The sequence below is a fragment of the Mariprofundus sp. KV genome (assembly GCF_013387475.1).
GTDB lineage: Bacteria > Pseudomonadota > Zetaproteobacteria > Mariprofundales > Mariprofundaceae > Mariprofundus.
In genome coordinates this window covers 1-57,671 of the sequence record NZ_VWNB01000014.1, presented here as the reverse complement: position 1 = coordinate 57,671, position 57,671 = coordinate 1, and the positions used below count along the sequence as shown (strand labels likewise).

The following is a 57,671-nucleotide window of genomic DNA, read 5'->3' as shown; positions in this document are numbered from 1 at the left end:
CGTCACCACTTATTGGTGAAAAAATGGCTGACGTACGCATCCCGCATGGCGTACAACCCATTACCATCGTGCGTGACGGCAAAACGCTGATTCCTCATGACAACCTGAAATTTGAGGCCGGTGATGAGATCAAACTGCTGATGCGCCCCGAACGGACAGAGGAGGGGCAGGCCCTGATTCTGCCACCCTCCAAACCAAAAAAGGTCGAGTAAGCGGCACAACATAAGATGCAAATGCGCAGCAGGTTTGCTCCCAGTCCGACCGGTCGTCTGCATGTCGGCAACGCATATTCTGCGCTGTTATGTGCCCACTGGGCTGCAAACAACGGTGCCGATCTGCTGCTGCGCATTGAAGATATTGACCACAGCCGCTGCCGCCCTCAATTCATCGAAGGCATATTCGAGGATCTGCAGTGGCTTGGGTTGAGCTGGGCAGAACCGGTTCGACTGCAGAGCTCCCACCTTGAGGATTACCGTACTGCCATTGCCCGCTTGCGTGAACTTGATCTGATCTACCCCTGCTTCTGTACCCGCAGAACGATCCTGCAGGAGATGGAGAAGATGGCCATCGCCCCGCATGCAGAGGATGCAGCCGGCATCTATCCAGGCATCTGCCGTAATCTCTGTAGCGATGAGCAGGAGCGGCGCATGCAGAGCACCCCTTTTGCCTGGCGACTGAATGTGAAAAAAGCCATGGGATTGATCGACACCCCCCTATGCTGGCACGATGAGCAGGGACTCGAATACAGCGCTGAAATCGACCATGACGTGGTGATTGGCCGTAAAGATATCTCCTTCAGCTATCACCTCTCGGTTGTGGTTGACGATGGCATTCAGGGCATCAGCCATGTCATTCGCGGCAAGGATCTTGAAGCGAGCACAGCTATTCACCGCCTGCTGCAGCAGCTGCTTGGACTGCCCGCACCGACCTACATCCACCATCCCCTGATTCATACTTCCACAGGAGAACGGCTTGCTAAACGTAATGGTGCCACCACGCTGGCAAGTCTGCGCGAGATAGGAGTTGATGCGCAAAAACTGAGCGCTTATCTGCTCAATCTGCCGGGGTTGATCTGGCCATTTGAGCAGCAGAATAATTCGACATGCAATAGTGAAATCCTGCGTCTGCTTGGCAAGCGCTGATTCCATGCCATCATTGGCCGCCATCACAGCGCAGCGCCTGATCTCTGCGCAGCCGGTGGAAACAGATTTCTAAGGTGATATTTTGAACTCAATATTAGATTTGATTGGCAATACACCCATGGCAACGATACAGCATATCACCAGCCACCTGCCTGCCAATATCCGCATCCATGCCAAGCTTGAGCGCTTTAATCCCGGCGGTTCAGTCAAAGATCGTCCTGCCTTGTGGATGATCCGCGAAGGGTTGAAAAACGGTAAGCTGGACAAGAGTAAAGTCATCCTCGACTCCACATCCGGCAATACCGGCATCGCACTGGCGATGATCGGTGCAAGCATGGGTTTCAGAGTTCGACTGGTGATGCCGGGCAATGTTTCTGATGAACGCAAACGTATCTGTCGCGCCTTTGGTGCAGAGCTGATCTTCTCTGATCCGCTTGAGGGCTCCGACGGTGCCATTCTCGATGCACGTAAAATCTATGAAGCCGACCCCGACCACTACTTTAAACCGGATCAGTACAACAATCCTGCCAATCCTCGTGCCCATGAAGAGTCGACTGGCCCGGAGATTTGGCGCGACACGGATGGCAAGGTGACCCACTTTGTCGCCTCGATGGGCACCTCCGGCACGCTGGTTGGTACCGGTCGCTACCTCAAACGCATGAGCAACAGCGTTCAGATCATCGCAGCTGAGCCTGACTCCCCGTTCCACGGCATTGAGGGGCTGAAACATATCGAATCAAGCATTGTGCCTGAGGTATTTGACGCCAGCGTTTACGATCAGAAGATCGGCATCGACACCGATGTGGCCTACACCTTCACCCAGCGACTGGCCTCCGAAGAGGGTATTCTCTGTGGCCAGTCATGCGGCTGTGCGCTGGCTGCCGCACTGAAGGTTGCAGAAAATCTGGCGGAGCAGAGTCTTGCCGGTGAGATTGTCGCCATCTTCCCGGATGGCGGAGAGAAGTACCTCTCCACACCTGTATTTGCAGGCAGTGATCGTGTCACCTATGCCGAAGGTATTTAATTATTAGTCTGATCAGTTTCTGTTAACATGAACAGCATCAGTCAGGAGAGACCATGAACGAGCAGGACGAAATTAAAAAAACCAAATACCAGAACATCACACTGGGTGTGCTGATTGCACTCCTGGCTATCAGTGCACTGGGAACCCTCTGGGTAAGCTCCGGACAGTAACAGGTACACCTCGGGCATAAACAAGCCGGCCTGCAGACGGAGCGATGAGCGCATATCTCTGCTTGGCTCACAGCGGCTGACAATAAACCCAGAGTGACCTGTTTTCCCGGTTAAGTTTCAATTATTTTTAATCCCATGATCGTGTGTTATACTGCTCCCCTTATTGAGGGAGAGGTATATGACTGATCAGGTAAAACAGCCAGCTAAAGCCAAGAAGCTGGGTACAAAAGAGTACAACGCTGCCCTTGCAGACATCCATGTGGAGCTGGTGAAATGGCAACACTGGATCAAAGAAAAGGGACTTCAGGTTGTTCTGATATTTGAGGGTCGCGATGCAGCAGGCAAAGGCGGCACCATCAAACGTCTGATGGAGCCTTTGAATCCTCGCGGCTGTAATGTGGTTGCCCTGCCAGCCCCTTCAGACCGCCAGAAAACCCAGTGGTATTTCCAGCGTTATGTCGAACATCTTCCGGCAGCTGGTGAGATCGCTGTCTTTGACCGCAGCTGGTACAACCGTGCCGGTGTTGAGCATGTGATGGGCTTCTGCACCGACAAAGAGTACCGCGAATTTATGCGTTCCTGCCCTGAGTTTGAGCGCATGCTTGTTCGTTCCGGTATCATCCTTATCAAATACTGGTTCTCAGTCAGTGATGAAGAGCAGGAGCGCCGTTTCCAGAAACGCGCTACCGATAAAACCAAACACTGGAAACTCAGCCCGATGGATCTGGAGTCGCGTGATCGCTGGATGGAGTACTCCAAGGCCAAGGATGAGATGTTCTTCTATACCGACATTGATGAAGCGCCATGGAATGTGGTCAATTCAGATGACAAAAAACGGGCTCGCCTTAACTGCCTGAGCCATATCCTCTCATCGGTTCCATATAAGGATGTGATGCCTGCACCGAAACCGCTGCGTCCGAGAAAAGAGCAGCCGGACTACAAGCGTCCTGATATCAACGATCAGCACTTCGTTCCCACAAAGTATTGAGTACGGAGTAAATCTGACCACATAGAAAAGGAGCTGCATATGCAGCTCCTTTTTACTTTCCCCTTCCCGGGAAACTTAGGTTGAGATGGCCTGAACCACCTCATCAAGAGAGAGTATATTCTGCTCACCACTGGCCATGTTTTTCAGAGCTATCTTGCCGGATTCCATCTCATCACCACCAATCACTGCAACAAAACGGGCCGACTCTCGATCCGCCATCCTGAACTGTCGTTTGGCTGCACCACCACCACAATGCACAACGGACAGACCAGCTTCTCGCAGCCCTGCAGCCTGAGTAAGTGAGTAGTTCAACACCTCAGCGCCGAGGGCGACAACAGCAACATCCACGCAGCCCTCTTCATTGTCATCCAGCAGCATCGCCAGCCGCTCAACACCTGCTGCAAAACCGATAGCAGGGGTCGCCGGGCCACCAAGACTTTCAACCAGTCCATCGTAACGACCGCCAGCCAGCACTGTGCCCTGTGCACCGAGTTTATCGGTGACAAACTCGAAGGCGGTGCGATTGTAGTAATCCAGACCGCGCACAATGCGGGCATTCATCACATAGGGTACAGCCAGTGCATCCAAGCCCTGCTTCAGACCATCGAAATGGGATTCGCAGAGATCACAAAGATGATCCACCATCTCCGGCGCATCGCTCAGTGCTGACTGGCACGAAGTCACTTTGCAATCGAGTACACGCATCGGGTTTTTGGCGATACGCTCATTGCAGGTTTCACACAACTGCTCTTTTCCGGCTTCCAGATATTCAACAAGTATATCGCGGTAAGTCGGCCTGCATGCCTTGCAGCCGAGCGAGTTCACCTCAAGTCTGAGATCTGAAATAGCCAACTCAGTGAGAAATGCATGCGCCATGGCCAGCACTTCGGCATCTTCAACCGGACCGGAGACACCAAACCACTCCACACCAATCTGCTGGAACTGCCTTAAGCGCCCCTTCTGTGGCCGCTCACGGCGGAACATCGGCCCGGCATAAAACCAGCGCTGGGCACCGGCACGGGTTAATCCGCCCTGCAGATAGGCTCGCACGGCACCCGCTGTACCCTCCGGACGCAGGCATATATTATCGTTGCCCTGATCGATGAAGCTGTACATCTCTTTAGAGACAATGTCGGTCTCTTCACCGATGGAGCGCACAAACAGCTCAGTCGGCTCTAAAACAGGCAGGCGCACCTCGGAGCAGGCATAGGTTGCAAAAGTGTTGCGTGCCGCCTGCTCCACCCTCTGAAATCGTCTTACCTCATCAGGCAGACCGTCATGGATGCCGCGAATACTCTGTAAACTTTTTCCAGCCATTATTAATCCTTCTCCTGCTCTGCCCGTTTGGCCGCAGCGCGCTTTTCAATATCTGCAACCAGCACATCAAGAATCTGATCCTGTTTAATCTTTTCCGCTTTCTCACCATCGCGATAGAGCATATGCACCGGATAACCGCCGGTAAGCCCCACTTCGGCCTCTTTGGCTTCACCCGGCCCGTTGACCACACAGCCAATCACCGCCACATCGATATTCTCATGGATGTGCGCCACCCGCTTCTCAAGCTCGGCCACCGTCTGAATCACATTAAACTTCTGCCGGGCACAGCTCGGGCAGGCGATCAGGTTCACGCCTCGATGACGAAGCCCGAGCGATTTAAGAATCTCAAAACCGACTCGCACCTCCTCTTCCGGCTCGGCAGCAAGCGAGACACGAATAGTATCTCCGATGCCCTCAGCCAGCAGCAGCCCCAGACCAACGGAAGATTTCACCGTACCGCCAAACAGGCTTCCTGACTCCGTGATACCCAGATGCAGAGGATAATCGACCTGCTCAGCCAGCTTGCGATAGGCAGCCACAGTCATGGGAATGTTACTGGCTTTCAGGGAGACCTTGATGTCGGAAAAGTTCATCTCCTCCAGTATCCTGATATGGCGGAGTGCTGACTCCACCATCGCATCGGCACACGGCTCGCCATACTTCTCATTCAGCTCCTTCTCAAGCGAGCCTGCATTAACACCAATGCGAATGGAGATGTTACGCTCTGCAGCGGCCTTCACCACCCTCTCAACGCGATCACGCGAACCGATATTGCCCGGATTCAGACGCAGGCCATGCACCCCGGCCTCCAGAGAAGCCAGTGCCATCTTATAACTGAAATGGATATCAGCGATGATTGGCACAGTCGTCTGGGCCAGAATCTCAGGCATCGCTGCAGCCGACTCAGGATCGGGCACCGAGATGCGCACAATATCTGCACCCGCCTGCTCCAGCCTGTGCACCTGCGCCACAGTGGCATCGATATCGGTGGTCAACGTATTGGTCATCGACTGCACGGCTATCGGCGCATCACCGCCTACCGGCACACCACCGACATGAATCGTCTTTGTTTTTTTTCTGGCTTGAACAATCTGATCCCGCATCTTACTCCTCTTCTGGAACCGGGTCGGTCTCTTTCTGCTCACGCAGAAGGTTCAACCGCTCTTTCAACTGCCTGACGCGATGCAGTGCTTCGACATACTCCGCCTGCTCGGGCATCAGGGTCACACTATCACTCCAGAAAGCGATCGCCTCATCCAGCTTCTCTTTGCGAAACGCCTTGCTTCCGGCCGCAAACAGATCAGCTGCCCTGGCTTCAATCCGCTTCTGTACCTGACTCAACAGTTTGTCTGCATCCTTGCCGTCACTGCGGCGATAACTCTGTAACAACCGCTTTGCCTCAAGCAGTTCACCCTGCTTCATAGCTTCATGAATCTGTTCAGCGCTCACAGCTTTCGGTGTTGAGGTGCGCTTGTTTTGTGTCGATTTCCTGGTGGCAACGTTGCCACTGATGGTGATCTGCTTAGGCATCTCACTACTGATTTCACTGAGCAATCTTTTGCCCCTGCCCGAATCAGGCTGCAGCCGCAGATGAGACTCTATTTCGATGTAGGCGATCTCAGGCTGATTCCTGCGCAGATAGAGTTTAGCCTCACTGTATGCACTATCGGCACGCTCATCCAGCGCCTCATTATAGACCTCTCTCTGGCGCAGGTAGACCTCATCTTTACCATCCACCCCCTTGGGCGGTTCATAAGCGGGCAGATTTGCCAACCACACAGCATCCTCACTGCGCCGCAATCTGAGCAGCCGATCCAGACGCAGCTGGCGCAATCTGAACTCCATTTCGGAGCGTTTGGCCTCCATCACATCAGGTTTAATAGTTACCGACTTTGCCTGCGCATAGGCTTCCATTGCATCGGCCCACTGCTTCTGGGTCTCAAACCGTTTGGCCGTGCGCAGATAGTGCACAAACAGCCTTCTACGCGCCGGTTCGATGGTTTTTTCCAGATATTTCCGGGCTACAGCGTAATCCTGATGTTTTTTATCCAGCGCCAGCACCCGCTCCCTGGCCTGCATGATGCGACCGCGTTCAAAATCGTACTTGATCTCCACGTAAGGATTCATCACCTGAAAACGAATGCCGTTTTCGAACATCACACTTTTGGTTGCAGCACAGGCAGAGAGAAACAGACTCAACAGAAGCAGTAGCAGAAGACGTTTCATCAGTTTATACCTCCCCTGCCATCTGACGCACATCCTCTGGGAGCTGGAGATCAAAAGCCAGCCCAACGACGTGTTCAATATTACGCGCCACCTGTTTGCTCTTCACACTCACCACACCCAGTTCAAGCTCTGTGCTCACGCCTTTAATATCCCGTTCACCTATACTCTCAAAGACAAAACCCTGTCCCAGAGATGCAAAGGTAGCTCTGGGCATCACCAAAGTGCCACCCTGCCCGATACCACACATACGTGACGCCACATTCACCGCATCACCAATCACCGTATACTCAAGGCGCTTGGCTGCACCGATATTGCCGGCAATAGCCTGACCACAATTCATGCCTATGCGAAAACTTATAGGATCGCCATCTGAACGTTTTATACCCAGCGACTGACAGGCAATGGCGATAGCCAGCCCCGCTTTGGCGGCATGGCGGGCATGATCCTTATCCGCAAAGGGGTGATTAAAGACCGCCATCACAGCATCACCGATATATTTATCCACATGGCCACCATAGTACGCGATGATGCGGTGAAACACCTCAAAATGGGTATTAAGGATATTCACCACCTCGCCGGTATCTGTGGATTCTGAAAAGGATGTAAAATGAACCATATCCGCAAACAGAACAGTAACCTCCTGGCGATGGTTCTCTAATCGGGTTGAACCACCATCAAACATATCGGTTACAAGTTTTGGATTGAGATAACGGCCAAACTCCTCGCGCAACTTCTCCTTATGGGCAAGCTCCCGCGCCATCACATTGAACTGGGACACCGCATCAGAAATCTCATCATTACCGGAGACCCGCATATCCACATGGTAGTCACCTGATGCCACCTGTCTTGCCGCATCAGCCAGCATCTCAAGCGGTTTACTCATGCGCCCGGCAAGCCAGTAGACCCACAAGGCGGAAAAGAGAACAACAATGACCGCAGCAATTGAGATCTTCTGCCCCAACTTGCCGGCGATATCCTGCCACGCCTGCTCGGAGAAACGCACAGCCACGGAACCCAGCGAGGTGTCTGCGTACAACACACCTTTACTATACCAGAGTGCTGCCACCGGCAGGCGACTTACACTGTTAGACACCGACATCGCAGCGACCGGATCACTGTCACTGCCAACATCGCCATAAGATCGGGTTTTACCATTGGCATTCCTGAGCAGAACACCCAGTACGGTCGGCACCTTTTCCAGAAACCCCTGCACCACAAGATCTGTCTCAGCGCTACTACCGGAGAGCATAGGCAGCTTCAACTCATCAGTCAGACGATCCACCTGCAACTCCGCCTGAGCCGCCTGGCTCTCAAGCCAGGCATCTCGCTCAATATCCAGAATCACAAAGAAGAGAAAAACAACGGCCAGCGCAACGGTCAAACCAACAAGCATCGTCCAGCGCCAGCGAATCGGCATGCGCGGCACAAAAGTTTTCACTGTATCCATGAGGGAATCAGCGCTCTCTTGCCGGGTTTTCTGTGGCTTTAATTCATCCGTCTGCACAGCTCCACTCTATCCAAACGCCCATTTGGGGCAACGCTGGAGAAGCGGCGCAGCCCGGCCTCTCAGATGCTCTTGCCAAGAACGGCATCAGGAATATCACCTTCAATGATCACCCTGTTACGTCCCTGCTCTTTAGCCAAATACATGCGCCCGTCTGCAACATGCAGCAGACGGTTAACCAGCTTGTTTACATCAGCCTTTTCATTACCTTCAAGTATGGCAACACCAGCTGAAAAACCAACCGTGACAATTTCACCGCTCTCCAGACGAACTGGTGATGAGTTAAGGTGATGCAGCCAGGTATCCACCGCCTTTTTTGCACCTTTCAGCGTGGTATGCGGAAGCAGAACAATGAACTCCTCCCCTCCCCAGCGGCCGGGCACATCAGACTCGCGCACGCACTCCCTGAGCACCCGCGCCATATGCGAAAGCACCAGATCACCCGCGGCATGGCCGTGGACATCGTTCACCTGTTTGAAGTGATCAAGATCGATCATCACAACAGCATAGTCGTGTTGATAACGAACCGCCTGAGACACCCCCTGATGCAACTGCTCCATCATATGGCGACGATTATACAGACCGGTTAACAGATCATGGCTGGCCTGAAAATGGAGCTCCGCCTTGGCCTGTTTCATATTATTGATAATACGCAGAATCAGTTTGGCTTCCATGCCACCGATGACACCGCCAGCACCGAGTATCTCTGAAGCCACTGCCTCAACCATCTCATTATTGGTCATGTTAAAGGCAACACATGGCGCACCATCTTTCAAAGCCTCCTCCAGATCGGAGTAGACAGGTATGCCATGCTCTCTGGCCAGAGCCAGACCCGGTGCATCCGCGTTACGATCGACTACGGCAATCACTTCAACCAGATCCTCTTCCAGCAACATCTCGAGAATGGCAGTACCACCATTGCTGGCGCCAAGAATCACGGCACGATGCGGATCTTCTTTCAATACATTCGTCATAACAGCCACCCTACGCAAAAAATAAGATAAAAAAAGCAGATCCGGAGACTTTCTGCCCCCTTATCTACAAATGCCAGCAACATCCTGTAGCAGCTCTCAACCCACGCCTGAAGAGTTTGATTTTCATCTTCACAAACAACACCTAGTATGCGCCGCCGGAGAATATATATGGCCCTTAATAATAAACAGATTGCAGCACTGAAAACCAGAGCTCACCCCTTAAAGCCGGTTATCAGAATCGGCCAGAAAGGCATTACTGAGAACCTGATTGCAGAGACCGAGCTGGCGCTCAATATCCACGAGCTGATTAAAGTTCACATCGCTGAAGATGATCGCACTGTGCGCAAGGCGGCCGGTGAAACACTGGCAGCAAAAACCGGGGCAGAAATTGTCAACTATATCGGCAAAGTCTGCACCCTCTATCGCAAAAAAGAGTCCGATTCTTGAGTCAGAGAATCAAGCTCATCCAGCACACGCTAGAGGCTGAATTCGCGCCGGAATCGATTCAAATCGAAGATGAATCCTGGAAACATGCTGGTCATGCAGGCGCAAAAGAGAGCGGCGGCGGGCACTTCATCGTTCAGATTAAAGCCGCTGCCTTCAATGGCCTCTCACGCATGCAGAGCCACAGAAAAGTGATGCAGGCCTTAAAGCCGCTATTTCCTGCCACCATTCATGCCGTCAGCATCAAGACAGAAGGCAGTGAAACAGCGTAGCCAACGGATCGCATCGCCACATCTGGCCCGTTTCTTGCGAGCTTGCATTCCGATGAGAGAGACTATTAAGCAGAGCGGGGCCCGTGATGAAAATCCATAATAATTTACCGGTATCCGGCCAAACAACCCGAAAAACCAAACAGAGCGGCACAACAGGTGTGTTCCAGACCCTGTTTGACGCTGAAATTTCTGATACACGCGAGATTGAAAGCAACGAGCAGACGCCCGCACATGAGCCAGAAAAACGTGCATGGCAAGCCCTCAACGAAAGCGTATCCCTGCTGGATCAGGCCATGCAGTGCCTGGAGTCCGGCAACGCACCATCCCCGCAGATGATCTCCGACATTGAGCAGCTGCGAAATCAGGTGCAACAGCATCTTTCTGCCAACACCCAGAACAAAGAGCTGCGAGAGGCTGACACCCTGCTGGCCGTTGAGACTGAACGCATGCGCTCTCTGCAGTCCTGATGCTATGAGCCAGGTCGAACTACTCAACAAACTCCTTGATGACATGGATGTGGTTCGCCCTGTCGTCCTTGCCGCTATGCCAGATGATATTGAACTTCGTACCACCACGCGCCGCATGATTGCCGCCCTTGAGCAGATCAGACAGAACCCCGGCATTCCGAACAGCACGCACCTTTGGGCCATCCAGCAATTCGCGAAGCTGCTCGACGCCCAGCATGGCCCACTGCTTCGCCCCACTCACAGCGGCACCATCCCTGACGATGCCAAAGCAGCAGTAGAGGCTCAGGTAGAGCAGCGGCAGATGCTGATTATGCAGGCCCTGCAGGATATCCCTGTCACCCGTGCCCTGCTTGACAGCACCTGCGGCATGATTGGTGAAAAAGCCCCCAAGCGAGACTCACTGCAACGCGCCGCCCGCCACCTGCAACAACTGCTGCAGCAGCACCTGCAGCACGATGCGGCAATGAGAAATGAACTGGAGCAGCTGGTCGATGCACTCGCTCCATCACTGCAGGCAATCTCAAATGTACTGGAAGAGGCCGGTGAAGAGTCTGATGAGTTGAAACAGGCCAAACAGCTACTGGAGCAGGAGCTTCCGGATGATATCGAACAGGCCAGAGCTGTTCTGCAGAAGGCGCGCATGGGCATCCTCTCAGCTGGCAACAAACTGAGCAGTGCCAGTGAAAAGCTGCATCAATCGATCCAGCTCAACGTCGAAAAACTCTCCTCGCTCTCCAGACAGCTTGAAGAGGCTGAGTCTGAGGCTCGCAACGATCCGCTTACAGGCCTTGCCAACCGCAGACGCCTAGCGGAATATCTTAAAACACTAGGCCAGTCCAGGTTCTGTTTTCTGGTTGTTGATATCGACCACTTTAAACAGATCAATGACACCCATGGTCACGATGTCGGAGATGAGGTATTACAGCAGATGGCCCAAATGCTTGATGCCTGCACACGCAGCACGGACCTGGCCGCACGCGTGGGTGGCGAAGAGTTCTGCGTCATCTTCCCCGACACAGACCTTGAGAACAGTACACACCTGGCTGAAACACTGCGCCACTCCATTGAGATGAAATCATTCAAAACAACTGCAGGCATGATTGATATCACCGCCAGCATCGGTATCGCCGAGCACCTTCCCGGCACAGATCATGCCAATACCTTCAAAGCTGCTGATGAGGCGCTCTACCAATCAAAGAGAAACGGTCGCAACCAAATCACAGTCTCCAGTCAGGCATAAAAAAAGGTTCTTCGCGGAAGTCCGGGAAAACAGTCTTAGTAAATCAAAACTGGAGGCGTATCCTCTCCTGCTATAATGGTAGATTTATCTGTTCATTTCTTTTCCAGAAAAGAAACGAACCAAAGAAAGCTGCCCGGCAATCTGCTTCTCCCTGCGTATTTATCGTTCAATGGGGCGAAACTATTTTCGCCTCTTTCCATTGAACAATAAATACTCCGGCGCATCTTGGAGCGGGATTAAAAGCCAACTCAATCTTGCGGCTGGAACAGTGTCGTTTGATCCCCCGTTAGCAGGCTGCCGAGACAAATATTCAAAATCGGAGAAGAGCGGCGGAGCCGTGGCCGATTTTTAATATGCAGGATCGGGAACCCGAAGGGCTGGCTGGTTCCGGGGTGGCTTTCTTTCGTTCTTTCTTTGCCATCAAAGAAAGGACAAGTGAATATATATTCACTTACATTGCCTTTGGTTTGAATGAAGCAACTCAGTTCCTATGAGGATCATTCCCGTAATTGCGCGATGAACCTAAAAAAAAGAGGGCTATATCAGCCCTCTTGATGTAACGGATACGTTGTAAAAACAGGTTCAACCATCCCTGTTCCTGCTTCTGGAGCGAATCGTTTCACGATGTCGGCGATAAACATACTTCTGAATAGAGTCCTCCTCTTCATCACAGCGATAATAGAACTGGACACCAATCCAGATGCGCTTGCCATCTCTGGACTCCACCCTTCGCACAGTCCCCAGCAACTCCAGTGTAGAGGGAGGGAACGAGGGCAGCATCAACGTGATTTTTGTCTTATCGCCGGGAGCATATTGATTGGAGGTAACAAAGCTCACGCCGGTCACACTCAGATTCACAGCCCGCTCCTCCAGCTCACTATGACTGGCATCATTGAGCACATTGACACCGATCAGATAGTTGAGCTTGGCATCAAGTGACTCCAACATACTGGCAACATCAGGATTCATGCCCTCATGGGCTTCGCCACTGAACAGATCACGGCCACCGACCATCTCCTGCAGCATACTACTCTGGCGCGACTTAATCCCCACCTTGGTCTTATTAATCTCGAAAGCTTCCTGCGTCATTTTTTCGTCGCTAATAGGAATCATGTCGTTAACACGAAAATCCTGTCTGCCATGATCTTTTTGCGCTTTAGCCATAGTTACGAACCTCAGTTTTAACAGATATCAGGGCCGACAGAGGCATAACACCCTCAATGTTCTGCTGCCCCTCTGCCTGTGTACTCACCACCCCGCGCTCAATCGCGGCAAGGGCTACCTTCACAATCTCCGGATCAAATTGCGTGCCAGAACCGGCCTTCAGCTGCTCGACACAGAAAGAGAGTGGTCTTGCCATTCGATAAACGCGATGTGTGGTCATTGCATCGATGGCATCGGCAACACAGACAATACGCGCCTCAAGAGGAATATCCTCACCGGCCAGCCTGTCAGGATAACCGAGCCCGTCATACCGCTCATGATGATGACGCAGCATCAACCGCTCCCTGATCATGGTATCCATGTTTTTCAGGATATTGTCACCAATCGCCGGATGCGCCTTCATGATAGCAAACTCATTCTCGGTATAGCGATCCGGCTTGAGCAGCACCGCATCAGGAATGCCGCACTTGCCAATATCATGCAGCAGACCACCTGTGCGAATCAGATCAACGCGGTCCTGATCCAACCCCATATCCTCGGCCAGAATGGCCGATAGCGACCCTACCCGTCCTGAGTGATCCCGGGTGTAACGATCTCGCGCTTCCAGTGAGCGTACGAGGGCAATCAATGTTTCGCGCATGTTATCGGCGAGCGCCGCATGCACCGCACGATTATCCAGCAGCGTATCGAGCTCCTTGACCAGCAGCCCCAGCATCTGACGGGTCTCGCTCTTCAGTGGCTCACTTGATGCCGGATCAAGCAGGCAGAGCACTCCCATCGAAACACCCTGCAGACGAACAGGAATGGCAACATGATGAGGCTCATCCACTCCCGGCCAGCAGATACCCGGAGCATCAGGAAAGGATTGAATAAGCTCTTCTTCACCGGCAACCAGCGGCTGAAAGGAGGTCTCATCAAGCGTACAGGATGGTGCAACCTCTCCCATACCCTGGGAAGAGACCATGACAAGCTTGTGATGACTGCGCTCAAAAAAGGCAAGATAGCCGCCCTTGGCATGTACCACCTCAACAGCAAGATTCAAAGCACTTGAGCAGACAGACGAGACATCGTGCTGAGCGGGAATCTCATCGAACATTCGATAGACGAGGCCGAGGCGGCGATCCATCTCAAACATTTCAGGAAGCAGTCGATCAGAAGAGCGCTGCTGGCGTTTAGGTTTGTCTGCCGAGGCAACCGCATGCTCTTCATCTTTGCTGAGCATCTTCTCCAGACAATCAAGCAGCACATCAGGAGCAAAGGGTTTGGCCAGCACATGCTCAATACCCAACTGCAGAGCCTGAGCCATTCTGGCTGAGGTTAAAAAGCCACTCATCAGAATGGTAGGAGGCATCTTCACTCCACCCTCTTTGAGTGAAGCAATCATTTCCAGCGCATTGCCATCACCAAGACTCATATCAGTGATCAGGCCGTTCCACTCTTCTGAAGCCAGAACAGCTCTCGCCTCTTCAAGGCTACCGACCTGCGCAACCCTTACCTCCTGACTTAATTCGCCGGCAATTTCAGCAACCACCTCGCGAACAGCAGGCTGATCCTCAATAATAAGAAGGTTCAGCATCAGTAATTTCCCGTTGAACTTCGGCCGTAAGCCTTGGCCACCGCATGCCCGGAAGGGTACGCAGCCTCTGCAGCGGTGCTGCCCCCCCCCGTGAGCTCATTCCAACTGCGCAGCAGTTGCTGATAACGGGAAGCGTTGTCGAGTCGAACCCTGATTTCAGGAAGTTGAAAAGGTTTGCTTACAAAGTCATAGGCCCCCTGCTCAACAGCATGCAGGGCATTTTCGATGCCGGAGTAGCCGGTCATCAGGATCACAAGTGTGTCACTGAGTTCATCATGGACAACATGACGAAGAAGGGTCAAACCATCGGCGCCAGGCATCACAATGTCGGTAAGCACAAGATCGAATCGATCCTGACCCAATGCCTCCAGAGCCGTATCACCCCGACGGTGTACAGTTACATCATAATTCGCTTCGAGCAGATACTCTTCTAATAGCGAAGCCAAAGCCTCATCGTCTTCGGCCAGCAACAACCTGGGGCGTTTCACACTTACCCTCCAAACTTATCATTCGAACGATAAAGGTTTAGCAAGTGTGATTCCAATGCTTTTTCTCCGAGCCTAGCCGGAAGCTCGGATTTTACCGAGTCAGATTGAGAGGGGCGCGCATCGACAGAGAGACTGACATGGTCAGAGGCTGGTTTTGTGGCTTCCTGAGATCGATCAGGAGCAGAGGAGGGTCTGGCATTCTGCTGAAGAAGCCTGTGAATTAAGCCATCTACGGGCTGAACACTCATAGCCATGTGGTCTCACCTCCTCTGCTGCACACCATCTGCAGACAGAATTACTATACATCAGTACATATCGGAGAATATATTCTCAACTTTAACAATCCATAAACGTCAAAATTAAATCACCTTCTGCCACCCTCGCATTCCACATAAGATTCAAGGCCCTTTATCTTATAATTCAATGATTTATGAGTATTTCTTCACAACATCATAATGAAAACAATGGAATTTTGACTATCCATAAAGAGAAACAGGCCCTGCCTCCCTATTTACACGCAGAGAATGCTTGCTTTTACCGAACGCCCCGTCATTATTTTGACTTTGATCAATGCTGGCGACGCAACAAGGGGAGCAAAATACTGTGAAACAATCTGCATTTATCCTGCTGGTTGAAGATAATGATGACTTCAGATGCATTCTGCAGGAGGCGCTGGAAGCGGCGGGCTACCATGTAACCGCGGCAGCCAATGCCACCCGCGCACAGGAAGCAATGTCTATTGGCAAATTTGATCTGACTATCCTCGACGTGCGCCTTCCCGATGGCAACGGCATTGAACTGATGCGTGAATTCCGCCAATCCGATCCTGACATGGGCATCATTATCATGACCGGCTACGCCGAAGTCGACACAGCTGTCGACGCTGTCCGGCTTGGAGCCAATGATTTTCTCAAGAAACCCTTCGATATTGATGAGATGCTGGTGCGCATCGGCGAACTGATGAAAACCAGACAATTGAAAAAAGACAACCTCTCCCTGCGCGAACAGATTCGTACCCAAAGCGGCAAAGAGGGGTTGATTGGCCACTGCGAGTCGATTCGCAAACTTCAGGAGACCATTAAGCTGCTGGCCAACTCTGACAGCACTGTCCTCATTAGCGGTGAGTCCGGCTGTGGCAAGGAGGTACTGGCCAAGGCGCTGCATAAATCAGGCTCCCGCTCCGGCAAACCCATGGTCTCCATCAACTGCGGAGCCATCCCTGAGGAACTTCTTGAATCCGAGCTGTTCGGTCACGTGAAAGGGGCATTCACAGGCGCCATTCGTGCCCGGCCGGGACGCTTTGAGATCGCCAATGGCGGCACCATCTTCCTTGATGAAATTGGTGACATGAGCCCGAAACTTCAGGTCAAACTCCTGCGTGTCCTCCAGGAGCGCTGTTTTGAACCGGTCGGTAGCCAGCAGAGCATTCATGTTGATGTGCGTGTCATCGCCGCTACCCATCGTGATCTTGAAGAAGAGATTATGGCCGGACGCTTCAGAGAGGATCTCTACTACAGACTTAATGTCATTCCTCTTTATCTGGCTCCGCTAAAGGATCGTGGCGATGATATTCTGCTGCTTGCCAACCACTTTATATCGCACTTTAACAAAGAGAAAGGATCAGCCATCACCGGTTTTTCAGATGAAGCCAAACGCTCCATGCTCTCCTACAACTGGCCAGGCAATGTTCGCGAACTGCAAAACCTTATCGAACGGGTCACCACACTGAAACGTGACGGCATTGTTGGAGTTGAAGACCTCCCCTCGCGTATGATCAGCGACAAAGAACGCGTGCTGCAGAGTTTCCAGATGGATGTAACATCTGCAGAGCAGATCGACCTGAAGGCCACTGTGGATGAATTTGAAAGTCACCTGATCCTGTCGGCGCTGAAACGCTTCAACTGGAACAAAAACCGTGCCGCCAATTTTTTGGCTATGAATCGCACAACCCTGGTTGAAAAAATCAAAAAGAAGGGACTGCAGCCTGCTGAAAACTAAGCAGCCCTGACTGCTCGCGTGACAACAGTCAGAAATCCCCTTAAATGCAATCCGGTCGCACCGGCGACAGCAGACATCAGGGCAATCCAAATGTCTGATTACATGGTTCTTTTCATATTAAAACAGCGCAATATAAGGCCCTTGCCGTCTTCGGCATGAATCTTGCGATAACGCAACATGTTCCGCGCTATCATCATCGTCACTGCACTCATTCTCGCCCTGCCGTCTGCCAGCTACGCGCTGGAGAGTGAGCGGACACGTACCGTTCGCATTTTTCTGAATAACGGCAATCCCGAACAAGCCGTGCGAACGGCCGAAAAGGTGCTTAAGGCCCAAAAGGTCACGCGCGACGAGCGACAGGAGATCTTAAACCTGATTGCCGAAGCAGAGATTATGCGTGCCACACATAAACATTTTGAAAACATCTCTCTGGCAGTTCAGGCCATTGAGGCATCGCTGAAAGAGTTTCCTGAAAACCCCCAAGCCGCCGAACTGCGTTGGCAAAAGGCATGGTTGCGCTGGAAGGCGGGGGATCACAAAAAGGCAGTGACAGCAGCACGTGAAATCATCACCAAAGATCAACAACCGCAAAATCTGCGCCGGGCCTGGCTGCTGATGGCCCGAATCCACATTGAACAAGAGCAGTTTGCCTACGCTCGCAGCGACCTGCTTCAATACAGCCTGCAAATCGGCAGTGACAGCTATCGGCAAGCCATAGGCATGGCCTGGATGGCTATTGTCGATCAAGGGGAGAAGCGCCCTGAGGTCGCCTACAAGAGCCTGCTGGCAGTGCATAAAAACTGGCAGGAGATCATCACCAGCGAGCCGATTCTCTATGCCAACTTTATCCAGCTAATGCATAACAATGAAGACAAGCAGACGCTTGCGCTCTCAGAGGATTTTATCCATCGCTATATCAATAGTGTGCAGGCTCCGATTGTACGCCTTATTCATGCCGATATCATTGCTGATAACAATAAAACAGCGGCAGCTATTAAAGAGTACGGCATTCTGTCCGCCAGTCAGGCTGAAACCACCATCGGACGCAAGGCGTTTATCCGCAAACTGATGCTGGAATTCAAAGATGAGACCGAGAAAGAGAAGCTTCTTCCCGCCATGGTATCACTGAAAAAAATTGCCGACTCCAATCAGCTCTCCCTCATTGAAGATGAAGCGATGCTTGGGCTTGCACAATTCTGGGCACGCATTGAGAAGGCCTCTTTGGCCACAGAAAAAGAGAGCGCTGAAGAACGCGCCGAATCGCCTGCCCTGCACGCCTACGCCAGGGCCGCCACATCAGTGGATCGCCGCATTGCCCAACGCGCCCACAAAGAGGGTGCCATATGGCTGCAGGACAGCCTTAACACCATGCTCAAGCAGGAGCAGTGGCTGAAAGCAGTGACGATCTGGAAGCAGTACCCCCAGCTTCGCCCCAGCGCCAGACTGTCGCAGGAGCTTCGCCTTGGCATCGGCCATGCCATGCGCCTGCTGATGCTCTTTGATGGCGCAGAGAAACTGCTCAGTGAACTATACAAAAGCAATAAAGCCAGCATTCGCGGCCAGCGCGTTATGGTTGAGCTCTCCAAGCTGTGGATGGACCGTCAGGATTCCGATGGCGTAGAAAAGGTGATGCGCTGGCTCAATCGCAACGAGTATACCATTTACCGTCCGGAAATTCTGGCTGTAGTAGCACGCATGCAGATGAACCAGAAGCAGGCGCAGGCGGCGCGTCAGACACTCAATGCAGTGCGTGCCTCCGACCTTGCCCTCGAATCCCGCGCCAACTTCTGGCGTACCAGTGCAGAAGTCTCTGCGGCGCTTGGCCACTGGCACAGTGAAGCCAAAGCCTGGGAGAGCTATCGCCTGAGTCAGGGGGCAGACCAACGCATGGGACTACTCAATCAGGCCAGAAGTCTGTTTACTGCCCGTGAGTACGGACAGGCACGCAAACTCTACATGGAGGTAGCCGAGAAGGATCGTGACGCCGCATGGGAATACTATGTTGGCGTTTGTCAGGTCCGCACCGGTGAAATTCAGCAGGGCGAGCAGCGCCTGCAGGCACTGGCACAGAGAAAAGATGCCGGAACCTATGCGGCATTGGCCAAGCTGGCACTGGCAGATCAGCAGGCAGGCCAGCTATTGGGGGAAAAACAATGAGCCTTTCCAATGTAGCACTGGTCGGATTTCCTCAGCACGAAGAGGCAGAGCTGCGTGTACAACTGGGCAGACTGCTGCCGCAAACCGCCATCGAATCAATTCCCAGCCAGACCCATGAGTATCTCTGCGACAACGACGCGCTTGTATTTATCTGGGACACGGTCACCTCCCCTTCGATTGTCCGGCGCCTGTTTGAACACAACCCACAGGCCAATCTGGTTATTCTCACCAACAACGGTCAGGCCGACCGCGCCGCCGACCTGATGCACATGGGCATCATCGATTACCGCCTGATACCTCTGCCTGACGATATTCTCGAAATATACATTCGCAAAAGCGGCCACCAGAGCGCGCTGGCTCAACAGGCCAGTGAACAGCAGCGCCCGGCCCGCATGAAGCAGCAGGATATCTTTGTCACTGAAGATGTTGAGACTCGTCGCCTGCTTGATCGTGTGGCACTGGTAGCGCCAAGCTGCGCATCCGTACTGGTGATTGGCGAGTCGGGAACCGGCAAAGAGCGCCTGTCGCGTTACGTGCACGCCTGCTCCAACCGGCGCGAGAATAATTTCATCGCCATTAACTGTGCAGCTATTCCGGAAGGGGTGCTTGAAGCTGAACTGTTCGGCCATGAGAAGGGAGCCTTTACAGGCGCCACCTCAGCCCGCCCCGGCAAATTTGAGCTGGCCCATGAAGGCACCCTGTTACTGGATGAGATCACTGAGATGCCGGTTCACCTGCAGGCCAAGCTGCTACGTGTTCTGCAGGAGGGTGAAGTCGACAGACTCGGTGGCAGCAAACCTGTTAAAATCGATGTGCGGGTTATTGCCACCAGCAACAGGGACATCACCCAGGCAGTTCAAAATGGTGATTTCCGACAGGATCTCTACTACCGACTGAATGTGGTTACCATCCAGCTGCCGCCACTGAGAGAGCGTAAAGGTGATATCTATCCACTGGCCAACCACTTTCTTGATCGTTTCAGCGCCATGTACCGCAAACCGGCACCAAAACTGACAGGGCCAACGGTTCATCATCTCACCTCCCACCCCTGGCCCGGCAATGCACGCGAACTTGAAAACTGTATGCATCGTGCCTTCCTGATGGCCGAGGGGGATACCATTCACCCTGAACACCTCTTCCTCGACCCTGCTCCTGCAAACATGGGTGCAAATACAGAGCACGGCGAGAGTGCGATGCAGGCGGGAGTCACCATCCGCGATATGGAGCGCACACTGATCGAGAAGACGCTTGTACATGTGCAGGGCAACCGCACCGAAGCCGCCCAGCTGCTTGGTATCAGCATCCGAACGCTACGCAATAAGCTACAGGGCTATGAGTCTGGCATGTCACTTGCTGGGTAGTTTTTGCCTGTGATAAATATTTGGCGGCCAGGGCAAGAGGAGGTGTAAGTCATGATTGATATGTTAGGCGAAGGATTTCAGCGCATTGAATCCTCTCTGATCGCCAGAGAGAAGGCCCAGGGCGTCACCTCTAGCAACATTGCCAATGCCGACACACCAAACTACAGGGTAGACAACCGCTCGTTTGCCGATTTCCTTGCTGAGAGACAGCAGCATAAAGGGGCAGGCAAACCTGTCGCCACCCATGCAGGCCACATCAGCGACAGCGGTAGCGGCCATTTAAGCAGCAGCTCGGTTTTCGATTACAGCCCGGCCCGCAGAATGGATGGCAACACTGTTGATGTTCAGAAAGAGATGGCACGCATGAGTGAAAACCAGTTGATGCATGAGCTCTCCATGCGTCTGGCCAAAGGACGCATCAGCGGTCTGCTCAACGCCATCAAGGAGGGTAATCGCTAATGGCCAATGACCTTTTATCCTCCATGCATATCAGTGCCGCAGGCATGAGCGCCCAGCGCTCGCGCATGGATATTGTGGCGGAGAATATCGCCAATGCTGAATCAACCCGCACACCTGATGGCGGCCCCTACCGGCGCAGACAGGTTGTCTTTCAGGCTACCCCTGCATCACAGTCATTCTCGACTGTATTTAACAGCAGCTTTGCAAAAGATCGTCATCAGTCGGTAAAAGCATCGCATGTGGCGCAGGATCCCACCCCGTTCCGTGAGGTGTTTGACCCCTCACACCCTGATGCCGATGCCAAAGGTGTCGTGCGCATGCCGAATGTGAATCCGGTGGAAGAGATGGTGGATATGAACTCAGCGGCAAGAAGTTTTGAAGCCAACGTAACAACCATGGAGGCATCCAAGCGGATGTTTCTTAAATCACTCGAATTGCTGAAATAGGAGATTGTCATGAGTATTCAAGGCATTGGACCCACAACAGGCCTTACCGGCAGCAACAGCCTGCAGGTCGGCGACAAATCCACATCCGGCAAAGCGGAAAATTTCGGTGAAATGCTCAAAGCCTACACGGAGCAGATGAACCATGACAAAAAAGCTGCGGCCAGCGCATCGGTAGCACTGGCAACAGGTGAAAGCGTCAACACCTCTGAGACCCTCATGGCTATCCAGAAGGCTGATCTCTCATTTCAGATGATGCTTGGCGTGCGCAATAAACTGGTGGATGCATACCGTGAAATCATCCGCATGCAGGTATAGAGGATTTAAACCATGGCTGACTCACTGATGCCACAGACACCGATGAACATGGCAAACACCCCCATTGATGCCGCCTCGCATGAGGCCGGCGCAGCAGCGCAGGGTGCCACCATCCAGGTTCCACAGGTGCTGGCCAAATACAGAAAAATTCTGCTCTTTGCCGCAGCAAGCCTGATGCTGACCGGTTTTCTTGGCCTTGTTCTCTGGTCATCTGAAAAACCATACAGGGCTATTTATGCCGGCATGGCGGAAAAAGATGCCGCCTCAGTGGTTGAAATGCTTCAGAAAGAGCACATCCCCTACCGTTTGGAGGGCGGTGGCACCGTCATGGTTCCAGAGGATCAGGTTTATCAGGTTCGTCTGAACCTGGCGGGTCAGGGTGTTACCCCGACGGGTAAAACCGGCTTTGAAATTTTCGATCAAAGCAATGAGTTCGGTCTTAGTGATTTCACCCGCAAAATCAACCTTCAACGTGCCCTGCAGGGTGAGCTTGCGCGCACCATTGAGGTGATGCCACAGGTCAGCGCAGCACGCGTGCATCTGGTGCTGCCTAAAGAGTCAGCATTTGCAGATCGTGACCGCAAAGCTACCGCCTCGGTTATGCTGCAGCTCTCCGGTGGCCAGCGGCTGCCCAAGCGATCTGTTATTGCCATTCAGAATCTGGTTGCCGCCAGTGTTCCTGAGATGGATCAGAGTGATGTCACCGTTGTCGATGCATCAGGTTCACTCCTCTCCGCCAACGAAAAAGAGGCACCGATGAGCGAGGGTCAAACCCTGCAGGAGTATCAGGGCAAACTTGAACAGCGCATGGAAGAGCGACTGACCGGCATGCTTGAGCAGATTGTCGGTGTAAGTCAGGCCGTGGTTCGTGTCTCAGCCGATATCAACCGCGAATTTATTGAACAGAAGAACACCCGTTACAACCCGGATGAACAGGTACTGCGCAGCCGTAAGAGCATTTCAGAGAACCGCCAGTCCAATGAGGGGGCTGCCCTGGGCGTTCCCGGCCTGGCCTCCAATACCCCCGGCGCCAACCCCGCTACCGGTGTGGCTGCAGCACAACCCAGTGACAGCGCCAGCCGCAATGAGGATGTGAATAACTACGAAATCAGCACCATCAACGAGCATCGCATTGTACCCTTCGGCAGCATCAACAAACTCTCTGTCGCTGTTATTGTCGGCGGCGCAAGCCAGAGCGGAGAAAATGGTGAGGCGAGCTTCACGCCACGTAGCAAAGAGGAGCTGGCCAGTATTCAGGCGTTGGTTGAACGCGCCATGGGCTACAATGAAGATCGTGGTGATTCTGTTGATGTGCAGAGCATGCCGCTGATGGATATCTCCAGCGTTGCCGATAGTGAGGCGCTTGCCTCTTCCGAAAACAGAGTCTTCTATATGCAGATTGTACGCTACAGCCTTGCCGGCCTGGCACTTCTGCTGCTCGGTTGGTTTGTACTCAGACCTCTGGCAAAACGCATTCAGGAATCAGCAGATCAGCAGCAGACTGCCAAGAAAAGGCCTGAAGGCGTACTTGGACAGCATGAGTTATCAGGCGAGGCCTATGCGCGACTGGCCAACATGGAGCAGGTCAGACAGAGCGTGGTGACTGAGCCTGATCGTGCCAATAAAGTCCTGCGCGAATGGGTGGATCCGGTATGAAGGGAAAAACTCAGCTAAGCGGCGAAGATAAAGCGGCTATTCTTCTGTTCGCCCTCGGGCCGGAAGCATCCGCACCGCTTGTACAGCACATGGATGATAAAACACTCAGCCGCCTGGGCCGAAGAATGGCGGAACTGGGCAAGATTGACACCGAAGTGCTTGATGCTGTGACCAAGGAGTATCTGGAGCTGCACCGCTCAGAAGATCCGCTCATGCGCTCCTCCCAGAAAGATGTTGTTTCGCTCTTTCGTTATGCCATTGAGCACGAGCGGGCCGACCGTCTTCTCAATGAGCTCTCAGCCCCCAAATCACTGAACATTTGGGAAAAGCTGTCGCGCCTGAAACCCGATATGATCGCCTCCTATATCAAGGATGAACATCCTCAGACGATCGCCCTGATTCTCGGTAACATCGACTCATCCGTCGCCAGTCGCGTTATTGCACTGCTGCCGGAGGAGATGCAGCTATCGGTAGTGATGCGCATGTCCAAGATCGAAAGTGTGCCCAGAGAACTGGTTAAAGATATTGAGGAGACACTTGAGAAAGAGCTGGCTGATATGCAGGGAGACTCCGGCATCAGCTTTGACGGTATGATCAGCGTGGTGGATATTCTCAAAGGGCTGGAGAAAGAGGTGGCACGTCCGATTCTCGACCAGCTGCGCGACAAGGATGAAGATCTGTTTACGCAGGTGGATCGCATGCTGCTTGTCTTTGAAGATCTGAAGGATCTCTCTGATCGTGATATCCAGACCATCCTCAAACATATCTCCTCTGATGATCTGGTCAAAGCACTCAAGGGTGCCTCAGATGAGATTGGTGAGCGCTTCTTTGCCAACATGTCACAACGCGCGGCAGAGATTATGCGCGAAGACATGGAGGTAATGGGGCCGATGAAACTCTCGGATGTAGAGGAGGCTCAGCAGGGCGTACTCAAGGTAATCCGTAAACTTGATGATGATGGCGCTATCGCACTCAGTACATCCGATGACATGGTCTGATGCAGATGAACACAATCAACCCGCTCTCTTTCCGGGAAGAGATTAATCCGAACGTTACTGATAAGGGGGCTTTCCCCTACAGAACAGTAGCCGATACCGCCAGACCGGAACCGCTACAGCCTGCCGCTGGCGTGGATCGCATGAAACAGCTGGAGCAGATGCTGCAGGAGGCCCAGGGAAGGGCTGAAGTGATCGAAAAAGAGGCCTATGACAACGCCTACCTTGCCGGAGAAAAGGCAGGCATGGCACTGGGGCAGAAGCGGGCTGAACAGCTTCTTGAGTCGATTCAGGACACACTCAACGGTGCTGAGAAATCAATTGATGAGATCAAGCTGGCCTTTGCCGAAACTGCGCTTGATATTGCCCGCCATATAGCCGAGAGGATTGTCGCTGAAACACTGGAAACCGACAGCTCAAAGCTCTGGAAGATCGCAGAACAGGCCGCCTCCCATCTTCCCGACACCAGCGATCTCCGAATCGCTATTGCGCCCGGTGATTATGCCGTATTCAAACGTCTGCTCGATGAGAGCCCGTTGATGGCCACGCTTATCAGTGATGAGTCTGTGCAACCGGCCTCTTGCCGTGTCATCTCCATTCAGCAGGACATCCTGATTGATCCTGCCGCTGCCGTAGCCAACTATATGGATCAGCTGCGTCCTGAACTGCTCACCGAAACTGTCGTTGCACCGGAAAGCGCCGATGGACCCCAAGCCTAAAACCTCCCTACCACTCTGGGATAAAAAGCAGCGGGAAAAGATTCTCTCCGAGCAGCAGTGTCACAACATTTTCCCGATGCGCGGCAAGGTCTACAAGGTGCTTGGCCCGATGCTTGAGGCAACGGGACTTAAATCAAGTATCGGCCATGTCTGTGAGATCAACTGCGCTACCGGCCACTCGATCGAAGCTGAAGTGGTCGGGTTTCGTGCCGAATATACCCTGTTGATGCCGGTCGGCCGCACTGTCGGCATTGCCCCCGGTGATCCGATTCGCCCTCTCTCAGGGCTTCCCAGCATTCGTGTTGGCAACCATCTTCTCGGTCGCGTACTTGACGGCATGGGCAAACCAATGGATAACAAGCCACTGCCGGCCACAGGCCGAGTACGCAACATTCAGGGCATCAAACTCAACCCCTTTGATCGTCATATCATTGACAGGCCTATGCAGCTTGGGGTCAAGGCGATGGATGCCTGCCTGCCGATGGGCTGGGGCCAACGCATGGGGCTGTTTGCCGGCGCAGGTATCGGCAAAAGTTCACTGATGGGCATGCTGGCCAGAAATTCGGATGCCGAAATCAATGTTATCGCCCTGATTGGTGAGCGCAGCAGGGAGGTACGGGAGTTTCTCGATGTCTCTCTCGGTGCTGAAGCGCTGCAAAACAGCGTTGTCGTGGTGGTTACCTCAGACATGCCACCGGTACTAAGAGTCAGGGCAGCCTATATTGCCACCACTATTGCCGAATCATTCCGTGAAGATGGCAAGGATGTGCTGCTGATGGTGGATAGCCTGACCCGCATTGCCCAGGCGCAGCGCGAGATCGGCCTGATGCTGGGTGAGCCACCGGCCAGCAAAGGCTATACACCGTCATGCTTTTCTATCATGGCTGAACTGCTGGAGCGCTCAGGTCCGGGCGTCAAAAAAGGCGATATCAGTGCTTTTTACACAGTGCTGATTGAGGGCGATGATCTGCAGGCGGATCCGGTTGCTGATGCCGCCATGGCCATTCTTGACGGCCATGTCATTCTTGATCGCAAGCTGGCGGAACAGGGTCACTTCCCCGCCATCAATGTCTTAAGAAGTGTCAGCCGCCTGGATAACCAGCTGCTGAGCAGTGTTCAAATGAAGGCAGTGCGTGCTTTCCGTAAAAAGATGTCCCAGTACGAGCATATGGAGGATATGATCTCTATCGGTGCTTATGAGTCTGGAACCAATCCTGAACTCGATCAGGTGATCGCCGTAATCCCTGAAGTTCGCAAATTTTTACAGCAGGAACTCAACTCTTCTAGCCGTCGTGAAGAATCGGCACAGGGATTGCTACAGTTGGTTAGTAGCATGACCAGTGAGGAGAGCCTGAATGAAACTAGAAACGTCAAAGCTTTTAACGCGGCTCAGCGAGCAAGAGCGCAATAAGGTTGAAACGCAACTGGCTGAACTCAATGGTCGCAAACATCTACTTGAGCAGCAGTACCTGAATTCAGAAGAACATTTCAAGCAGTTGAACCAGCAGCGTGATCAGGCCATGCGCAAACGCCACTCAGCATCTCTGCTGCAGGCCTTTGATACCGCCTTTCGTGAACAGCAGAACACGCTCACCTCAATTAAGGCAGGCATCCGGGCAATGGAAGTGGAGAAGAGGGATATTTTCGAGCGGCTGGCCAAGGCTCAGCGCACCCACTACACCTACGACAGCATGCATCAGAAAGAGGTAAAAAAACAGAACAGGAAGGACGACCTGAAAGCTCAGCGTCAGATGGATGATATGGTTGCATCCAGAAGATCCTCCTCATCGGTGTAAGATCATGACTTCCCATAAACTATCTATTCGAATCTTTATCGTTATCGGCATCCTTCTCGGCGGCAAGCTTGCTTTAACGCTGTGGCCTGCCACCTCAACAACCGAGGCCGCCATATACACAGCAACTGCGACCAACACGGTTGCTGCCCCTGAACTGCCCGCCGGTGAACCCGAAGCTCAAGCGCAACCAACGATTGATCAGTCACTGGCCATGCTTGAGGCCTATATCATCCCTCAGGCCGAAGCTGCAGCACCGGCTCAGGCCGCCACAGCCTCCGCCGCTTCCCGCCATGATGATGAGACGCTCTCCGAGCTGAGATCCTACAAAGAGAATCTGGACAAGCGCGCCAAACAACTCGATGACCGGGAGAAGTCGCTCAGTGAGGCTGAAGAGCAGGTACAGCGACGCATCAGCGAGCTTGAACAGCTTGAGACCAGCATCAAACAGCGCCTTAATGATGAGAAGAACATCAAGAGCAAAAAGGTGAAACGACTAACTGCTGTGTTTGAGGGCATGAAACCTGAAAAGGCTGCGCCGGTCATCGCCAAGATGGAACTTGCCGATGTTATCAAGGTGTTTCTGCTGATGGATGAGAAGAAGGTAGGTAAAATCCTCTCGTTTATGCCGGCGGATAAAGCGGTGGTGATCAGTCAGGCGCTGACCCGCCAGATCAGCACAGTTAAATGATACACGCGACACATGCCGATTTGGCACTGATCTCATCTACCCACAACGCACAACAGTGAGCCTGAACCATGCAGCATAACAATATGAACTCCGTCTTCAGCGACCGTCCGCTTTTCTATCATCACATGGAGTGGATTCTGATGCATCCACGTTTCGGCTTCCTGATGATGGGACTGATCGCCCTCTCGTTCACGCACAATCAAATTCTGGCTGCAGTTCTTTTTATCTTCTTTATCGGCGAACTCTCGATGCGCCTTGCCATCATGATCAACAAGCGTCACACCAATCCCTATCGCTCCTCTCTGAATCAAAAAATTGACGCGCTCTTTCTGGTTCTCGATGTCATCGGCATCCTCTCCCTGCTGATCACCGTATTTGATATCCCCATAGATGCCGAGAACGCTGCTGCAGCACGCCTGATCCGAGCCTTCTACCTGCTGCGCACACTGCGCATGTTCCGCTACCTGGATCTGCAGAGTGCGATGTATTCACCCACCTACGGCATGCTGATCTCACTGATTATTCTGCTCTCCTTCTTTGCCGAAGACACGCTGATGTGGATCATCATTATCTTCTTCTCTGTCGAGCTGGCGATTCGCCTGCTGATTATGCGACACATGAACTATGAATCACGAAAAGACAAAATGGCAGAGTGGGCCTACTGGTGGGTCGATACCATCGCCACGATTGTCATGATACCTGCCTTTGCTTTTATCCCATATGGTGGCGCCCTGCGAATGTTGCGACTGGTTCGTCTGCTGCGCCCCTGGATGGTGATCATCAGGAACCTCAAAGAGGTGATGCGCGAAGGTCAGTTCATGCAGGAGATCAATCTGATTGTCCTGCTGCTGGCGGTACTCTCCATCGGCGGTGGAGTCATCGGCCACTACACCTTCGCCAATTTCGACTACAGTCAGGATGGCGTCGTCAACGCACAGGATCAGGGCATGTTTGCGCCCATCTGGTTCGCCTTCCGCATGTTCACTGACCCTGGCAATACCGTGGTCTACCCCGAGGCGACCTCGATCGCCATCTTCTCGGTACTGGCTGTAATTGTCGGCGTATTCATCTTCGCCTTCTTCATCGGTATCGGTGCCCACATCGTCTCAGGTCTGATGGCCAAACTGCGCAACGAGCGGCTGAACATCACCAATCACATGGTGATGCTGGGCTGGTCCAAAGTTGCACCGTTTATCGTGGAACAGCTGAAAGTCGTCTCCGAGCGCAGCTTCTCTAAACTAAAGCTGGTTATTCTGAATGACTCAGAAAAAATGCCTGAGTCACTTATTGAACACAACTGGGTCTCCTACCGCTGGGGCGAAGTGGAAGAGATGAAGTCACTGCAGCGTATCAATCTGGGTCACGCCAGACAGGCAGTGATCAATCTCCCCGATGGCCATACCGGCGCAGATGATCTGGCCCATGCCACCTACTCACTGATTGCTGTGCGCAGGGTCAACCCTGAGATCTATGTCAATATCGCAACACCGGGCATGGCAACTCCACACCTCGATTCGCATCAACATATGCTGCAGATAGGTTGGGACACAACCGATTTCTACAACAAGCCGACGGTTGTACTCTCACAGGCCGACGTGCGTGCCAACCTGTTTAAAAACATTCTCGTCTACAAAGATTTCGATCAGGTGATGGAACGCCTGATGATCCCCGAACGCACCGAGGACTCCTCACTGCAGATCTCCGAATGGGGCGGCACACTGCAACGCGAAAACGGCAGAATCTGCCTTAGCCTGCCCAACAGCACACAATCCATGCCGCTGGATGATCTGGCTGCCCTGCTGCTGATGCGTGGTGTTACGCTGGTTGCTATCGCTGATGAGAGCGGGCGGGCACATCCGATCTACAAAGCAGAATCATTTGAACTGCCGATGCATATCCCATCTATTCTGGGTGTCGCTATTGGCCCGAATGCTCTCTATTCCGAGACACTGTTTGCCATTAAGCGTCTGCATGACAGGCCCTGCCCGAAACTCGAATCTCCCACCCTGGGTCTTGAGCCTGTTAAAGTAAAAAAAGAGCTCAAGCTGCTTATTACCGGCTGGGTAGGCAGCCTGCCTCTGCTGCTCAAACGCCTTCTCGATGATTTTGAGACCATTCAAGTTACCCTGATTGATGATATGAGCAAAGAGGAGTGCGCCGACCAGCTGGAGTACCTGCGTCGTCGCACAGGCACAGCTGAAGGTGGTGAAGATCGCATCACCGTTGAGCTGGTGCGCTGGAACTATGCCGATATGAATTTCCTGCGGCCGTATGTGAAAGAGGCCGATAAAATACTGCTCTCACGTGCTCCGCACCTGAAGGCCCACCCCTATGCCAGTATTGCCACAGTGCTCTCGCATCTGGTCACTATTGTGAACGAGCTGTGCGTCCACCCTGATATCTATCCTGTACTTGAGAACCGTGCTCAGGCTCTGCTGCTGCAGCAGGAGTTGGAACGCTTTAAACTGACGCATGAGATTCATATCACCGTACCCAACGCCTTTTACGGCACCTATGTGGCACATACGAGCTACCATATGTATCGCTCGGAAAATCCTGAGGCCTATCAACTGCAGCGTACCCTGCGCCATACCATTGATGATATGATGGGTGATGTTGGTGATATCGATGAGATGGATATCCAGATACTGAATGTAACCGCCCCGCTTCCGGAAGATGCTGAAGCGCTGTTTGCCGAGCTGCTGGCCAAAGGTTATGTCTGGATCGGTTATCGTCTGAAAGAGAGTTTTGTCTGGAATGACCCGCTGCAGAACACCATTCGCAAGCTTTTCCCGCGTGAAGAGGACTACTCCTGCCTGCGTCAGCACCAGATCATTCTCAATCCATTCGGCAATCCGGTCTCCCGCTACTCTTGGACCGAGTACAAGCACAACATCGCTGAACTGATTCTCATTGGTGAGCATCAGGATGATTAACTGACGCTACCATCTTGCCCAACCCGTGGCCGCCAGTTGCAAAACTCGCGGCCACTTTTTTAGGTTCTTCGCGGAAGTCCGGGAAAACAGTCTTAGTAAATCAAAACTGGAGGCGTATCCTCTCCTGCTATAATGGTAGATTTATCTGTTCATTTCTTTTCCAGAAAAGAAACGAACCAAAGAAAGCTGCCCGGCAATCTGCTTCTCCCTGCGTATTTATCGTTCAATGGGGCGAAACTATTTTCGCCTCTTTCCATTGAACAATAAATACTCCGGCGCATCTTGGAGCGGGATTAAAAGCCAACTCAATCTTGCGGCTGGAACAGTGTCGTTTGATCCCCCGTTAGCAGGCTGCCGAGACAAATATTCAAAATCGGAGAAGAGCGGCGGAGCCGTGGCCGATTTTTAATATGCAGGATCGGGAACCCGAAGGGCTGGCTGGTTCCGGGGTGTGGCTTTCTTTCGTTCTTTCTTTGCCATCAAAGAAAGGACAAGTGAATATATATATTCACTTACATTGCCTTTGGTTTGATTGAAGCAACTCAGTTCCTATGAGGATCATTCCCGTAATTGCGCGATGAACCCTTTTTTATTCACTCACTACCTATCAACGCTAACTGAAGCACTTCATCGGATGTCGACTTACGACCAGTCTCGGATGATTATATTTTCGATGCTCATGAGATAGAATCACAAGAATTACTGCCTTGGGATGAACATCCCGAATGTGCTGTTTGATCAACTTTTGAAGCTGGAAAAGATTGCCGCCACTGCGAAACCATATGGAAACTTTTTCCAGCAACAGGCAAACATTGCCCAGACAAAACTTCCACTTTACCTATAAACAGTTGTTTTTAAACGGTTTTCTATATGGCCCAAAAAATGCTCAATGGTTGGCATGATCGAACAAATAAATGGAACCGGCCTATCCGGCATCTTAGGTAAATCAGGGAAGTCGGCAAAAGGTGGCCTCTTCGCCAAACTCATGGCTATGCTGGATAAGCAGGGTCAGGGCAAAGGCAAAGGGCTGTTTACTGCCACGGAACCAGACGCGCTGGCACTCAAGAAAGGTAAGTTCGTAGCGAAAGTGGCCGAACAGGATCCTCTCACTAAAAAGAAAGCAACCGAAAATGGCACAGCTGTAGCCACTGTTCTGTTTGCAGGTGAAAAAGTCGAAGCTGCAACGAAACCTGTTAAAGGTGAAAAAGCAACGTTCATCATCGGCAATCCTGAAGCCATGAATCAGAGGAAAAAAGGCGAGCAGTCACAGTTCACCATCGGCAAGCCTGATACAACTGTTCAGCCGGGCAAGGGTGAGAAAGCCGAGTTCACTATCGGCAAGCCTGAGACCGCTACGCAGCTGGTCAAAGGTGAGAAAGCCGAATTGACTATCGGCAAGCCTGAGACCGCTACGCAGCTGGTCAAGGGTGAGAAAGCCGAATTGACTATCGGCAAGCCTGAGACCGCTACGCAGCTGGTCAAAGGTGAGAAAGCCGAATTGACTATCGGCAAGCCTGAGACCGCTACGCAACTGGTCAAGGGTGAGAAAGCCGAATTGACTATCGGCAAGCCTGAGACCGCTACGCAGCTGGTCAAAGGTGAGAAAGCCGAGTCCACTATCGCCAAGACTGAGACATCGGCTCAGCTGACAAAAGACCTGAATCCGGCGGAAGCGGCAGCTTCAGGTTTAGTGAAAGAGGGTCAGCGATCTGCTCAGAAAGCGGCAACAACGGCTGCGGCAAACCATGATGCAAAAACCATCGCCGCCAATACCGCAACCCACCTGGACGTTGAAGTCAAAGAGACAGGCTTAGGTAAAACCAGCAATGGCGCAGCATTTGCTGCCGCTGTTCAAAACCACCTGCAGGGCAAAAACGCGCATGGACAGCCTCAGCAGAGTGCGGTTCAGGCCAGTGCAGCCGCGACAGTGGTTCAGAACACCATCGCTGAAGCCTCTACACCTGATGCCGGAAGCCAGTCATCAGACAAGGGCGCACAGGATGGCCGTGCTATGTCAGCCATGAGTGGCGACAGCCGTTCCGGTGCAACCGCTTCAGCCGGTAACACTCAGTTTCAGAGTTACCTGACCAGCAAAGCCGCCCCGGTGATGAGCGTGTTTGACAGCATGAATCATATCGCCCACTCCGCCAGCAATGGTCAGACCAAACTGGAGATCCAGCTTGACCCTGCGCATCTTGGCAAGATTCAGATCACCCTGCAGACCGATGCCAGCAAACAGCTACAGGTGCATATGGTTGTCGATCAGGGCACAACCCGCGCCGCCATTGATCAGCAACTGCCGGTCTTGAGAGCCGCCCTTGCACAGCAGGGATTTGATCTCTCCGGCTTCTCCATGGGCTCACAGAGCCAGGAGAGTGGATTTGGCTCCGACAGTAGCGGCTCAGGAAGCGCTTTTGCTAAATCGGATGAAACAGGAAGCAAAGAGACCCAGACAGCCCAATCGATGCAGCAGCCCGTTCGCACTGCAGAGAGCGGTCTGAGCATCCGGGTTTAGGAGGATACTATGGCTTTAACAGCAACAGATGCCTCGACCATCAACACCAACGCATACAAGGCTCCTGCCTCTAACAGCGACATCGGCCAGAAAGATATTTTCCTTAAACTGCTGGTGGCGCAGATGAAGTTCCAGGATCCCATGAAGCCTCAGGATGCAACAGCCATGTCTCAGCAGCTGGCGCAGTTCAATATGGTTGAGCAGCAGACCACGACCAATAAGCTGCTTGAGCAGCTGGTTGGAGCAGGTGGCACCGGTGGCAAAGGTGTAGGCGGCAGCGCTGATGGTGCCAGCTATCTGGGCCATACCGTGACCATGAACCAGAGTTTCATCGAGTTCAATGGCACATCCCAGAACTTCAATGTCCAGATGGACGCCAACGCCCCGGATGGGCTGGTATTCATCTACGATGCGGATGGAAATCCGGTTCGCACCATGCAGGGCAGCCTCAATGCCGGCGCCAACCCTCTGGTATGGGATGGACTGACCGATTCAGGCGCAACTGCACCTCAGGGTACATATCTTATTGGTGTGAGCGCACTTGATCTTAACGGCAATGAGGTTACTGCCACGGTTCAGCGCACAGGTGTTGTTGAAGCGGTTCGCTTCAGCGCTTCAGGTACTTCACTGGTCGTAAACGGTGTTCCGGTTTCGATCACAGACATTTCAGAACTCCGCATCTGAGCGGAATAAAAATAAGATTTAAAGGAGAACAACATGGGTATTTATAATGCACTCTTCATCGGCGCCTCAGGCCTTTCATCATTCGGTGAGGCAGTTCGAATCGTTGGTGACAACATCGCCAACGTAAACTCACTCGGCTTTAAAAGTCAGAACGTAAACTTTTCGGATGTGCTCTCACAGACTGTGGGCGTGACCCGATCCAATATTGCCAACCAGGTAGGTAACGGTGTGCGTATCGGTTCAATCACACGCGACCAGCAGCAGGGATCCCTGCAGAATACCACCAGCCCGACCGATATGGCGATCAACGGTAACGGCCTCTTCGCACTGCGTGATCCGGCTACCGATTCTCTGGTCTACTCCCGTGCCGGTGCATTCATTCTGGATAAGGATTTCAACCTGATCAATGCACAGGGTAATGTGGTACAGGGCTTTGCCGTGGATGATGTGACCGGCCGTGCAATCGGTAATGTAACTGATATTACCTTTGCCAACCTTGCAGCACAGGCACAGGCAACTACCGGCGTCACAGCAGGTGTCACACTCGACTCCAATGCCACGGTGCTACCTACCGGTACAGTCTTTGATCCGGCTGACCCCGCCACCTTCCACTACAAAGCCGAAGTAAACGTCTTCGACTCTCTGGGTCAAACCCATCCGGTCAGCCTTCAGTTCACCAAGATGGGGCTCAATGCTGCCGGTAATATCGTCTGGGACTGGCACGCATCGGTTGATGGCGCTGAAATCGGTGGTACTCCCGGCCTGGCAACCGAAATCGGTGCACCAACGGCATCAGGCGTAACTGCAGGTGTCGTAGATACACCACTAAGCGGCACACAGACTCTGGAATTCGGACCTACCGGTGAACTGGTCAATGAGATCTCTCCAAATCTGGTCATCAGCTGGGCCAATGCGGCACCAAGCACCATCAGCTTCAACTATGGTAATGCAACCACCGCCGATGCTCAGGGCATCACCGGTACCGGTCTTGACGGCACCGTACAGATGGCCGGTGCATTCGCTACCCGTCAGATGACCCGTGACGGCTTCCCGGCAGGCTTCCTGGATAAACTGGAAACCGACTCAGCCGGCAAGATCTTCGGTGTGTTCACCAACGGTCAGCGTCGTGCACTCTATCAGGTTGCACTGGCCAAGTTCCCTAATGATGCGGTACTGAGCCATGTCGGTAGTAACCAGTTGAGTGAGACCATCGCATCGGGCTCACCAGTACTGAGTCTGCCCGGCTCCGGTGGTATGGGAACCATCTCGCCATACGCACTGGAGCAGTCCAACGTGGATCTGGCCAATGAGTTCGTAAAACTGATCGTGGTACAGCGTGGTTATGAGGCCAACTCAAAAACCATCCTCACCACTGACCAGATGCTCTCATCGCTGATGCAGGTTAAGCGTTAATCGCTAACTGGTAGATCCTAAAAAGGCAGGAGAGTTTCTCTCCTGCCTTTTTTATTACCCCTTGAAATACTGGTCAAACAGGTTGTTTCATGCTTGGCTCTCACTACTATTAAGGCATACAAGGAGCCCCTGCTGAAACCTGCCGCCATCAAGCTGCCACTGCTGATCTGGATCATGTTTGCGGTCACCCTGACCGTGGCGGGCAACACCGGCTTTTCCCCCGAATTTCTCAATAAAATAGCGCAACAGTTCGGCACTGCCGCCAAAACACGCATCATCAACTGGCAAAACCTGATTCAAGAGCATGCCGAACAGAGTGACCGGCAGACGCTGAACAAGGTCAACAGCTTTTTTAACCGTATCCGCTTTATCTCTGATGAGGAGCACTGGGGTGATCGTGATTTCTGGGCTACGCCGGTTGAGATGCTCTCAACCAATGGCGGCGACTGCGAAGATTTCTCCATCGCCAAATATTTCACCCTTCGTGAATTGGGCATCCCCGATGAAAAACTGCGCATCACCTATGTCACGGCGGTAGAACTGAATCAGGCGCACATGGTACTGGCCTACTACGAAACGCCTGAAAGCGAACCCCTGATCCTCGATAATCTGATCGATAAAATAAAACCGGCTTCACAGCGCCCCGACCTGATTCCCGTCTACAGCTTTAACGGTGACTACCTCTGGATGTCCAAAGAGCGCGGGCGCGGCATTCTCGGTGGTTCACAGCGCATCAATCTATGGCGTGACCTGAATATCCGTATCCGTCAGGAGCGGGAGTTCGGTCGCGACCCGACAACCAGTCCAACACAGCAGCAAAGGAGTGTCCCATGACACTATCACGCCAACTTATCACACTGATTCTCACTGTCTTCCTGCTTATCTTCTCGGGAACCTTCTGGATCAGCGTGGAGAACACCCGCGCCTACCTGATCGATCAACTTGCCACCCAGACCCAGAACAGCGCCAGCTCACTGGGCGTCTCACTGGTGCCGCATATGAAAAGCAAGGATATCGCAACCATGAACACCATGGTCAATGCCCTCTTTGACAGTGGTTACTACCAGTCGCTCACCATCACTTCGATCTCCGGTGAAGAGCTGATTCAGCGCCAGAACAACCGCATGATCGCCGGTGTCCCGGCGTGGTTTATCAACCGGCTACCACTGCAGGCAGCTTCAGCAGAGACCATGATCACCACAGGCTGGAGTCAGGCTGGGCGACTGCAACTGGTCGCACACCCCGGTTTTGCCTACCAGAAGCTGTGGCAGACCACGCTTGAGATTTTCTGGTGGTCGATAATCGCATTTATCGTCGCCCTGCTCGGTACCACTCTGATTCTGCGCACCATTCTCAAACCGCTGCATGATGTAGAGCAGCAGGCTGATGCCATATGCAATCGTGAGTTCCCTACCCTGGAGCGGGTTCCCGCCACACGTGAACTACGCCGTGTTGTCGAAGCGATGAACCGTTTATCGATCAAGGTGAAAAGTAGCATCGAGAACCTGACTGAGCGCGCCGAGATGATGCGCAGAGAGGCGCACTTTGATGATCTGACCGGCCTAATGAACCGCAGGGGATTTCTCGCAGCACTCGAACACAACATCAAAGAGAGGGAGCATGCCGGTTCAGGTGCCCTGCTTCTGATTCGCGTAAGCCACTTCTCCGACTATAACAAAACGCACGGTTTCCAGCGTGGCGATGAACTTCTCACTTCGCTTGCTGCTATGATTACCGACATGACTCAGCCATACCCGCTGGCTGTAGCAGCCCGCACCAAGGGCGCTGAATTCGGCATCATCCTGCCCCTGATCAGTGCGGATGATGGCAGCAAATTCGCTGAAGATTGCAGCCAGGCACTACAGGAGCTCTCGCTATCTTTAGCGGTAGATGGCATTGGGCACATTGGTTGTGTCCGTTTTCACGAAGAAGATCAGGCTGGTTCAGTGCTTGCCCAGGCCGATACAGCCCTAGCCTCTGCCCTGCATCAGGGGCCAAACAGCTGCTTTGTCAGCGGCCACGCTGTTGATGCAGAAAGCTCCATTGCATGGAGAGAGCTGATCAACCGGTCGATGCAGGAGAGCGCCATTCGCCTCCTCTTTCAACCGGTGATGAATGCGCAGAAGCAGCCGCTTTACCATGAAACCCTGATTCGTATTCAAGATGACAACGGCAACGCGATTGCTCCCGGCTCCTTTGCCGCCATGGCAGATCGACTTGAGCTGAATCGGGAGCTGGACTGTTATGTCATCAAACAGGTGATCACCACCATTGAGGCCGCTAGCCAACCGCTACCTCTGGCGATCAACCTCTCCACCCGCTCCATTCATCACGGTGGCTTTATCAACTGGCTTGAATCCCGGCTGCAGGAGCACCGCAAGGCTGCCGCATCGATACTTTTCGAAATCAGTGAACATGGCCTGCTTGAGCAGATCGACACCAGCATGCGTCTGATCGATCTGATCCACGCCGCTGGCGGCAAAGTGGTGATGGAGCATTTTGGCAGCAAACTCAGCTCATTCCGCACACTGCGTCAGCTTAAACTCGATTATATTAAGCTCGATGGCAGATATATTCGTAATATCTCAACCAACAGTGACAACCGCTTTTTCCTGCAGACGCTCACCGATATTGCTCACGGCCTGGATATGCAGGTCATCGCCGAACATGTGGAGTCCGAAGCTGATTACGAATGCCTGAAGTCACTCGGCATCAATGCCATGCAGGGTTATCTGCTCGGCGCTCCGGCAGCTCTGAAGTAGGCGATCATCATGCAACCTCGATCGCATGCACCTGTGCCACCAGCATGCGATTCACCGGTGTGGCGATGCCGTGCAATTCACCCTGACGCACAACAAGGCCATTGAGATACTCCACCTCAGTTGCATGGCCCGCCTCAATATCCTGCCACATACTGGTTTTAACAGGCCCCATACTTAGCGTCACATCGATATGGCCCTGTATATCATCCTCACCTAGCTTGATCCCTTCAGCCTGAGCCACCGCCACCGTCTCCCCCATGGCAGATCGCGCTATGGCCAGCATCTCCGGCTGCTCACAGATCTGACTGGCAAAACATCTGTGAATCGCAGTGATGGCATTAAAACCTGTATTCCAGAGCAGTTTGCGCCACAGCATCAGCGCAGGCTCAGCCTCCCGACGTGCAGGCACGCCTCCAGCTTTAAACTGCGCAATCAGTTCAGGCAGCAATCGATCCCCCGCCCCTGACTGCCACAGCCCCAGGCGGATGCTTCCGGCTGCTGAGTGGATCACATGGCCCGGCGCTTCAAGCCTTGCACCAATAAAGGCAGTGCCGGCAGCTATCGCATGATTCGGAAACTTCGTGGTGACCCAATCCACGGCCTCCACACCATTCTGCAGTGTGACTAGCAGCGTCTCAGCTCCGATTTTCCCGCTCAGGCTTTCAAACATCGGCATTAGCGCCGTCATTTTACAGCATAAGATCAACACATCCGCATCAGCAATGTCAGCGCAATGATCAATGGCCTCTACATGCAAGCGCACTGAGCTCCCTTCTGATTCATGCAGCAGACCGTGCTGCTGCAGGGCATTCAGATGAGTGCCACGGGCCAGAAAACGCACACTATTTCCAGCCTGCTGTAGCCGACTACCGTAGTGACAACCCACTGCCCCGGCTCCTGCAATAACAACTCTCAAACTCCCTCCATGACCCGGCTCTTCTTCGGCGCTATGATTGCGCTCCGCGATGAGATTACACCACAGGAGCCCACCATGCCAAAAGATGCGATGAAAAAAGAAGCACTGGAGTATCATCGCTCGCCCACTCCCGGAAAAATCTGTGTACAACCGACCAAGCCGTGCCTGACCCAGCGTGATCTGGCGCTGGCCTACAGCCCGGGCGTGGCAGAACCGTGTCTGGCTATTGCAGATAATCCTGAACTTGCTGATGAGTATACATCCCGTGCCAACCTCGTTGGTGTGATCAGTAACGGCACTGCAGTACTCGGACTGGGTAATATCGGCGCACTGGCCGGTAAGCCGGTGATGGAAGGCAAAGGCGTGCTGTTCAAACGTTTTGCTGATATCGATGTCTTCGATATCGAACTGGATGAGACCGATCCGATGAAATTCGTCGATACTGTTGCGCGCATGGAGCCGACATTTGGCGGCATCAACCTTGAAGATATTAAGGCTCCTGAGTGTTTTATCATTGAAGAAGAGCTGAAGAAACGCATGAACATTCCGGTTCTGCATGATGATCAGCACGGCACGGCGGTGATCACTGCCGCCGCCTTTATCAATGCCCTGATCCTGCAGAATAAAGCCATTGAAGAGGTGAAGATCGTCTGCCTCGGTGCCGGTGCTGCCGGTTTCGCCTGCATGAAGCTGATCGAGCAGCTGGGTGCCAAACGTGAAAACATCCTCTTCCTTGATCGCAAAGGCGTGATCTTCAAAGGCAGTGATGAGAATATGCCACCGCATAAAGCCTACTTTGCAACGGAGCGGGCTGAGCGCACACTGGAAGAGGCGATGAGTGGTGCCGATGTATTTGTCGGTCTTTCACAGGGTAATATGGTCACGCCGGAGATGCTGCTTTCGATGGCTGCCAAACCGATCGTATTTGCCATGGCCAATCCCGACCCGGAGATTGATTACGATCTGGCCATGCAGACCCGCCATGATCTGATCATGGCGACCGGCCGCTCCGATCACCCCAATCAGGTGAATAACGTACTGGGATTCCCGTTCCTCTTCCGTGGCGCACTCGATGCCAGAGCCACCGCTTTTAACGAGGAGATGAAGATGGCTGCTGTGCGGGCACTGGCTGAACTTGCCCGCCAGGATGTGCCTGCATCGGTACTCAAAGCCTATGGCGTCAAAGAGCTGCGTTTCGGCCCTGAATATATCCTGCCCAAACCGTTTGATCCCCGCCTGATCGAAGTCGTGCCTGTCGCAGTGGCCAAAGCTGCCACCGAAACCGGCGTAGCCCGCAAGCCGCTGACTGATCCCTCTGCCTATGCCCAGGAGCTGGCCGGTCGTATTGACTCGTCACGGCTGTTCATGCGCATGATCATGGATAAAGCCAAAGCCAATCCGCTTCGCCTTGTCCTGCCTGAAGGCGAGGATGAGACTGTAGTACGTGCTGCCATTGAGATGAAGGAGATCGGCATCGCCACGCCGATTCTGATCGGCCGCAAAACCCAGATGGATGCGCTCTGCCAGCATGCACAGCTCGATCTCGATGGTATTGAGGTGATCGATCCGCTTGTTGAGGATGCCCGCTTCTCCAACCTTGCCGATGCCTACTACTTTGACCGCAAACGCCACGGCATCCTGCACGATGATGCAGCGAAAACACTGCGCGGTGATATCAACATCCTCGGCTCCATGCTGGTACGTCAGGGTTTTGCCGATGGCATGCTCTCCGGCCGCACGGCCCACTACCCGGCAGTCCTGCGCCCGCTGCTGAAGGTGCTCGGGCACGACACCACCGGTCACCATCACCATGTCTACGGTATGTACATCATGATCATGGAGAACGGTGCCTACTTCATGGCCGACTGCACGGTGAATGTCGAGATGAATGCCGAACAGCTGGCCAGACTCGCTGAACTGGCCGCTGAAACCGCGGTTTCTCTGGGCTGTGAGGCGCGCGTCGGCATGCTCTCATTCTCCAACTTCGGCAGTGCCGATCATCCCGAAACCCTCAAGGTTGCAGAGGCCACGCGCATTCTGCATGAGCGCTGCCCTGATCTGGTTGTTGATGGTGAAATGCAGGCTGATACCGCTGTTAATGCAGCCATTATGCAGCACTACCCGTTCAGCAAACTTAAAGAGCCGGCCAATATTCTCGTCTTCCCAACCATGCAGGCGGGTAATATCTCCTATAAACTGCTGCGTGAACTCGGTGGTGGCACCGCTATCGGCCCGATTCTGCTGGGACTGCCTTATCAGGCGCATGTGCTGCAGACCGGTGCAAGCGTGGATGACATCGTACACATGGCCGCGATCGCCGCCGCCCGCGAAGCTGACGACTCTTAAGTTCAGTAGCCACACAAAAAAAGGCGACCCATCGCAAGATGTGGTCGCCTTTTTTATTCACTGCGAAAGCTTAACGAATGGCTGCTAACGGCCCAGAGTGTGTGAAAACGCAGCTCTGGGGTTAAGGTTTATCTCAACCGAGCAAGAGGCCCCAGATAGAGTCGTTTTTTTGTGTTTACTGATTCATATCAATCTGAAGAGGGATATGGGACTTTCCATGCTCGATTAAGGCGGATTCCAGCAGATATAGGAGCTGAGAAGAGGCTCAGGCGCGGATCGCCTGTACCAGTCCCCTGACGCCCATCATGTTGATGACCCGTTTCAAATTATATGCGAGCACATGCATGCTCATTTCCGTGCTGACCCGATCCATCGTTCTGGTCAGGAAGTGAGTTGCACCCATCCATGCCTTGATCGTTCCAAAGGGGTGTTCAACCGTTTGCCTGCGTATACGCATAGCATCGTCTTTCAGCTTAAGCCTGAGCTTCATCGCTTCCAACACCGTCTCATGCTCCCAGCGCCGGACTCTGCGTTCAGGGCTGGGAGAACATTGTTCTTTGATTGCGCAGCTCCGGCAGGCAGCGCGATTCCAGTATGAACGCAAAAACCTTCCGCTTTCTTTGGTTGTAAAATGCCAGTACAGACGTTCACCAGATGGGCATAGATATTCGTCAGTCTCAGGCAAATAACGGAAGTCCTGCCTGGTGAACGTTCCATTTTTTCGACCGCGCGATGTAATTGCTTCCGGTAGGTACGTTATGATGCCGGCATCGTCGCATGCTTTGATCTCCTCACTCTTGAAGTAGCCACGATCCGCAACGACCTCCAACTTCTCCAGCCCCATGCTCTGACGAGCTTTCTTTGCCATGCTGGATAGTTGCCCTCGATCGCTGCCATTGTTCGTGACCTCATGCTCCACAATCAGGTGGTTCTTAACATCAACTGCTGTCTGGACGTTGTAGCCAACAATGCCGTTGCCTCTGGTTTTCATGGAACGGGCATCGGGATCAGTTAGAGATATTTGTTTATCTGGCTGTTTCAGCATCTCGGCATTCAGTTTCTTCAGCCGTTTCATCTCGTCTTTCAGCTTGGCAATCTTATCTTTCAGTCTGCCTGTATCGGCTTGCCGTATCCGTTCTTCCTGTCGGTCTGCCGTATCAAGCTGCCGCATATATTCGTCGATGCTTTTATCAATATCATCCATCCGACGTTTCATTTTGGCTTGGGTAAAGTTCTTGTCCCTAGCATTCACTGCTTTGAATTTACTGCCATCAATGGCCACCATTGATTCAGTGAGAAGATTCAGCTTCCGGCATAACACCACAAACTCGCGACAGACGTTTTGTATCGCCTTGCCATTATCTTTGCGGAAGTCTGCTATCGTTTTGAAATCCGGCATTAGCCGACCGGTCAGCCACATCACCTCAACATTGCGCTGACTTTCGCGCTCAAGGCGACGGCTTGATTGGATTCGGTTCAGGTATCCGTAAACATAAAGTTTCAACAACATCGCAGGATGATATGCGGGGCGGCCTGTTGCCTGCGGATCCACACCACTGAAACCCAACTCACGCATGTCCAACTCGTCGACAAAAACATCAATCACGCGAACTGGATTGTCTTCAGCCACATAATCATCCAGCAACTCTGGAAACAGCGTGCTCTGGCTGCGACTTTCTCCAATAACAACTCGTTTCATGAAAATACCCCACAAGATGTTGTGAGATAATTATACCATTATTGATCAGCGTTTTCACACACTCTGGGCCGGAAGCAGACACTCATTTAGGTGAGTGTAGACCATTTTTGCTAATGTGCCCTTCTCATCTAACACACAAAAAAAGCGGCCCATCACAAGATGTGGCCGCTTTATTATAAATGTTTAGTTAGATATTCAGCCGCGAGGCAGGAATGAACGAGGGTTGATCAATTTGCCGTGACGACGCACTTCGTAATGCAGGTGCGGGCCGGTGGAGTGACCGGTGGAGCCGATACGTCCGAGCAGATGACTGTGCTCTACCACATCACCGATCTTGACCGCCAGACTGCCCATATGGCCGTAACGTGTTTTGTAGCCGTGACCATGTTCAATATCTACCACATATCCGAAATCGGGCATTTTACCGGCAAAGGTCACAACGCCACGGCTGGCTGCCAGAATCGGAGCGCCGTAACGGTTGGCGATATCCACGCCATAGTGCTGGGAAGGATTACCACTGAAAGGGTTGATACGAGGCCCGAAACGGGAGCTGATCCAGCCACCTTCGGTTGGCCATGCATGCGGGCGGGCACTCTGCGCGTCACGCTTCTTCTCAAGCATATAGTCAACAGCGGTAAGCTGGGCACCGAGCTGGCTCAGGCGACCATCAAGTTGCGCCATGGTTTCGTGCAGCCCGGCTTCAATATTAACTGATTCAGATTTCGGCTCGCGGGGGCCACCAAAAGCGGGCTCCAGTCCAAAATCAAATTCGGAACGATCCAGCGAGGCCACATCAACCAGTTTGCTGCCCAACTGATCAAGACGTGAGATACGCGCCTGCATCTGACCCAGTGTGCGTGCATAGACAGCCATCTTCTGCTGATCGGCATCCAGCTTCAACTGCAGCGAAGCCAGCTCCTGCGCTTTATTCAACTGCGCATAATCCAGGGCGACCTGTGTCTGTTTCAGGGCAAGTTTCAACTGCGATGTTTGCGAAACGCTATAAACGCCCCAGCCACCAAACAGCAGCGCCGCAGAGAACAAAGCTATTCCTGCCACAGCAACCTTGCGGCTGAAGACAACACCAAAGATCCGGCCTGTAGAAGATGCGGAGAAGACCAGCTGTTTTTTCAGTTTCTGCAAAAAGCCCCCATACTGTTACCAACTCATCTGTTAAGCCGTCCTTCAACGGCCAGTCAATTATAATGCTCATAATTGACTGTCTCAGTTAAGCTTTTATCCTTGGCCGATGAATCCTTCGATTTCACCCGGCAAAGAGATATTTATTCAACGCCACTGCATGCAACAACTACTTCATCAAGCCCTTGTTTCAGACCCGAAACCGTGTTGTGGCTTGCTTGCAGGCGGCGAGAATATGATAGAATCGGCCCTTCCTGTCACGAATTTTGTAACAAATGATGGCGACAAATTGACACATCTGACAGGCAGCCAAACGCAAACCAGAGGCATCTATCTCTCTTCCGGCCCCGATAGTGAGCCTGATCTGCAGTTGATTGCGGAGCTAAGCAGCCTGTGTCAATCACGTTTGGGAGCTGCACCCGATTATTACCTGCTTCTCGATCTTGGCCATCAGGGCCGCATGGATGCCCTGCTTTTCTCTGATCTGGCGCTCACTCAACCACAGCCGCTGAACATGCTGGAAGAGAGCGACCTGTACCCACAATCTTCAAACCGTTAAGCTTTCGCCCATGCGTATCTGTCATATTGGCCTGAATCATAAAACTGCCCCCGTCGCCTTGCGGGAGAGGCTGGCTGTTTCCGAAACCGATATTGCCGACATTCTTAAGCAGCGCATTGCTCATCCTGCTATTCGTGAGGCCGCACTGCTCTCCACCTGCAACCGTGTTGAGATGACTGTGGTGACCCATGATCCCGATGCCGCCATTGCTGCTGTCCATGAGTGGTTTGCTGAAAAAGCCAAGATGAGTCTGGAGCAGGTGTGTGAGCACCTCTACTCCTACACCACCGATGAGGCGATCCGGCATCTCTTCTGTGTCGCTTCAGGACTGGATTCACTGGTACTCGGTGAGCCGCAGATTCTCGGTCAGGTTAAAACCTCCTATGAGCATGCACTGACATCCAACACTGCAGGTCATGTCCTGCACAGACTGTATCAATCCACCTTTGCAGCGGCCAAACGGGCCCGCAGTGAGACCGAGATCGGCAAGCAGGCGGTGAATATCTCCTCCTGTGCCGTTGAGCTGGCGCGCCACATCTTTGGCGATCTGGCTGGCAAAACAGTGCTGTTGATGGGTGCCGGTGAGATGGCTGAGCTTGCTGCCCGCCACCTCAGAGGCAATGGCTGCTCAGATATTCTGGTTGCCAACCGCACACTTGAGCGTGCCCAGAATCTGGCCATGGAGTTTGAAGGCCATGCCCTCACACTCGATCAGCTTCCCGATTACCTCGATGCCGCTGATATTGTGCTCTCCAGTACCGGAGCCAGCACCTTTGTACTGCTGCCCGAGACCGTTCAGAAAGCGATGAAAAAACGTAAGGGACGCCCGATGTTCCTCGTCGATATTGCAGTACCGCGTGATATCGATCCGCGTATTGGTGATATTGATGGTGCCTACCTCTACGATATCGACGATCTGCAACAGGTTGTGCAGGGCAATGTCGAACATCGTCAGCATGAGGCGGAGCAGGCACGTGAAATCATTGAAGAGGAGGCACTCTCATTCCTCTCCTGGTTGAAATCCCTCGAATCGGTTCCACTGATCCGCTCCATCCAGCAGCAGATGGAGCTGCGCCGCCGCGAGGAGATGGAGAAAGCGCTGCGTTACATGAAAGATCTTGATGCATCGCAGATCGAAGCGGTGGAGCGTTTCAGTAAAGCGCTGATGAAACGTTACATGCATCCGACCCTGCAAACACTGAAGGTTCTGCCTGATGACATTGAAGGAGATCTGCTGATGGGTGCGGCAAAACGGCTGTTTGACCTTGAGTTAACGCCATCCACACTCACCCATGCCAAGGGGAAGAATGAACAATCGTCTGGATAATATCCTGCACCGCCGCGAAGAGATCGCTATCCTGCTCTCCGACCCTGACGTCACATCTGACAACAAACGATTCATCCAGCTCTCCCGTGAATACTCTGAAATCGAACCTGTTGCTGATGAAGCGGCCCGCTATCTGCAGCTTGCGCAACAGCTGGCCGATAACCGCGAGATGATTGCGGATGCCGAATGTGATCCCGAGCTTAAGGCGCTGGCAGAAGAGGAGATTCTTGAGCTAAAAAGTGCCATGAAAGAGAGCGATGAGAAGCTCTCTATTCTGCTGCTGCCCAAAGATCCGAATGATGCGCGCGATATTATTCTCGAGGTCAGGGCAGGCACCGGCGGTGATGAGGCAGCACTGTTTGCCGGCAGCCTGTTCCGCATGTACAGCCGCTATGCCGAAACGCAGGGTTTCAAGGTGGAGGTTCTCTCTGCCAGTGAGTCGGAGGTCGGTGGTTATAAAGAGATCGTCGCCCAGATCACCGGCGACGGTGTTTTCTCCCGTTTCAAATTCGAATCCGGTGTACATCGTGTACAACGCGTACCCGAGACTGAATCCGGCGGCCGCATCCACACCTCAGCCTGTACCGTTGCCATCCTGCCGGTTGCTGAAGAGGTGGAGATCAATATCCGCCCGGAAGATATCCGCATCGATGTCTATCGCGCCTCCGGCGCCGGTGGTCAGCATGTCAATAAAACCGAGTCGGCCGTGCGTATCACCCATGCGCCCACCGGCATCGTGGTCACCTGTCAGGATCAGTCCAGCCAGCACAAAAACAAAGCCCAGGCGATGAAGGTACTGCAGGCGCGCATCTATGATAAAGAGCAGTCTGAAGTCGATAACGAACGTGCCGAGGCTCGCAAGGGCATGGTTGGCTCAGGAGATCGCTCTGAGCGCATCCGCACCTACAACTTCCCGCAAGGACGCGTGACCGATCACCGCATCAATCTCACCCTCTATAAGCTTGATCAGATTCTCGGTGGTGATATGGGCGAACTCATCGATGCCATCCTCACCTACCATCAGGCGGAACTGCTCGCAGCCCAGGGCTCATAAACGGGTGAACATCCGCGAGATGATTCGGCAGGCGGCCAGTCAGCTTGCAGAGGCAGGGTGTGAATCGGCAAGGGTAGATGCCGAGATTCTGCTGATGCACGTATGGCAGATCAGCCGCACCGATCTGATCATCCGCGCCCTCGATGAGGTGCCGGAATCGATTGAAACCGCTTTTAAGATAGCGATCAAACGCCGCGAACAACGTGAGCCTGTGGCTTATATCATAGGAGAGAAGGAGTTCTGGTCGCGCCCGTTCCATGTTAGCCCGGATGTGCTTATCCCTCGTCCTGAAACCGAACACCTGATCGAAGCGCTATTGGAGCAGTTCCCGGACAGCGATGCGGCTTACCGCTTCTGTGATATCGGCACCGGCTCCGGCTGCATCGCCATCACACTGGCTTGTGAATACCCACAGGCACGCATTGTCGCCACCGATATATCCGAAGCTGCGCTTCGTATTGCCCGCTGCAATGCGGAGCGTCTGAATGTCTCAGACCGTATCACCTTCCGCCACGGTGACATGTTGCAGCCACTTCAGGAAGAGGACGGGCCTTTTGATGCCATCATCTCCAACCCTCCCTACGTAGCCAAGCATGAGATGGACGCTCTCGCTGCGGAGTTGGATCATGAACCTCGCGGCGCTTTGACCGATGAGTCAGATGGAATGCAGTTTCTTAGCATCATTATTGGAGAAGGGGCTCAGTGGCTCAAGCCTGAAGGGGTGATCATTGTAGAGACCGGCCTCTGCGGTCTGCCGCCGACACCGGCCGGACTGATGATGAAAAATGAGATCGTTGACCTTGCCGGCCATCTGCGCGGCGGACTCTACCGGACAGGATAACCTGTCACACCTCATCGCCCCGACACACAACTACACTGCTATCTTATAGTTTTGCGACCGCTCTCCAGCTTCTGACAGCTCCGCTTTTTCGGACGCCTCTTTTGGATGGCTGGCTTTTTTACTGCTCTCTGTTGAGCGCTCAAACAACGGCCTTGGAAATGGATAGACACTATTTTTATTCATCACTTCACACCTCGCATGCAATGGCACCATCCTGTGGCGACAACAATAAACAGGTGTGTGAACTATTTAACACAGATAGATCAAACTATTATCTTATTGATCAATAGTTGGCAGCGAACGTAGCAAGTCGCTCTGTCAGTGGCGGATCAGATTAAGCTGCACTGCCTCATAAACCGCTTCACCCCGGGACTGTACATCAAGTTTTTTATAGATCCTTTTACCGTAGGTCTTGGCTGTCGATGTGGAGAAAGAGAGCGCTTTGCCGATCTCGGTATAACTACACCCCTTATAGAGCAGTTGCAGCACATCTTGCTCCCGCTCTGTTAGCCCAAGCTTGCCAGCCAGCCTGCTGTCAAAAGGCTTGGCCTCCACGGAAGCAGTCAACACCTTCTCCACACAGGCCAGCAGCTCCTCGATATGCACGGGTTTCTGCAGATAGTCAGAGGCATTCGTTCGCAGTGCCTGCACAGCAGAGTCGGTACTTGGATAGGAGGTCATAATAACGACAGGGCACTCAGGAGAGACCGAACGGATATATTCGGCAATATCAAAGCCGGTATAGGCTGAGTCGACAAACACCAGATCCATCAATACCAGCGCATAACTGTCAGCATTCATGGCTTCTCTGGCAGCCTCGAAATCTGAAGCAACCACGGTCGGATAACCATGCGCATTCAGCGCATATTCAAGGAATATACGTGTCACCTCATCATCATCGACGATGAGAATCTTCTTGCCGACCCACTTCACTTTAAACCCTGCCATGCCGGAAATCCCCGTCTCATCTCCCAGTTACTGTAGCACAGAAGCAAGCATATACTATGAAAAAACCATCTGCACAAAAAAAAAGAGCTGCCCAATGGGGCAGCCCTTTCATGAATTCATGATTGTAGCCGGGTAATCAGCCGCAGCACTCCTCGCCACTATGCACATGACCATGCTCCAACTCCTGCTCACTGGCATCACGCACCTCTTCAATAGCCACATCAAAATGCAGGCGCTCGCCAGCCAGCGGATGATTGCCATCAACAGTCACTTTATCGCCATCTACCCCTGCGATACGCACCACCTGAACACCCTCGGAGGCCTGGGCCTGGAACTGCATGCCGACTTCGATCTTCTCTACGCCCTGAAACATCTCGGCAGGTACAACTTCAGTCAGCGCAGCATTGTATTCGCCGTACGCATCTGCCGGCTCAATGGTTACCTTTAGTGCATCACCGGCACCTTTTCCATCCAGCGCAGACTCCAGCCCGGGAATAATATTCTCTGCGCCATGCAGATAGACCATTGGTGAAGAGCCACTGGATGAGTCGATAGTCTCTCCGGCATCGTTGGTTAGCGTATAGTGAAATGAAACGACTTTGTTGTTGCTGATCTGCATGTAGCTCTCCTTGCTTGAAAAACCGGCTTAACCTGCCACCAGCCCCATTTTAGGGGTGCGACCCTACGCAAAGCACCATGACATACAAGGTCAGCTGTTGGACGGTTCAGTGTAAAGCAGTGGAAACTGCTCCCTATGCATGCCTAAGAGCTGCATCTCTTCGCGCAGATGTTTTCTGGTCAGAGGTATCTCCGTGAGAAACTGTTTTTTGCCATCCCGGTGCGCCAGTCGCCCGAAAATACCGATCGCCTTGATATGGCGCTGCAGTGCTGTGATGCGCAGTTTTCGGTGCCAGTCATCAAATCCGGAGAAGCTGGCGGCCAAATCCTGCGGCAAAGCTTCAAAAAAGTGACGGCTCCAGGCTCTGCGCTGCGCTTCGGGGTAGTCCTGATAACAGTCATAAAGCAGTGAGGCCAGATCGTAGGTTACAGGCCCCATCACGGCATCCTGATAATCGATCATACCCAGTGGCAGCTCACCGGCGGGAAGCATCAGGTTGCGGCTATGGTAGTCCAGATGCACCGGCACCAGCGGCAGTTTGGCAATGCTCTCCACGCTATCGCTCAGAGCGTGATGAAACTGCTCTCGCTGGTCAGCAGTCGGCTCGAGGCCGGCTACCTTTGGCAGGTACCAGTCGAGATAGAGATCACACTCGCGTCGCATTCTCGCCACATCAAAAAGCGGCAGCGCCATTTCCGGATCAGAGGCCTGCAGCAGATGCAACTGACGCAAACCATCGACAAATAGTGGATCCATATCTGCCGCTGCCTCACAGCAACCGGCCCAGGTCAGATCACCAAAATCCTCCATGAGCAGAAAACCCTGCTCAAGATCCTCGGCAAACATCTCTGAGACACGGATACCGGCACGCACAAACCAGCTGCGCACAGCCAGAAACAGGGAGACATCTTCATGGGGAGGCGGCGCATCCATCAATACATAGTGACGCTGACTATCCTCAACCCGAAAGTAGCGGCGAAACGATGCATCTCCGGCCAGGGGTGCGACCTGATAAGCACCATCAAGCGTATCATCCAGCCAGTGCTTGCGCTGCAGATCCCGCTCAGCCTTCACGAACAAGCAGACCTCTGATCTTCATCTTCTCCTGAATATGGCGCACCGCATCACTGGCCAGATCTTTGTTCGCGTACGGGCCGGCATAGACCCTGAACCACTGACCACGATCGGGCAGATTGACGCTATGTATAAAAGCGGTGAAACCGGCCTTCATCAGCTTCAACTGCAATGAGGCTGCCTCATCGCGCGTTTTGAACGAACCCAGCTGAACACGGTAAGTGACATGATCAGCGGTGCTGGCATCAATCACCGGGGCAGCCGGAGCTCGGCCTGGCGCCGCAACCTCAACTGTTTGTCCCATTGGCCTTGCCGCAGCCGGATTTGAATCAGGCACAGAAGAGGGGGTCACCGACTGTTTGGGCAGCTCCTGATAAAATTTCAGATCCCCCACTTTGGTATGTGCACCGGCACCGGCCTTAGCTTTCCACTGCGCAACCTGATCCTGCAGGGTTTCGATTTTGGCCTGTAACACATCGGCTTCTGAACCCTTCTTCTCAAGCTGGCTGCGCACCGCCTCAAGATCGGAGCGTGAGATGCCATCGGTTGCCGGCTGATTCTGATTGCCACCCAGCCAGAAACCCGCCGCAAAGCAGAGTCCGGCTATAACAACGATGCCCAGAACAGAGAGTATTGAACCGCCCTCTCTCTTCTTCACCGAGCGTGCAGGTGCCGCCACCTTGGCAAAATCACGCGCCATCAATGACCCCTGTGCGAAATGATCAACAGCCTCACATGCGCTCCGGAGCAGAGACACCAAGCACTGCCAGGGCGTTGCGAATCACCTGCGCAACCGCTTTGGCCAGCAGCAGGCGAGCCGCCGTCAGGGTAGCATCATCGGTCACCACACGATGCTTGTGATAGAAGCTATGGAAATCGGCAGCCAGTCGCATGGTGAAGGTTGCAATGCGGTAGGCCTCCAGCTTATCTGCCGCGCTTTTCAGCGCTTCAGGGTAAGCCAGCAGATGGGAGATCAGGCGCTGCTCTTCATGTGAGGTAAGCACGGAAACATCCACATCCTGCAGATCACCGAACACGACGCCCTCCTCCTCTGCCTTACGCAGAATGGCGCAGACACGGGCATAGGCGTACTGAACATAATAGACCGGGTTCTCATCGTTCTTCTTCTTGGCCACCTCAAGATCGAAATCGAGCTGACTCTCTACCCTGCGGGTCATAAAGTTGAAACGAACAGCATCCGCCCCCACCTCATCCACCACTTCACGCAGCGTAACAAAGGTACCTGCACGTTTGGACATGCGCACCGGCTTGCCATCACGGGTGAGATTGACCATCTGCACCAGCAGCACATCCGGCTGGGCCTCAAGCCCTGTCAGCGCTTTCATCGCCGCCTGCACACGGGTGACATAACCACCATGATCAGCGCCCCAGACATCAATCATACGTCCAAATCCACGCTGGAATTTATCGACATGGTAGGCGATATCGGCAGCAAAATAGGTAGGTGTACCATCCTGTTTGGCCAGTGGTCGATCCACGTCATCACCAAAATCGGTTGTTCTGAACAGCAGCTGCTCTACCGGCTGATAATCAGTCACCTCTTTACCTTTTGGCGGCGGCAGCGTGCCGGGATAGACAATCCCATCGGCTTTGAGTTTCTCGATCAACTCCAGCACACGGCCGGAGTCATGCAGCCCGCTCTCTGAAAAGTAGAGATCAAAAGCGATATTCAGTGCGCCAAGATCTTCACGGATCATCGCCATATTGGCGGCCACAGATTCGCGACCCAGCAGTGCTGTCCGCGCCTCATCATCCATAGCGATCAGGGCGTGGAAATCGATATGCTCGAGAATCTCTTTAGCAATTTCGATGACGTAATCACCGGGATAGGCCGATTCAGGCAACTCAATGGTTTCACCCTGCAACTCACGCATGCGCAGCCATACCGATTCAGCCAGCACTCCGATCTGGGCGCCGGCATCATTGATATAATATTCGCGGTGCACATTGCGCCCGCACATTGCCAGCAGACGACCCAACACATCACCCACCACCGCACCACGGGCATGGCCGACATGCATCGGGCCAGTTGGATTGGCAGAGACAAATTCTAGATTCACCTTCTCCGCCTTCTCATCAAGCGGCACACGACCGTAATCATCGCCAGCGATCAGGATGGTCTTCAGCACACCTGCTTCACTGGCCTGTTTCAGACGGATATTGATAAAACCGGGGCCTGCGATTTCGGCTGACTCAACCGCATCCGGCCAGATGACCAGTTCAAGAATCGATGCTGCGATCTGTTGCGGGCTTCGCTTAAGCAGGCGCGCCAGCGGCATCGCCGCATTGGTCGCATAATCACCATGTTCCCTGCTCTTGGTGCGTGTCAGTTGCACCTCTGGCGACTCTGCACCCTCTATATCCTTGAGCAACAGATCCAACGCCTGCTGCAGTGCCTGTTCTAAAGCCTGTTTCACTATGCCTCCGGTTGCCATCCTCATCCTGCACGCGAGCTTCATCGTTCAGCACACCGTGCAGACCATGGAAGTGCGTTGTGAAAACTTCATGGATGAGGTTTTCACTCTCTAATAAATTATCGGCGCATCTTAACCGCCCAGCCGATCTTTTTCACGGGATTAGGAGAGCCCTTCTCTTTTAGTGTTGGCAAGCGGGACAGTAAAATGAGCTTCGACCTGCCTGCACCATGCGTTTAATCTGTTTTTCACAGAGAAAACAGGCCTCCCCCTCCCGACCATACACCTGAAAACTGTGTGCAAAATAACCCGGTTTGCCATCGGCTTTGACAAAATCGCTGATCGTGCTGCCACCTGCTGCAATCGCCTCTGCCAACACCTGCTTGATCGAATCCGTTAACAACGCCAATCTTATTTTGGATACCCTGCCTGCAGCTCTGGCCGGATGAATACCCGCCCGAAACAGTGATTCAGCCGCATATATATTACCGACACCAACCACATTGGCAGCATCCATAATGACTGTTTTAATCGGCGCTTTGCGCGCCTGACAAACGCCAGCCAAATGACTGCTATCAAACGCTTCACTCAACGGCTCCGGCCCCAGCTTGGCAAACCACGGATGTGAAAGCAGTTGCTCCGCACGGATCAGGCCCGCATAGCCAAAACGTCTGGCATCACGATAGCGCAGACTCTGTCCATCAGCGAGATCAATGCGCACATGCTCATGGGCCCCCTTCTCGCTGGCTTCTGACAACATGTGAAACTGACCGGTCATACCCAGATGCCAGACCAGAATCTGATCACTATCCAGCTGCAACAGCAGATACTTTGATCTTCTCGCAACAGCGACAATTTGCTGCCCGACCAATCCGGAGAGATCAGGCAACGGATAGCGAAGCTGCTGCCGAAAACAGCTTACAGCACTGATCGTTCGATTCATCAACAGTGGTTCAAGTCCGGCTCGGACTGTTTCTACTTCTGGAAGCTCTGGCATCTGCGAATACTACTCAATAAAAAGGGGCGGCAATAGCCACCCCTTTTTCAAAACAGCAAAAGCCAATTATTTTTTACAGTAAACCTTGGCATGTCTTGGTGTATAGATTCCAAAGCTAATAACACCGATGACACCATCAATAAGCTCATGTTTAGATGCGACTTTAACAACCTTATCTGCACCGCCACAAATCGCCGCGGCATCCATCTCCTGCTCTTGCCCAAGACCCGAGATAAAAAAGCTCTGCATCTGATCTTTAGTTGGTTCAGATGCACTGCCACCATTGATATGATAGGTCTGTGTTGCACAAGCGGACAATCCCAGCATCGCAAGTAAAACAATCGTTTTTTTCATTTCCTCTCCCAATTACTTTAGATATCAAGCATAGCAATCATGCCGATTTCATCTTAGTAAAGCAGAAGATACCCAATCCGCAAGGTGGTTTTAAACCTAGGAACTCAGACGTCTGACCAGGCCTTTGCTCGATACAATGCGATCAATAAACAGGACTCCATCCAGATGATCAACCTCATGCTGAATGACGCGCGCTTCAAAGCCGGTCGCTTCTAGGGTTTGGCGATTGCCGTGCAGATCATCGTAGCTGAGCGTGATATTTTTTGCTCGTGGCACCATACCAACCCAGTCGGGAACAGAGAGACAACCCTCGCGCCCCAGAGATTCACCCTCTCGGGATTCAATCTTCGGATTGGCCAGATAGAGCAGACCATGGTTTTTGCATGGGCGCAAACTTTGGCTGCAATCGACAACGACAAGTCTGAGGTTTTCACCCACCTGCGGAGCAGCAATACCGACACCACCGGGACCGGCGCGCATTGTCGCCTCCAGCTGTTCAAAGAACTGCATCAACTTATCATCAAACGATTCCACCGCTTCAGCCTTGCGGCGAAGACGCGTATCCGGATTTTTCAGGATTGCAAAAGTCACGACAAATAGAGAAGAACCTAACTGTGATCAGTTAGAGAACGGCATCATCCAGCGCATGCACTTCAATATCGACATCACGTTTGGCCGCCACATCTTTCATGGCTGCCAGCATCGCTTCACTCTGTGATGCGGCTCTCACCTCAAGCACCATCATATAGACATCGCCATCGGCTGACTCACGCGACTGGGTCGACACATCCACAATAGAGACATCAGATTTTGCCAGCGCATCGGTGACTGCATAGACAATACCCACCGCATCAGCACCATGCACGGTAATCACATGATCCGGTTCCATCGCCTGCCTGGAGGCCTCTTCATCGCTGATCACCTGTGACTGCACTGTCAGACGCGTGCGCTGCTCAAGCTCGGCAAGGGCGGCCTTTAACTCACCCAGGCTTCTATCCTCCGGCAGCTGCACAATCATCATCATGGTAAAACGGCCGCGCAGCGCAGTCATCGAGGAGTCCTCAATATTGGCGTTCAGATGCAGCATCGATTCGGCCACATCCCGAACAATGCCCGCACGATCGTGGCCGGAAATTGATAAAAGTACATTTGACATAGATGCCCCCTCATTTGCTGGCACTCAGGCTATGAGGCCAGCCGGATTAATTCAATTTGAATTGTTAAGTGCAGATTGCCAATTCAGACAGAGAATGAAACGCCGCAGCCGCAGGCACCTTTCTGATTCGGGTTCTGATAGATAAAGGCCGATGAGAGAAGGTCCTTCTGAAAATCGAGTTTAAGTCCCTTCAATGCTGTGCTGTAGGAGTCAGCATCCACATAGAGGGTAAAACCCTCACAGGCTTTTTCGAGGTCGCCGCTTTCAGGGCTATTAACGGTCTCCATCACATACTCAAGACCAGAACAGCCTGCCGCTTTTACCGCCAACCTCAAACCATGTTTGCCCTCTGCGCTGAGAATCTCTCTAATCCGGGCCACTGCCGATTCAGTCAGTTCAATATCCATGTTTTCCATCACACCACTCATACTGCCATGCCTGCCATTTTTTTAAGTCGCTGATCGGCTGCCACCAGCGCTTCAACCAAAGCGATAGCGTCATCGCTGCCATTTCCAGGGCCAAAACTGACACGCAGAGAGCTTCTCGCCTTCAGCTCAGATGCTCCCATCGCCAGCAGTACATGCGAAGGTTCCCGCTTGCCTGAAGAGCAGGCCGAACCGGAAGCCACCGCAAAACCGGCCAGATCCAGTTGCATCAACAGCGTTTCGCCATCAAGGCCGGGCAGAATCACCAGAGAGGTGTTGGCTGTGCGCAGCGCAGCAGCTGCAACCACTTCGGCCTTTGGCAGGCGTCTCTGCAACTCACGCTCAAAGAGATCACGCACCGCTGCACAGACACTGAAATCCACTCTGCCCAGCGCAGCCGAGAAACCGGCAATGGCCGGCACATTCTCAGTACCTGAACGACGACCACGCTCCTGACCACCACCGGGAGTCAACTCTGTAAGCTTTACACCTCTGCGTACCAGCAGTGCGCCAATACCTTTGGGGCCACCGATCTTGTGCGCGGATATACTCATAAAGTCGATACCAAGATCATTAAAGCGTAACGCTTGTTTACCCAGCATCTGCACCGCATCCACCAGCATCGGAATACGATTTTCTCTGCACATCGCAGCTACCGCTTCAACCGGCTGTATTGCTCCACTCTCGTTATTGGCATACATCATACAGACCAGACGGGTCTCATCCCTGATCACAGCTTTCAGACTCTCAACGCTGACCACGCCCGTTGCATCAGGACGCACCTTCACCAGCTCCCATTCAGGGTTGGCTGCAACAAATCTCTCCAGCGGCTTGAGTACTGCCGGGTGCTCAATAGCTGTTGTGACAATCTGCCCCGGCTTACTGGCGGCGAGGACACTATGGATCGCGATGTTATTCGCCTCTGTGCCTCCTGATGTATAGACAACACTACCAGCCTCTGTGCCGACAAATGCAGCCAGCCTGTCTCTGGCGTCATCGACAATACGGCGCGCAGCCCTGCCTGCCCAGTGCAGGCTGGAGGGGTTACCCGGTGCTGCCATGGCCGCTTCGGTCATGGCCTCAAGGCTCTCTTTTAGCTGTGGGTATGTGGCGTTACAGTCAAGATATCGATGCAATATTCACCTTCGCTTCGTGTACTTCAGGCTTGAGAATATAGTTTTGAACGTCACCCAGTTCCACATTATTAAGGAAGACATCCTCATTGCAGACCTGATCAAGACTTACCGCATCTAGGAAACGGTAGATATGCTGCCCGAGTGACTCCCACAGCTGATGGGTGTCACAGCGGTTACCGCGATGGCAGCCGCGCACACCATTTTCGCACATCGTGGTGCGAACCGGCTCATTTACAGCACGAATAATATCGGCAACGGAAATATTTACAGGCTCTTTAGCCAACAGATAACCGCCACCGGGACCACGCACGGAACGAACCAGGCCCGATTCACGCAGACGACGAAACAGCTGTTCCAGATATGAGAGTGAAATAAACTGGCGTTCGGAGATGGCAGCCAGCGTCACCGGCCCCTGTGTCTGCTGCTTATTCAGATCCACCATCGCAGAGACAGCATAACGTCCTTTACTTGTTAATCGCATATCAACCTCCTGATACAATAACCTTGTGAAAAGGTCGGATATTATAAAGCCGACCTTTTTAGTCAAGTATTAAGGTTGAATTAAGATTGTTAAATACTGCATAGCCTGCAACCCGGATGCGACATGAACCCGATTAACTCCTAGGGATGCTCTGAATAACCCCTGATTATTTTTCCTCGCCCCTGTTTCGAGCGCGAATTTTGGCAAACTTGCTTATTTATCCCCCGATCATCGCCTGATTGGCTTTGATCGGGTGGTTTATCCGTTT

The 57,671-nt window shown here is 53.0% G+C and carries 55 protein-coding genes (1 of these 55 running past the window's edge); 31 read left to right on the top strand and 24 right to left on the bottom strand.

Features of this window, described 5'->3' with window-relative positions:
* The 4 genes from F3F93_RS11405 to ppk2 all read left to right on the top strand — a co-directional run.
* On the top strand, window positions 1-212 hold the end of the coding sequence (locus F3F93_RS11405) for a cation:proton antiporter (RefSeq protein WP_176959312.1). 1,639 nt of this gene lie to the left of the window's left edge; only the last 212 of its 1,851 coding nucleotides appear in the window; the start codon falls outside the window, past its left edge; it ends in the stop codon at window positions 210-212.
* Window positions 213-233: 21 nt separating this feature from the next.
* Window positions 234-1,142: a tRNA glutamyl-Q(34) synthetase GluQRS gene (gluQRS, locus tag F3F93_RS11400; RefSeq protein WP_206675431.1), complete on the top strand. Its 909-nt coding sequence runs from the start codon at window positions 234-236 to the stop codon at window positions 1,140-1,142.
* Window positions 1,143-1,224: 82 nt separating this feature from the next.
* Window positions 1,225-2,166, top strand: coding sequence for a cysteine synthase (locus tag F3F93_RS11395; RefSeq protein WP_176959310.1), 942 nt, complete (start codon window positions 1,225-1,227; stop codon window positions 2,164-2,166).
* A gap of 348 nt (window positions 2,167-2,514) precedes the next feature.
* Window positions 2,515-3,324: a polyphosphate kinase 2 gene (gene ppk2, locus F3F93_RS11390; RefSeq protein ID WP_176959309.1), complete on the top strand. Its 810-nt coding sequence runs from the start codon at window positions 2,515-2,517 to the stop codon at window positions 3,322-3,324.
* Between the two features lie 75 nt (window positions 3,325-3,399).
* Here the strand turns inward: ppk2 and hisS are convergent, their stop codons facing one another.
* The 5 genes from hisS to F3F93_RS11365 form a co-directional block, all read right to left on the bottom strand.
* On the bottom strand, window positions 3,400-4,641 hold the full coding sequence (hisS, locus tag F3F93_RS11385) for a histidine--tRNA ligase (RefSeq protein ID WP_176959308.1): 1,242 nt from the start codon (window positions 4,639-4,641) through the stop codon (window positions 3,400-3,402).
* 2 nt (window positions 4,642-4,643) lie between these two features.
* The gene (gene ispG / locus F3F93_RS11380) at window positions 4,644-5,744 is read right to left on the bottom strand and encodes a flavodoxin-dependent (E)-4-hydroxy-3-methylbut-2-enyl-diphosphate synthase (RefSeq protein ID WP_176959307.1); all 1,101 of its coding nucleotides are present in this window, start codon (window positions 5,742-5,744) and stop codon (window positions 4,644-4,646) included.
* Between the two features lies 1 nt (window position 5,745).
* Window positions 5,746-6,867, bottom strand: coding sequence for a hypothetical protein (locus F3F93_RS11375; RefSeq protein ID WP_176959306.1), 1,122 nt, complete (start codon window positions 6,865-6,867; stop codon window positions 5,746-5,748).
* Between the two features lie 4 nt (window positions 6,868-6,871).
* Window positions 6,872-8,314 (bottom strand): adenylate/guanylate cyclase domain-containing protein, encoded by a 1,443-nt coding sequence (locus F3F93_RS11370; protein ID WP_241697121.1) that lies wholly within the window; start codon window positions 8,312-8,314, stop codon window positions 6,872-6,874.
* A gap of 119 nt (window positions 8,315-8,433) precedes the next feature.
* Complete coding sequence (locus tag F3F93_RS11365; RefSeq protein WP_194335054.1) at window positions 8,434-9,345, bottom strand: diguanylate cyclase; 912 nt, start codon at window positions 9,343-9,345, stop codon at window positions 8,434-8,436.
* A gap of 168 nt (window positions 9,346-9,513) precedes the next feature.
* On the opposite strand from F3F93_RS11365, the gene yhbY reads away from it, so the two are divergent.
* From yhbY to F3F93_RS11345, 4 genes are all read left to right on the top strand, one after another.
* Complete coding sequence (gene yhbY / locus F3F93_RS11360; RefSeq protein WP_176959305.1) at window positions 9,514-9,792, top strand: ribosome assembly RNA-binding protein YhbY; 279 nt, start codon at window positions 9,514-9,516, stop codon at window positions 9,790-9,792.
* Window positions 9,789-10,061 (top strand): BolA family protein, encoded by a 273-nt coding sequence (locus F3F93_RS11355; RefSeq protein WP_176959304.1) that lies wholly within the window; start codon window positions 9,789-9,791, stop codon window positions 10,059-10,061. The genes yhbY and F3F93_RS11355 overlap by 4 nt, the downstream gene beginning before the upstream one ends.
* Before the next feature lie 86 nt (window positions 10,062-10,147).
* The gene (locus tag F3F93_RS11350; protein WP_176959303.1) at window positions 10,148-10,528 is read left to right on the top strand and encodes a hypothetical protein; all 381 of its coding nucleotides are present in this window, start codon (window positions 10,148-10,150) and stop codon (window positions 10,526-10,528) included.
* Window positions 10,529-10,532: 4 nt separating this feature from the next.
* Window positions 10,533-11,768: a GGDEF domain-containing protein gene (locus F3F93_RS11345; protein WP_176959302.1), complete on the top strand. Its 1,236-nt coding sequence runs from the start codon at window positions 10,533-10,535 to the stop codon at window positions 11,766-11,768.
* Window positions 11,769-12,350: 582 nt separating this feature from the next.
* Here F3F93_RS11345 and F3F93_RS11340 read toward each other — a convergent pair.
* The 3 genes from F3F93_RS11340 to F3F93_RS11330 are packed head-to-tail and all read right to left on the bottom strand — an operon-like array spanning window position 12,351 to window position 14,996.
* Window positions 12,351-12,932 (bottom strand): PilZ domain-containing protein, encoded by a 582-nt coding sequence (locus F3F93_RS11340; protein WP_176959301.1) that lies wholly within the window; start codon window positions 12,930-12,932, stop codon window positions 12,351-12,353.
* Window positions 12,925-14,508, bottom strand: coding sequence for an HD domain-containing phosphohydrolase (locus F3F93_RS11335; protein WP_176959300.1), 1,584 nt, complete (start codon window positions 14,506-14,508; stop codon window positions 12,925-12,927). Before F3F93_RS11335 ends, F3F93_RS11340 begins: the two co-directional genes overlap by 8 nt.
* Window positions 14,508-14,996 carry a response regulator gene (locus tag F3F93_RS11330; protein WP_347239252.1) on the bottom strand — a complete coding sequence of 163 codons (489 nt, stop codon included), beginning with the start codon at window positions 14,994-14,996 and terminating at the stop codon, window positions 14,508-14,510. Before F3F93_RS11330 ends, F3F93_RS11335 begins: the two co-directional genes overlap by 1 nt.
* A gap of 603 nt (window positions 14,997-15,599) precedes the next feature.
* Here F3F93_RS11330 and F3F93_RS11325 point away from each other — a divergent pair.
* The 18 genes from F3F93_RS11325 (at window position 15,600) to F3F93_RS11240 (ending at window position 37,896) form a co-directional block, all read left to right on the top strand.
* Complete coding sequence (locus F3F93_RS11325; protein ID WP_176959299.1) at window positions 15,600-16,994, top strand: sigma 54-interacting transcriptional regulator; 1,395 nt, start codon at window positions 15,600-15,602, stop codon at window positions 16,992-16,994.
* Window positions 16,995-17,171: 177 nt separating this feature from the next.
* Window positions 17,172-19,151, top strand: coding sequence for a tetratricopeptide repeat protein (locus tag F3F93_RS11320; RefSeq protein WP_176959298.1), 1,980 nt, complete (start codon window positions 17,172-17,174; stop codon window positions 19,149-19,151).
* Window positions 19,148-20,512: a sigma-54 dependent transcriptional regulator gene (locus F3F93_RS11315; protein ID WP_176959297.1), complete on the top strand. Its 1,365-nt coding sequence runs from the start codon at window positions 19,148-19,150 to the stop codon at window positions 20,510-20,512. Before F3F93_RS11320 ends, F3F93_RS11315 begins: the two co-directional genes overlap by 4 nt.
* A gap of 51 nt (window positions 20,513-20,563) precedes the next feature.
* Window positions 20,564-20,971 (top strand): flagellar basal body rod protein FlgB, encoded by a 408-nt coding sequence (flgB, locus tag F3F93_RS11310; protein ID WP_194335052.1) that lies wholly within the window; start codon window positions 20,564-20,566, stop codon window positions 20,969-20,971.
* Window positions 20,971-21,417 carry a flagellar basal body rod protein FlgC gene (gene flgC, locus F3F93_RS11305; RefSeq protein WP_176959296.1) on the top strand — a complete coding sequence of 149 codons (447 nt, stop codon included), beginning with the start codon at window positions 20,971-20,973 and terminating at the stop codon, window positions 21,415-21,417. The genes flgB and flgC overlap by 1 nt, the downstream gene beginning before the upstream one ends.
* 9 nt (window positions 21,418-21,426) lie before the next feature.
* Entirely contained in the window at window positions 21,427-21,732 is a 306-nt protein-coding gene (gene fliE / locus F3F93_RS11300; protein WP_176959295.1) for a flagellar hook-basal body complex protein FliE, read from the top strand.
* A 12-nt stretch (window positions 21,733-21,744) separates the two neighbouring features.
* Complete coding sequence (fliF, locus tag F3F93_RS11295; protein WP_176959294.1) at window positions 21,745-23,388, top strand: flagellar basal-body MS-ring/collar protein FliF; 1,644 nt, start codon at window positions 21,745-21,747, stop codon at window positions 23,386-23,388.
* Complete coding sequence (gene fliG, locus F3F93_RS11290; RefSeq protein ID WP_176959293.1) at window positions 23,385-24,386, top strand: flagellar motor switch protein FliG; 1,002 nt, start codon at window positions 23,385-23,387, stop codon at window positions 24,384-24,386. The genes fliF and fliG overlap by 4 nt, the downstream gene beginning before the upstream one ends.
* Window positions 24,387-24,391: 5 nt before the next feature.
* The gene (locus F3F93_RS11285; RefSeq protein WP_176959292.1) at window positions 24,392-25,102 is read left to right on the top strand and encodes a FliH/SctL family protein; all 711 of its coding nucleotides are present in this window, start codon (window positions 24,392-24,394) and stop codon (window positions 25,100-25,102) included.
* Window positions 25,086-26,513, top strand: a complete 1,428-nt coding sequence (locus F3F93_RS11280; protein WP_176959291.1) for a FliI/YscN family ATPase — start codon at window positions 25,086-25,088, stop codon at window positions 26,511-26,513. The genes F3F93_RS11285 and F3F93_RS11280 overlap by 17 nt, the downstream gene beginning before the upstream one ends.
* Window positions 26,458-26,898 (top strand): hypothetical protein, encoded by a 441-nt coding sequence (locus F3F93_RS11275; RefSeq protein WP_176959290.1) that lies wholly within the window; start codon window positions 26,458-26,460, stop codon window positions 26,896-26,898. Before F3F93_RS11280 ends, F3F93_RS11275 begins: the two co-directional genes overlap by 56 nt.
* Window positions 26,899-26,902: 4 nt before the next feature.
* Window positions 26,903-27,586, top strand: a complete 684-nt coding sequence (locus tag F3F93_RS11270) for a hypothetical protein (RefSeq protein ID WP_176959289.1) — start codon at window positions 26,903-26,905, stop codon at window positions 27,584-27,586.
* Window positions 27,587-27,669: 83 nt separating this feature from the next.
* A complete protein-coding gene (locus F3F93_RS11265; RefSeq protein ID WP_176959288.1) occupies window positions 27,670-30,522 on the top strand; it encodes an ion transporter in 2,853 nt (950 codons plus the stop codon).
* Window positions 30,523-31,420: 898 nt separating this feature from the next.
* Window positions 31,421-33,037: a flagellar hook-length control protein FliK gene (locus F3F93_RS11260; RefSeq protein ID WP_176959287.1), complete on the top strand. Its 1,617-nt coding sequence runs from the start codon at window positions 31,421-31,423 to the stop codon at window positions 33,035-33,037.
* A gap of 9 nt (window positions 33,038-33,046) precedes the next feature.
* Window positions 33,047-33,721 (top strand): flagellar hook capping FlgD N-terminal domain-containing protein, encoded by a 675-nt coding sequence (locus F3F93_RS11255; protein WP_176959286.1) that lies wholly within the window; start codon window positions 33,047-33,049, stop codon window positions 33,719-33,721.
* A 33-nt stretch (window positions 33,722-33,754) separates the two neighbouring features.
* Window positions 33,755-35,134, top strand: a complete 1,380-nt coding sequence (locus F3F93_RS11250; protein ID WP_176959285.1) for a flagellar hook protein FlgE — start codon at window positions 33,755-33,757, stop codon at window positions 35,132-35,134.
* Window positions 35,135-35,227: 93 nt separating this feature from the next.
* Window positions 35,228-35,968, top strand: a complete 741-nt coding sequence (locus F3F93_RS11245; protein WP_241697120.1) for a transglutaminase-like cysteine peptidase — start codon at window positions 35,228-35,230, stop codon at window positions 35,966-35,968.
* Window positions 35,965-37,896 (top strand): EAL domain-containing protein, encoded by a 1,932-nt coding sequence (locus tag F3F93_RS11240; protein ID WP_176959284.1) that lies wholly within the window; start codon window positions 35,965-35,967, stop codon window positions 37,894-37,896. Before F3F93_RS11245 ends, F3F93_RS11240 begins: the two co-directional genes overlap by 4 nt.
* A 7-nt stretch (window positions 37,897-37,903) precedes the next feature.
* Here the strand turns inward: F3F93_RS11240 and F3F93_RS11235 are convergent, their stop codons facing one another.
* Entirely contained in the window at window positions 37,904-38,812 is a 909-nt protein-coding gene (locus tag F3F93_RS11235) for a 2-dehydropantoate 2-reductase (RefSeq protein ID WP_176959283.1), read from the bottom strand.
* A 75-nt stretch (window positions 38,813-38,887) separates the two neighbouring features.
* Between F3F93_RS11235 and F3F93_RS11230 the strand changes: the two genes are divergently transcribed.
* On the top strand, window positions 38,888-41,158 hold the full coding sequence (locus F3F93_RS11230; RefSeq protein WP_176959328.1) for an NADP-dependent malic enzyme: 2,271 nt from the start codon (window positions 38,888-38,890) through the stop codon (window positions 41,156-41,158).
* Between the two features lie 265 nt (window positions 41,159-41,423).
* On the opposite strand, the gene F3F93_RS11225 is transcribed toward F3F93_RS11230, so the two are convergent.
* Entirely contained in the window at window positions 41,424-42,857 is a 1,434-nt protein-coding gene (locus tag F3F93_RS11225) for an IS1182 family transposase (protein WP_176959282.1), read from the bottom strand.
* 195 nt (window positions 42,858-43,052) lie between these two features.
* Window positions 43,053-44,000 carry a M23 family metallopeptidase gene (locus F3F93_RS11220; protein ID WP_241697118.1) on the bottom strand — a complete coding sequence of 316 codons (948 nt, stop codon included), beginning with the start codon at window positions 43,998-44,000 and terminating at the stop codon, window positions 43,053-43,055.
* 157 nt (window positions 44,001-44,157) lie between these two features.
* Between F3F93_RS11220 and F3F93_RS11215 the strand changes: the two genes are divergently transcribed.
* The 4 genes from F3F93_RS11215 to prmC are packed head-to-tail and all read left to right on the top strand — an operon-like array spanning window position 44,158 to window position 47,778.
* Window positions 44,158-44,556 carry a hypothetical protein gene (locus tag F3F93_RS11215; protein WP_176959281.1) on the top strand — a complete coding sequence of 133 codons (399 nt, stop codon included), beginning with the start codon at window positions 44,158-44,160 and terminating at the stop codon, window positions 44,554-44,556.
* A gap of 10 nt (window positions 44,557-44,566) precedes the next feature.
* The gene (gene hemA / locus F3F93_RS11210; RefSeq protein WP_176959280.1) at window positions 44,567-45,883 is read left to right on the top strand and encodes a glutamyl-tRNA reductase; all 1,317 of its coding nucleotides are present in this window, start codon (window positions 44,567-44,569) and stop codon (window positions 45,881-45,883) included.
* A complete protein-coding gene (prfA, locus tag F3F93_RS11205) occupies window positions 45,864-46,937 on the top strand; it encodes a peptide chain release factor 1 (protein WP_176959279.1) in 1,074 nt (357 codons plus the stop codon). Before hemA ends, prfA begins: the two co-directional genes overlap by 20 nt.
* Window positions 46,938-46,956: 19 nt before the next feature.
* Window positions 46,957-47,778: a peptide chain release factor N(5)-glutamine methyltransferase gene (gene prmC, locus F3F93_RS11200; RefSeq protein WP_241697117.1), complete on the top strand. Its 822-nt coding sequence runs from the start codon at window positions 46,957-46,959 to the stop codon at window positions 47,776-47,778.
* A gap of 30 nt (window positions 47,779-47,808) precedes the next feature.
* Here prmC and F3F93_RS11195 read toward each other — a convergent pair whose 3' ends face one another.
* The 13 genes from F3F93_RS11195 to F3F93_RS11135 form a co-directional block, all read right to left on the bottom strand.
* Window positions 47,809-47,961 carry a hypothetical protein gene (locus F3F93_RS11195; protein WP_176959277.1) on the bottom strand — a complete coding sequence of 51 codons (153 nt, stop codon included), beginning with the start codon at window positions 47,959-47,961 and terminating at the stop codon, window positions 47,809-47,811.
* Window positions 47,962-48,096: 135 nt separating this feature from the next.
* Window positions 48,097-48,726: a response regulator transcription factor gene (locus F3F93_RS11190; RefSeq protein WP_176959276.1), complete on the bottom strand. Its 630-nt coding sequence runs from the start codon at window positions 48,724-48,726 to the stop codon at window positions 48,097-48,099.
* A 136-nt stretch (window positions 48,727-48,862) separates the two neighbouring features.
* Window positions 48,863-49,345, bottom strand: coding sequence for a peptidylprolyl isomerase (locus F3F93_RS11185; protein ID WP_176959275.1), 483 nt, complete (start codon window positions 49,343-49,345; stop codon window positions 48,863-48,865).
* 90 nt (window positions 49,346-49,435) lie between these two features.
* Entirely contained in the window at window positions 49,436-50,419 is a 984-nt protein-coding gene (locus tag F3F93_RS11180) for a phosphotransferase (RefSeq protein WP_176959326.1), read from the bottom strand.
* Window positions 50,409-51,119, bottom strand: a complete 711-nt coding sequence (locus tag F3F93_RS11175) for an SPOR domain-containing protein (RefSeq protein ID WP_176959274.1) — start codon at window positions 51,117-51,119, stop codon at window positions 50,409-50,411. Before F3F93_RS11175 ends, F3F93_RS11180 begins: the two co-directional genes overlap by 11 nt.
* 31 nt (window positions 51,120-51,150) lie before the next feature.
* Complete coding sequence (gene argS / locus F3F93_RS11170) at window positions 51,151-52,857, bottom strand: arginine--tRNA ligase (RefSeq protein WP_176959273.1); 1,707 nt, start codon at window positions 52,855-52,857, stop codon at window positions 51,151-51,153.
* 178 nt (window positions 52,858-53,035) lie between these two features.
* Window positions 53,036-53,851, bottom strand: coding sequence for a bifunctional DNA-formamidopyrimidine glycosylase/DNA-(apurinic or apyrimidinic site) lyase (mutM, locus tag F3F93_RS11165; RefSeq protein ID WP_176959272.1), 816 nt, complete (start codon window positions 53,849-53,851; stop codon window positions 53,036-53,038).
* A gap of 66 nt (window positions 53,852-53,917) precedes the next feature.
* Window positions 53,918-54,205, bottom strand: a complete 288-nt coding sequence (locus F3F93_RS11160) for a Bor family protein (RefSeq protein ID WP_176959271.1) — start codon at window positions 54,203-54,205, stop codon at window positions 53,918-53,920.
* A gap of 96 nt (window positions 54,206-54,301) precedes the next feature.
* A complete protein-coding gene (gene def / locus F3F93_RS11155) occupies window positions 54,302-54,796 on the bottom strand; it encodes a peptide deformylase (RefSeq protein WP_176959270.1) in 495 nt (164 codons plus the stop codon).
* A gap of 31 nt (window positions 54,797-54,827) precedes the next feature.
* Window positions 54,828-55,361 carry an ACT domain-containing protein gene (locus tag F3F93_RS11150; RefSeq protein ID WP_176959269.1) on the bottom strand — a complete coding sequence of 178 codons (534 nt, stop codon included), beginning with the start codon at window positions 55,359-55,361 and terminating at the stop codon, window positions 54,828-54,830.
* An 83-nt stretch (window positions 55,362-55,444) separates the two neighbouring features.
* Window positions 55,445-55,789, bottom strand: coding sequence for an iron-sulfur cluster assembly accessory protein (locus F3F93_RS11145; RefSeq protein ID WP_241697115.1), 345 nt, complete (start codon window positions 55,787-55,789; stop codon window positions 55,445-55,447).
* Window positions 55,786-56,862, bottom strand: coding sequence for a cysteine desulfurase family protein (locus F3F93_RS11140; RefSeq protein WP_241697114.1), 1,077 nt, complete (start codon window positions 56,860-56,862; stop codon window positions 55,786-55,788). The genes F3F93_RS11145 and F3F93_RS11140 overlap by 4 nt, the downstream gene beginning before the upstream one ends.
* Window positions 56,863-56,905: 43 nt before the next feature.
* Window positions 56,906-57,403 (bottom strand): Rrf2 family transcriptional regulator, encoded by a 498-nt coding sequence (locus tag F3F93_RS11135; protein ID WP_176959267.1) that lies wholly within the window; start codon window positions 57,401-57,403, stop codon window positions 56,906-56,908.
* Between the last annotated feature and the right edge of the window lie 268 nt (window positions 57,404-57,671).

Excerpts from the sequence above, each read along its gene's own strand:
- gluQRS (WP_206675431.1), top strand. The coding sequence starts at position 234 with ATGCGCAGCAGGTTTGCTCCCAGTCCGACCGGTCGTCTGCATGTCGGC.
- ppk2 (WP_176959309.1), top strand. The coding sequence starts at position 2,515 with ATGACTGATCAGGTAAAACAGCCAGCTAAAGCCAAGAAGCTGGGTACA.
- hisS (WP_176959308.1), bottom strand. The coding sequence starts at position 4,641 with ATGGCTGGAAAAAGTTTACAGAGTATTCGCGGCATCCATGACGGTCTG.
- ispG (WP_176959307.1), bottom strand. The coding sequence starts at position 5,744 with ATGCGGGATCAGATTGTTCAAGCCAGAAAAAAAACAAAGACGATTCAT.
- F3F93_RS11375 (WP_176959306.1), bottom strand. The coding sequence starts at position 6,867 with ATGAAACGTCTTCTGCTACTGCTTCTGTTGAGTCTGTTTCTCTCTGCC.
- F3F93_RS11370 (WP_241697121.1), bottom strand. The coding sequence starts at position 8,314 with ATGGATACAGTGAAAACTTTTGTGCCGCGCATGCCGATTCGCTGGCGC.
- F3F93_RS11365 (WP_194335054.1), bottom strand. The coding sequence starts at position 9,345 with ATGACGAATGTATTGAAAGAAGATCCGCATCGTGCCGTGATTCTTGGC.
- yhbY (WP_176959305.1), top strand. The coding sequence starts at position 9,514 with ATGGCCCTTAATAATAAACAGATTGCAGCACTGAAAACCAGAGCTCAC.
- F3F93_RS11350 (WP_176959303.1), top strand. The coding sequence starts at position 10,148 with ATGAAAATCCATAATAATTTACCGGTATCCGGCCAAACAACCCGAAAA.
- F3F93_RS11345 (WP_176959302.1), top strand. The coding sequence starts at position 10,533 with ATGAGCCAGGTCGAACTACTCAACAAACTCCTTGATGACATGGATGTG.
- F3F93_RS11340 (WP_176959301.1), bottom strand. The coding sequence starts at position 12,932 with ATGGCTAAAGCGCAAAAAGATCATGGCAGACAGGATTTTCGTGTTAAC.
- F3F93_RS11335 (WP_176959300.1), bottom strand. The coding sequence starts at position 14,508 with ATGCTGAACCTTCTTATTATTGAGGATCAGCCTGCTGTTCGCGAGGTG.
- F3F93_RS11320 (WP_176959298.1), top strand. The coding sequence starts at position 17,172 with ATGTTCCGCGCTATCATCATCGTCACTGCACTCATTCTCGCCCTGCCG.
- F3F93_RS11315 (WP_176959297.1), top strand. The coding sequence starts at position 19,148 with ATGAGCCTTTCCAATGTAGCACTGGTCGGATTTCCTCAGCACGAAGAG.
- flgB (WP_194335052.1), top strand. The coding sequence starts at position 20,564 with ATGATTGATATGTTAGGCGAAGGATTTCAGCGCATTGAATCCTCTCTG.
- flgC (WP_176959296.1), top strand. The coding sequence starts at position 20,971 with ATGGCCAATGACCTTTTATCCTCCATGCATATCAGTGCCGCAGGCATG.
- fliE (WP_176959295.1), top strand. The coding sequence starts at position 21,427 with ATGAGTATTCAAGGCATTGGACCCACAACAGGCCTTACCGGCAGCAAC.
- fliF (WP_176959294.1), top strand. The coding sequence starts at position 21,745 with ATGGCTGACTCACTGATGCCACAGACACCGATGAACATGGCAAACACC.
- fliG (WP_176959293.1), top strand. The coding sequence starts at position 23,385 with ATGAAGGGAAAAACTCAGCTAAGCGGCGAAGATAAAGCGGCTATTCTT.
- F3F93_RS11285 (WP_176959292.1), top strand. The coding sequence starts at position 24,392 with ATGAACACAATCAACCCGCTCTCTTTCCGGGAAGAGATTAATCCGAAC.
- F3F93_RS11280 (WP_176959291.1), top strand. The coding sequence starts at position 25,086 with ATGGACCCCAAGCCTAAAACCTCCCTACCACTCTGGGATAAAAAGCAG.
- F3F93_RS11275 (WP_176959290.1), top strand. The coding sequence starts at position 26,458 with ATGAAACTAGAAACGTCAAAGCTTTTAACGCGGCTCAGCGAGCAAGAG.
- F3F93_RS11270 (WP_176959289.1), top strand. The coding sequence starts at position 26,903 with ATGACTTCCCATAAACTATCTATTCGAATCTTTATCGTTATCGGCATC.
- F3F93_RS11265 (WP_176959288.1), top strand. The coding sequence starts at position 27,670 with ATGAACTCCGTCTTCAGCGACCGTCCGCTTTTCTATCATCACATGGAG.
- F3F93_RS11260 (WP_176959287.1), top strand. The coding sequence starts at position 31,421 with ATGATCGAACAAATAAATGGAACCGGCCTATCCGGCATCTTAGGTAAA.
- F3F93_RS11255 (WP_176959286.1), top strand. The coding sequence starts at position 33,047 with ATGGCTTTAACAGCAACAGATGCCTCGACCATCAACACCAACGCATAC.
- F3F93_RS11250 (WP_176959285.1), top strand. The coding sequence starts at position 33,755 with ATGGGTATTTATAATGCACTCTTCATCGGCGCCTCAGGCCTTTCATCA.
- F3F93_RS11240 (WP_176959284.1), top strand. The coding sequence starts at position 35,965 with ATGACACTATCACGCCAACTTATCACACTGATTCTCACTGTCTTCCTG.
- F3F93_RS11230 (WP_176959328.1), top strand. The coding sequence starts at position 38,888 with ATGCCAAAAGATGCGATGAAAAAAGAAGCACTGGAGTATCATCGCTCG.
- F3F93_RS11225 (WP_176959282.1), bottom strand. The coding sequence starts at position 42,857 with ATGAAACGAGTTGTTATTGGAGAAAGTCGCAGCCAGAGCACGCTGTTT.
- F3F93_RS11215 (WP_176959281.1), top strand. The coding sequence starts at position 44,158 with ATGCAACAACTACTTCATCAAGCCCTTGTTTCAGACCCGAAACCGTGT.
- hemA (WP_176959280.1), top strand. The coding sequence starts at position 44,567 with ATGCGTATCTGTCATATTGGCCTGAATCATAAAACTGCCCCCGTCGCC.
- prfA (WP_176959279.1), top strand. The coding sequence starts at position 45,864 with ATGAACAATCGTCTGGATAATATCCTGCACCGCCGCGAAGAGATCGCT.
- prmC (WP_241697117.1), top strand. The coding sequence starts at position 46,957 with ATGATTCGGCAGGCGGCCAGTCAGCTTGCAGAGGCAGGGTGTGAATCG.
- F3F93_RS11195 (WP_176959277.1), bottom strand. The coding sequence starts at position 47,961 with ATGAATAAAAATAGTGTCTATCCATTTCCAAGGCCGTTGTTTGAGCGC.
- F3F93_RS11190 (WP_176959276.1), bottom strand. The coding sequence starts at position 48,726 with ATGGCAGGGTTTAAAGTGAAGTGGGTCGGCAAGAAGATTCTCATCGTC.
- F3F93_RS11185 (WP_176959275.1), bottom strand. The coding sequence starts at position 49,345 with ATGCAGATCAGCAACAACAAAGTCGTTTCATTTCACTATACGCTAACC.
- F3F93_RS11175 (WP_176959274.1), bottom strand. The coding sequence starts at position 51,119 with ATGGCGCGTGATTTTGCCAAGGTGGCGGCACCTGCACGCTCGGTGAAG.
- mutM (WP_176959272.1), bottom strand. The coding sequence starts at position 53,851 with ATGCCAGAGCTTCCAGAAGTAGAAACAGTCCGAGCCGGACTTGAACCA.
- F3F93_RS11160 (WP_176959271.1), bottom strand. The coding sequence starts at position 54,205 with ATGAAAAAAACGATTGTTTTACTTGCGATGCTGGGATTGTCCGCTTGT.
- F3F93_RS11150 (WP_176959269.1), bottom strand. The coding sequence starts at position 55,361 with ATGTCAAATGTACTTTTATCAATTTCCGGCCACGATCGTGCGGGCATT.
- F3F93_RS11145 (WP_241697115.1), bottom strand. The coding sequence starts at position 55,789 with ATGAGTGGTGTGATGGAAAACATGGATATTGAACTGACTGAATCGGCA.
- F3F93_RS11140 (WP_241697114.1), bottom strand. The coding sequence starts at position 56,862 with ATGACCGAAGCGGCCATGGCAGCACCGGGTAACCCCTCCAGCCTGCAC.
- F3F93_RS11135 (WP_176959267.1), bottom strand. The coding sequence starts at position 57,403 with ATGCGATTAACAAGTAAAGGACGTTATGCTGTCTCTGCGATGGTGGAT.